This is a genomic window from Pseudomonas arcuscaelestis (assembly GCF_016881005.1).
Taxonomy (GTDB): domain Bacteria; phylum Pseudomonadota; class Gammaproteobacteria; order Pseudomonadales; family Pseudomonadaceae; genus Aquipseudomonas; species Aquipseudomonas arcuscaelestis.
In genome coordinates, this window is sequence record NZ_JACOPV010000013.1 from 111781 (window position 1) to 167275 (window position 55495).

55 protein-coding genes (2 of these 55 running past the window's edge) are annotated in these 55495 nt (G+C 59.0%); 26 read left to right on the forward strand and 29 right to left on the reverse strand.

Annotated elements, in window-relative coordinates; all coding sequences use genetic code 11:
* The 12 genes from H8F21_RS20320 to H8F21_RS20375 all read right to left on the reverse strand — a co-directional run.
* Nucleotides 1–589: the 5' portion of an aspartate dehydrogenase gene (locus H8F21_RS20320; RefSeq protein WP_203585211.1), read on the reverse strand. It extends 215 nt beyond the left edge of the window; the window shows 589 of its 804 coding nt (coding positions 1–589); its start codon is at nucleotides 587–589; its stop codon lies beyond the left edge, outside the window.
* Between the two features lie 10 nt (nucleotides 590–599).
* Nucleotides 600–2282: a thiamine pyrophosphate-binding protein gene (locus H8F21_RS20325; RefSeq protein WP_203475857.1), complete on the reverse strand. Its 1683-nt coding sequence runs from the start codon at nucleotides 2280–2282 to the stop codon at nucleotides 600–602.
* Nucleotides 2275–3075: an SDR family oxidoreductase gene (locus tag H8F21_RS20330; protein ID WP_203585212.1), complete on the reverse strand. Its 801-nt coding sequence runs from the start codon at nucleotides 3073–3075 to the stop codon at nucleotides 2275–2277. Before H8F21_RS20330 ends, H8F21_RS20325 begins: the two co-directional genes overlap by 8 nt.
* A 1-nt stretch (nucleotide 3076) precedes the next feature.
* The gene (locus H8F21_RS20335) at nucleotides 3077–3901 is read right to left on the reverse strand and encodes an IclR family transcriptional regulator (protein ID WP_136477671.1); all 825 of its coding nucleotides are present in this window, start codon (nucleotides 3899–3901) and stop codon (nucleotides 3077–3079) included.
* Nucleotides 3898–4767 carry an alpha/beta fold hydrolase gene (locus tag H8F21_RS20340; RefSeq protein WP_203585213.1) on the reverse strand — a complete coding sequence of 290 codons (870 nt, stop codon included), beginning with the start codon at nucleotides 4765–4767 and terminating at the stop codon, nucleotides 3898–3900. The genes H8F21_RS20335 and H8F21_RS20340 overlap by 4 nt, the downstream gene beginning before the upstream one ends.
* 4 nt (nucleotides 4768–4771) lie before the next feature.
* Nucleotides 4772–5311: a cupin domain-containing protein gene (locus tag H8F21_RS20345; protein ID WP_203475854.1), complete on the reverse strand. Its 540-nt coding sequence runs from the start codon at nucleotides 5309–5311 to the stop codon at nucleotides 4772–4774.
* 14 nt (nucleotides 5312–5325) lie between these two features.
* Nucleotides 5326–6090, reverse strand: coding sequence for an SDR family oxidoreductase (locus H8F21_RS20350; RefSeq protein WP_203476428.1), 765 nt, complete (start codon nucleotides 6088–6090; stop codon nucleotides 5326–5328).
* Nucleotides 6090–6866, reverse strand: coding sequence for an ABC transporter permease (locus H8F21_RS20355; RefSeq protein WP_203475853.1), 777 nt, complete (start codon nucleotides 6864–6866; stop codon nucleotides 6090–6092). The genes H8F21_RS20350 and H8F21_RS20355 overlap by 1 nt, the downstream gene beginning before the upstream one ends.
* A 29-nt stretch (nucleotides 6867–6895) precedes the next feature.
* On the reverse strand, nucleotides 6896–7894 hold the full coding sequence (locus H8F21_RS20360) for an ABC transporter substrate-binding protein (RefSeq protein WP_203585214.1): 999 nt from the start codon (nucleotides 7892–7894) through the stop codon (nucleotides 6896–6898).
* A 39-nt stretch (nucleotides 7895–7933) separates the two neighbouring features.
* The gene (locus tag H8F21_RS20365; RefSeq protein WP_236043145.1) at nucleotides 7934–8770 is read right to left on the reverse strand and encodes an ABC transporter ATP-binding protein; all 837 of its coding nucleotides are present in this window, start codon (nucleotides 8768–8770) and stop codon (nucleotides 7934–7936) included.
* A 325-nt stretch (nucleotides 8771–9095) separates the two neighbouring features.
* A complete protein-coding gene (locus H8F21_RS20370) occupies nucleotides 9096–9983 on the reverse strand; it encodes a DMT family transporter (RefSeq protein ID WP_203585215.1) in 888 nt (295 codons plus the stop codon).
* 162 nt (nucleotides 9984–10145) lie between these two features.
* Nucleotides 10146–10388, reverse strand: a complete 243-nt coding sequence (locus H8F21_RS20375) for a pyocin S6 family toxin immunity protein (protein WP_136479005.1) — start codon at nucleotides 10386–10388, stop codon at nucleotides 10146–10148.
* 240 nt (nucleotides 10389–10628) lie between these two features.
* Between H8F21_RS20375 and aceK the strand changes: the two genes are divergently transcribed.
* On the forward strand, nucleotides 10629–12350 hold the full coding sequence (gene aceK / locus H8F21_RS20380; protein WP_203475849.1) for a bifunctional isocitrate dehydrogenase kinase/phosphatase: 1722 nt from the start codon (nucleotides 10629–10631) through the stop codon (nucleotides 12348–12350).
* A gap of 41 nt (nucleotides 12351–12391) precedes the next feature.
* Here the strand turns inward: aceK and H8F21_RS20385 are convergent, their stop codons facing one another.
* Nucleotides 12392–13261, reverse strand: a complete 870-nt coding sequence (locus tag H8F21_RS20385; RefSeq protein ID WP_203541949.1) for a DUF6279 family lipoprotein — start codon at nucleotides 13259–13261, stop codon at nucleotides 12392–12394.
* Between the two features lie 110 nt (nucleotides 13262–13371).
* Here H8F21_RS20385 and H8F21_RS20390 point away from each other — a divergent pair, with 110 nt between their 5' ends.
* Entirely contained in the window at nucleotides 13372–14208 is an 837-nt protein-coding gene (locus tag H8F21_RS20390) for a CvfB family protein (RefSeq protein WP_203475847.1), read from the forward strand.
* Here H8F21_RS20390 and H8F21_RS20395 read toward each other — a convergent pair whose 3' ends face one another.
* On the reverse strand, nucleotides 14209–14592 hold the full coding sequence (locus H8F21_RS20395) for a hypothetical protein (RefSeq protein ID WP_203585216.1): 384 nt from the start codon (nucleotides 14590–14592) through the stop codon (nucleotides 14209–14211). It abuts the gene before it with no gap.
* 177 nt (nucleotides 14593–14769) lie between these two features.
* Between H8F21_RS20395 and H8F21_RS20400 the strand changes: the two genes are divergently transcribed.
* The 3 genes from H8F21_RS20400 to def all read left to right on the forward strand — a co-directional run bounded on the left by H8F21_RS20400 (nucleotide 14770) and on the right by def (nucleotide 16621).
* On the forward strand, nucleotides 14770–14949 hold the full coding sequence (locus H8F21_RS20400; protein WP_136477660.1) for a CsbD family protein: 180 nt from the start codon (nucleotides 14770–14772) through the stop codon (nucleotides 14947–14949).
* A gap of 156 nt (nucleotides 14950–15105) precedes the next feature.
* On the forward strand, nucleotides 15106–16092 hold the full coding sequence (locus H8F21_RS20405) for a YihY/virulence factor BrkB family protein (protein WP_203475845.1): 987 nt from the start codon (nucleotides 15106–15108) through the stop codon (nucleotides 16090–16092).
* Nucleotides 16082–16621: a peptide deformylase gene (gene def / locus H8F21_RS20410; RefSeq protein ID WP_203541946.1), complete on the forward strand. Its 540-nt coding sequence runs from the start codon at nucleotides 16082–16084 to the stop codon at nucleotides 16619–16621. Before H8F21_RS20405 ends, def begins: the two co-directional genes overlap by 11 nt.
* Here the strand turns inward: def and H8F21_RS20415 are convergent.
* Nucleotides 16573–17043, reverse strand: a complete 471-nt coding sequence (locus tag H8F21_RS20415; protein ID WP_236043135.1) for a GNAT family N-acetyltransferase — start codon at nucleotides 17041–17043, stop codon at nucleotides 16573–16575. The genes def and H8F21_RS20415 overlap by 49 nt on opposite strands.
* A gap of 267 nt (nucleotides 17044–17310) precedes the next feature.
* On the opposite strand from H8F21_RS20415, the gene H8F21_RS20420 reads away from it, so the two are divergent.
* On the forward strand, nucleotides 17311–17568 hold the full coding sequence (locus tag H8F21_RS20420) for a DUF2790 domain-containing protein (protein WP_203585217.1): 258 nt from the start codon (nucleotides 17311–17313) through the stop codon (nucleotides 17566–17568).
* A gap of 24 nt (nucleotides 17569–17592) precedes the next feature.
* Here the strand turns inward: H8F21_RS20420 and ada are convergent, their stop codons facing one another.
* The 3 genes from ada to H8F21_RS20435 form a co-directional block, all read right to left on the reverse strand.
* A complete protein-coding gene (gene ada, locus H8F21_RS20425) occupies nucleotides 17593–18654 on the reverse strand; it encodes a bifunctional DNA-binding transcriptional regulator/O6-methylguanine-DNA methyltransferase Ada (protein WP_203585218.1) in 1062 nt (353 codons plus the stop codon).
* A gap of 76 nt (nucleotides 18655–18730) precedes the next feature.
* Nucleotides 18731–19354 carry a DNA-3-methyladenine glycosylase family protein gene (locus H8F21_RS20430; RefSeq protein ID WP_203585219.1) on the reverse strand — a complete coding sequence of 208 codons (624 nt, stop codon included), beginning with the start codon at nucleotides 19352–19354 and terminating at the stop codon, nucleotides 18731–18733.
* The gene (locus H8F21_RS20435) at nucleotides 19351–20697 is read right to left on the reverse strand and encodes an aminotransferase-like domain-containing protein (protein ID WP_203475840.1); all 1347 of its coding nucleotides are present in this window, start codon (nucleotides 20695–20697) and stop codon (nucleotides 19351–19353) included. Before H8F21_RS20435 ends, H8F21_RS20430 begins: the two co-directional genes overlap by 4 nt.
* A gap of 87 nt (nucleotides 20698–20784) precedes the next feature.
* Between H8F21_RS20435 and H8F21_RS20440 the strand changes: the two genes are divergently transcribed.
* The 6 genes from H8F21_RS20440 (at nucleotide 20785) to H8F21_RS20465 (ending at nucleotide 25512) form a co-directional block, all read left to right on the forward strand.
* Entirely contained in the window at nucleotides 20785–21741 is a 957-nt protein-coding gene (locus H8F21_RS20440) for a threonine dehydratase (protein ID WP_203541941.1), read from the forward strand.
* A gap of 171 nt (nucleotides 21742–21912) precedes the next feature.
* Nucleotides 21913–22569, forward strand: a complete 657-nt coding sequence (locus tag H8F21_RS20445) for a LysE family translocator (RefSeq protein ID WP_203475838.1) — start codon at nucleotides 21913–21915, stop codon at nucleotides 22567–22569.
* Between the two features lie 334 nt (nucleotides 22570–22903).
* Nucleotides 22904–23338, forward strand: coding sequence for a YybH family protein (locus H8F21_RS20450; RefSeq protein WP_203475837.1), 435 nt, complete (start codon nucleotides 22904–22906; stop codon nucleotides 23336–23338).
* A gap of 86 nt (nucleotides 23339–23424) precedes the next feature.
* The gene (locus H8F21_RS20455) at nucleotides 23425–23769 is read left to right on the forward strand and encodes a YciI family protein (protein WP_203585220.1); all 345 of its coding nucleotides are present in this window, start codon (nucleotides 23425–23427) and stop codon (nucleotides 23767–23769) included.
* A 19-nt stretch (nucleotides 23770–23788) separates the two neighbouring features.
* Entirely contained in the window at nucleotides 23789–24274 is a 486-nt protein-coding gene (locus H8F21_RS20460; RefSeq protein WP_203585221.1) for an SRPBCC family protein, read from the forward strand.
* On the forward strand, nucleotides 24274–25512 hold the full coding sequence (locus H8F21_RS20465; RefSeq protein WP_203475834.1) for an RNA polymerase sigma factor: 1239 nt from the start codon (nucleotides 24274–24276) through the stop codon (nucleotides 25510–25512). The genes H8F21_RS20460 and H8F21_RS20465 overlap by 1 nt, the downstream gene beginning before the upstream one ends.
* Before the next feature lie 3 nt (nucleotides 25513–25515).
* Here the strand turns inward: H8F21_RS20465 and H8F21_RS20470 are convergent, their stop codons facing one another.
* Nucleotides 25516–25986, reverse strand: coding sequence for a MaoC family dehydratase (locus tag H8F21_RS20470; protein ID WP_203585222.1), 471 nt, complete (start codon nucleotides 25984–25986; stop codon nucleotides 25516–25518).
* Nucleotides 25987–26021: 35 nt separating this feature from the next.
* Entirely contained in the window at nucleotides 26022–26966 is a 945-nt protein-coding gene (locus tag H8F21_RS20475) for an alpha/beta hydrolase (RefSeq protein WP_203475833.1), read from the reverse strand.
* Between the two features lie 207 nt (nucleotides 26967–27173).
* Here H8F21_RS20475 and fadD2 point away from each other — a divergent pair, with 207 nt between their 5' ends.
* Together fadD2 and fadD1 are read left to right on the forward strand one after the other, a co-directional pair.
* Entirely contained in the window at nucleotides 27174–28862 is a 1689-nt protein-coding gene (fadD2, locus tag H8F21_RS20480; RefSeq protein ID WP_203475832.1) for a long-chain-fatty-acid--CoA ligase FadD2, read from the forward strand.
* Nucleotides 28863–29163: 301 nt separating this feature from the next.
* Nucleotides 29164–30861: a long-chain-fatty-acid--CoA ligase FadD1 gene (gene fadD1, locus H8F21_RS20485; protein ID WP_203475831.1), complete on the forward strand. Its 1698-nt coding sequence runs from the start codon at nucleotides 29164–29166 to the stop codon at nucleotides 30859–30861.
* A gap of 76 nt (nucleotides 30862–30937) precedes the next feature.
* Here fadD1 and H8F21_RS20490 read toward each other — a convergent pair whose 3' ends face one another.
* Both H8F21_RS20490 and H8F21_RS20495 read right to left on the reverse strand, forming a co-directional pair.
* Nucleotides 30938–32245, reverse strand: a complete 1308-nt coding sequence (locus tag H8F21_RS20490; protein WP_203475830.1) for an NAD(P)/FAD-dependent oxidoreductase — start codon at nucleotides 32243–32245, stop codon at nucleotides 30938–30940.
* A gap of 30 nt (nucleotides 32246–32275) precedes the next feature.
* Nucleotides 32276–33640: a glutamine synthetase family protein gene (locus tag H8F21_RS20495; protein ID WP_203475829.1), complete on the reverse strand. Its 1365-nt coding sequence runs from the start codon at nucleotides 33638–33640 to the stop codon at nucleotides 32276–32278.
* 440 nt (nucleotides 33641–34080) lie between these two features.
* Between H8F21_RS20495 and hrpA the strand changes: the two genes are divergently transcribed.
* The 6 genes from hrpA (at nucleotide 34081) to H8F21_RS20525 (ending at nucleotide 42940) form a co-directional block, all read left to right on the forward strand.
* A complete protein-coding gene (gene hrpA, locus H8F21_RS20500) occupies nucleotides 34081–37986 on the forward strand; it encodes an ATP-dependent RNA helicase HrpA (protein ID WP_203585223.1) in 3906 nt (1301 codons plus the stop codon).
* 203 nt (nucleotides 37987–38189) lie between these two features.
* Nucleotides 38190–39311, forward strand: coding sequence for a beta-ketoacyl-ACP synthase III (locus H8F21_RS20505; RefSeq protein WP_136477637.1), 1122 nt, complete (start codon nucleotides 38190–38192; stop codon nucleotides 39309–39311).
* Nucleotides 39312–39371: 60 nt separating this feature from the next.
* Entirely contained in the window at nucleotides 39372–39983 is a 612-nt protein-coding gene (locus H8F21_RS20510) for an RNA polymerase sigma factor (protein WP_203475827.1), read from the forward strand.
* Entirely contained in the window at nucleotides 39977–40216 is a 240-nt protein-coding gene (locus H8F21_RS20515) for an anti-sigma factor family protein (protein ID WP_203475826.1), read from the forward strand. The genes H8F21_RS20510 and H8F21_RS20515 overlap by 7 nt, the downstream gene beginning before the upstream one ends.
* Nucleotides 40217–40414: 198 nt before the next feature.
* Nucleotides 40415–41728: an OprO/OprP family phosphate-selective porin gene (locus tag H8F21_RS20520; protein WP_203585224.1), complete on the forward strand. Its 1314-nt coding sequence runs from the start codon at nucleotides 40415–40417 to the stop codon at nucleotides 41726–41728.
* Between the two features lie 84 nt (nucleotides 41729–41812).
* On the forward strand, nucleotides 41813–42940 hold the full coding sequence (locus H8F21_RS20525; protein WP_203475824.1) for a GNAT family N-acetyltransferase: 1128 nt from the start codon (nucleotides 41813–41815) through the stop codon (nucleotides 42938–42940).
* 26 nt (nucleotides 42941–42966) lie between these two features.
* Here H8F21_RS20525 and H8F21_RS20530 read toward each other — a convergent pair whose 3' ends face one another.
* From H8F21_RS20530 to H8F21_RS20545, 4 genes are all read right to left on the reverse strand, one after another.
* The gene (locus H8F21_RS20530; protein ID WP_203475823.1) at nucleotides 42967–44799 is read right to left on the reverse strand and encodes an ABC transporter ATP-binding protein; all 1833 of its coding nucleotides are present in this window, start codon (nucleotides 44797–44799) and stop codon (nucleotides 42967–42969) included.
* Between the two features lie 63 nt (nucleotides 44800–44862).
* Nucleotides 44863–45420, reverse strand: coding sequence for a peptidylprolyl isomerase (locus H8F21_RS20535; protein WP_136477631.1), 558 nt, complete (start codon nucleotides 45418–45420; stop codon nucleotides 44863–44865).
* Nucleotides 45414–46226: an alpha/beta fold hydrolase gene (locus H8F21_RS20540; RefSeq protein ID WP_203475822.1), complete on the reverse strand. Its 813-nt coding sequence runs from the start codon at nucleotides 46224–46226 to the stop codon at nucleotides 45414–45416. The genes H8F21_RS20535 and H8F21_RS20540 overlap by 7 nt, the downstream gene beginning before the upstream one ends.
* A 14-nt stretch (nucleotides 46227–46240) precedes the next feature.
* Nucleotides 46241–47164: a LysR family transcriptional regulator gene (locus H8F21_RS20545; RefSeq protein ID WP_203475821.1), complete on the reverse strand. Its 924-nt coding sequence runs from the start codon at nucleotides 47162–47164 to the stop codon at nucleotides 46241–46243.
* A gap of 49 nt (nucleotides 47165–47213) precedes the next feature.
* Here H8F21_RS20545 and H8F21_RS20550 point away from each other — a divergent pair, with 49 nt between their 5' ends.
* The 3 genes from H8F21_RS20550 to H8F21_RS20560 all read left to right on the forward strand — a co-directional run bounded on the left by H8F21_RS20550 (nucleotide 47214) and on the right by H8F21_RS20560 (nucleotide 49782).
* The gene (locus H8F21_RS20550) at nucleotides 47214–47528 is read left to right on the forward strand and encodes a 3-phosphoglycerate kinase (RefSeq protein ID WP_203475820.1); all 315 of its coding nucleotides are present in this window, start codon (nucleotides 47214–47216) and stop codon (nucleotides 47526–47528) included.
* 145 nt (nucleotides 47529–47673) lie between these two features.
* Nucleotides 47674–48273 carry an FMN-dependent NADH-azoreductase gene (locus H8F21_RS20555; RefSeq protein WP_203475819.1) on the forward strand — a complete coding sequence of 200 codons (600 nt, stop codon included), beginning with the start codon at nucleotides 47674–47676 and terminating at the stop codon, nucleotides 48271–48273.
* 630 nt (nucleotides 48274–48903) lie between these two features.
* Nucleotides 48904–49782, forward strand: a complete 879-nt coding sequence (locus H8F21_RS20560; protein WP_203475818.1) for a carboxylate/amino acid/amine transporter — start codon at nucleotides 48904–48906, stop codon at nucleotides 49780–49782.
* Here H8F21_RS20560 and H8F21_RS20565 read toward each other — a convergent pair.
* Complete coding sequence (locus H8F21_RS20565; RefSeq protein ID WP_203475817.1) at nucleotides 49723–51024, reverse strand: mechanosensitive ion channel family protein; 1302 nt, start codon at nucleotides 51022–51024, stop codon at nucleotides 49723–49725. The genes H8F21_RS20560 and H8F21_RS20565 overlap by 60 nt on opposite strands.
* 141 nt (nucleotides 51025–51165) lie before the next feature.
* Here H8F21_RS20565 and H8F21_RS20570 point away from each other — a divergent pair, with 141 nt between their 5' ends.
* Nucleotides 51166–52491 carry a DEAD/DEAH box helicase gene (locus H8F21_RS20570; protein ID WP_203475816.1) on the forward strand — a complete coding sequence of 442 codons (1326 nt, stop codon included), beginning with the start codon at nucleotides 51166–51168 and terminating at the stop codon, nucleotides 52489–52491.
* A gap of 110 nt (nucleotides 52492–52601) precedes the next feature.
* Here H8F21_RS20570 and H8F21_RS20575 read toward each other — a convergent pair whose 3' ends face one another.
* Entirely contained in the window at nucleotides 52602–52871 is a 270-nt protein-coding gene (locus H8F21_RS20575) for a hypothetical protein (protein ID WP_203475815.1), read from the reverse strand.
* Nucleotides 52872–52990: 119 nt separating this feature from the next.
* On the opposite strand from H8F21_RS20575, the gene H8F21_RS20580 reads away from it, so the two are divergent.
* Together H8F21_RS20580 and H8F21_RS20585 are read left to right on the forward strand one after the other, a co-directional pair.
* The gene (locus tag H8F21_RS20580; RefSeq protein ID WP_203475814.1) at nucleotides 52991–53383 is read left to right on the forward strand and encodes a transcriptional regulator; all 393 of its coding nucleotides are present in this window, start codon (nucleotides 52991–52993) and stop codon (nucleotides 53381–53383) included.
* Between the two features lie 105 nt (nucleotides 53384–53488).
* Entirely contained in the window at nucleotides 53489–54415 is a 927-nt protein-coding gene (locus tag H8F21_RS20585; protein WP_203475813.1) for a DMT family transporter, read from the forward strand.
* Here H8F21_RS20585 and H8F21_RS20590 read toward each other — a convergent pair.
* On the reverse strand, nucleotides 54366–55495 hold the 3' portion of the coding sequence (locus tag H8F21_RS20590; protein WP_203585225.1) for a YbfB/YjiJ family MFS transporter. The gene runs 52 nt beyond the window's last position; the window shows 1130 of its 1182 coding nt (coding positions 53–1182); the start codon falls outside the window, past its right edge — the gene reads right to left on this strand; it ends in the stop codon at nucleotides 54366–54368. The genes H8F21_RS20585 and H8F21_RS20590 overlap by 50 nt on opposite strands.

Genomic DNA, 55495 nt, shown 5'->3' on the forward strand with positions numbered 1-55495 from the left:
GCGACAGGGTGGCGGCGACGTTGGCGTTCTTGGGATACAAGCGCGCCGCTTCACGGGCGCTGCCCTGGAAGATCACCGTGGCCTGATCAATTTTTTCCAGGTCGCAAACCTGTTCGGCAGGGGTGTTCTTCCATGCCTTGGCCGGTTTGCGACCGGTGTAGTCGACCGAATCCAGGCCGCCGACCTTGGCCGCCGACAGTGCATCGATGCCACCAATGGCGCCGGGCAGCAGCTCTATCCGGGTGTTGCCACGGGCCGCGGCCGCCTCCAGGCGTTCGACCAGACCCACCTGCGAAAGCGCACCCACCGACACAATCAGGCAGGCGATCCCTCGTTCGAGAGCCGGCAACACGTGCTCTTCGATGGCCATATGCCCGGCGCACTCGACCAACAGGTCTGGGCGGGCGTCGGCGGGCAGCGCGGTGAGCACCTGTGGAGGGTATTTGAATGCCGCCAGGCGCTGTTGCACCAGCGCTTCAGAGCCCGCCGAGGCGATCACATGCTCGACGCGCATCTGTGTGTCGTTCTCCAGTAACTCCAGTACGGCAACGCCAATGGCGCCGCAGCCGATCATGGTGATATTGAGCATGTGCTGGTCCTCAGGCCGTGGCTTTCTGGGCTTTGGTTTCGCTGTTGGGCGGGCCGGCAAACTGGGTGGCGAAACCGCCGACGCTGAGCATGTCGACCTCCAGCAGGAAAGGCCCCCCCTGGCTCAGGGCGTTGTCGAGTACCGGGCCAAAGTCTTGCAGGTCGCTGACCAGGCCATGGCGCAGGCCAATAGACTCGGCAAGCTTGGTGTAGTCCGGGGTGTGCAGCTCGACATAGGCGTGGCGGGCGCCGTAGATGGCGTCCTGAATGTTGCGAATCACGCCGTAGCGTTGATCGTTCATCAGCAGGATTACCACATTGGCTTTTTCCTGCACCAAGGTGGCCAGTTCACCCAGATTGAGGATGAAGCCACCGTCGCCGGCCAGGGCAAACACTTTGCGTTGCGGGTCGGTTTCTGCCGCGGCAACGGCGGCGCCGATGCCCATGGCCAGCCCCTGGCCGATACCACCGCCCAAGGCATGTACGCCTGCCAGCGGGTGGTACAGATTGAGCAAGCGGTTGCCCCAGATGCTGTTGGACAGGGTCACGTCGCGTACCCAGGAGAAGTTGCGACCGGTCAGCGCCTGCAACTGCTCGACCATGGCCGAGTAAGGGCCCAGGTCTGCTACCAGTTGCGTGCGGGATTGGGCGCGCACTGCCTTGAGTTCATCAATGAACGTTGGGTCGATATTCAAGCGTCCTTGCAGACGATCAGCCAGGCCCTCAAGTGCCAGGGCGGAGTCACCGCAAATGAACAGCTCGCTTGAGTAGCTGCGACCTTCGATGGCTGGGTTGGCGTCAATGCGCAGGGTGGTACGGGGCAGCTTCAAGGCGTATTTGAAGGTTTCGTTGCTGCGCAGGCGCGAGCCGGCCACGACCAGGGCATCGCACGTCTGCAGGAAGCCTTCCACCAGTTTGTTCTGCGAGAAGGCACCCAGGCAGCGCTCGTCGTCCTCGTTGACTACGCCGCGGCCTTGGGTCGAGGTGATTACACCGACACCCATGTCGAGCAAGCGCTTAACCTGCGCCCCGGCATGACGGGCGCCGCCGCCGAGCCACAGCAGGGGGCGGGTCGCACTGGCCAGGCGTTCGGCGACCAGATCCAGCGCTTCGGGCGCAGGCACCGCGAGCGGAATCGGCAGCGGCGAGAGATCGGTGGGCATCGGGATAAAGGTCGACTGGATGTCGATTGGAATTTCCACGCTGACCGGACCGGTGGGCGCCGTTAGGGCGGTTTGGACGGCCAGCTTCAGGGTACTTAGCGCGGTTTCCACACTCCGCACGCGAAAGGCTGCCTTGGACACGGCCTTGAGCATGGTCAGTTGGTCGCGGGCTTCGTGGATATAGGCGAAGTCCTGGTCCAGGTACGGGGTTTCGATCTGGCCGGTGATATGCAGCAGCGGCGTGCCTGCGGTGAGTGCTTCGACCAGGGCGCCGGCGGCATTGCCGGCGGCGGTACCGGTTGAGGTCAGGCATACGCCGAGGCTCCCGGTGGTACGGGCGTAGGCGTCGGCCATGTTGGTGGCCCCGGCTTCACCACGGGCCATGACAAAACGAATGTTGCCACGCACGGCGAAGGCGTCGAGGATCGGCATGTTGTGAATCGAGATCACCCCGAAGGCGGCTTTGACCTCGCATTGCTCAAGAAATGCGGTGATGGCAGCGCCAACGGTCACAGTGTTTTCATTACGCATGGCGGGACAGGCCTCCAGAAACATCGATATGGCTGCCAGTGGTGTAAGCCGACAGGGGCGAAGCCAGGAACAGGACGGCCTGGGCTGCTTCTTTGGGCAGACCCAGACGACCCAGGGGAATGTGTTTGCGTTGTGCCAGTTGTGCGGTCCATTGCGACCAGTCGAGCTCGCGTTCTTCGCGGGCTTCGAAGCGCCGCCGCCACTGGCCGGACTCAACCAGGCCAATGAGAATGCCGTTGACCCGGATGCCCTTTTCGGCAAATTCAGTGGCCATCGAGCGCACCAGATTCTTCAGCCCGGCACGTGCTGCCGAGGTAGCGACCATGTGCGGCTCCGGCTGGCTGGCCAGCAGGGAATTGACGCAGACGATCGAGGCGTCGCGCTGCGCTTGCAACTGTGGCAGGAAGGCGCGAACCGGATAGATCACCGAGAAGAATTTAAGCTGCAGCTCTTCGCTCCAGGCCTCATCGGTGGTGTCGGCGAAGGTAGACACCCGACCTTGTCCGGCGTTGTTGATCAATACCTGCGCCGGGCCGAGCGCGGCCAGGCTGGCGGCGGCGAAGGCCTTGACCGATTCGGCGTCAAGCACATCGCAAACCTGGGCCAGCAGACGTGCTTGGGGAAAGCGTTCGCGCAGGCGTGCCAGTGCGCTGTCCAGTCGTTCCTGGTCGCGGCCACAGAAAGCCACCGCGGCGCCGGCTTCGAGCAGTTGCTCGACACAGGCCAGACCAATCCCGGAAGAGCCGCCGGTAACAATTGCGGTACGCCCTTGCAGTTGATAAAGGTTGCTCATTTCAATCCCTCATCAGCGCAGTGACACGGCCACCGGCATGGGGCGTGTAGTTGAGCAGGCGTGAGAGCTCATCGGCGCTGCCGCGCACGTGACCAAGCAGGCCATCGAAGTTGATGTGCCCAACTTGCGCGGTAGGGATGGTTACCCCCATGGCGGCAACGACTTTGCCGCTGTGATCACGAACCGGCGCAGCGATGGTCGAGATCGACGACTCGAAGAAACCTTCACCGCTGACAAAGCCGCGCTGACGGTCGCTCTGCACCAGATCGAACAGTTCCAGCACGGTTTTCGGCGTGCACGGCGAGTGCTGTTCGAGGTGTTCTTCCGGGTACAGATCGCGTAGTTCGGCCAGGCTCAAGTCTTCCAGCAGGATGCGCCCGAGCACCGTTGCGTGGGCGGGCAGGCGAGTGCCGACGTTGACCGCGCTGGAGAACACCGACGGCGGCGAGACCTTGGCCACATAAACAATCGAGCGACCGTCACGCACCACCAGGTTGCTCGGATAGTTAAGGTGGTCGCACAGGCGTGCCAGCAGCGGTTGACCCAACTCGGTCAGTTCCAGCGACGCGAGGTATTCGAAGCCCAGGCGCAGCACCGACATGCCCAAGCGATATTCGTTGCCACTACGGGTTACGAAACCCATGGTTTCCAAGGTGGTCAGCAGGCGGAAGATGGTCGAGCGCGGCAGTTCCAGGCGGCGTGCCAGCTCCGGTGCCGTCAGAGTACGGTTCTGCCGGCTGAACTCGCACAGCAGCAACAGGCCGCGCTCAAGGCCGGGGACGATGTATTTATCCTGGTTGTCTTTCAACAGATCCGAATCATTCATAGCGCAGTACCTGTCAGTGAGACGTCGAGTGCCTGGGCAAGCAGGGTTGCCACGGCCTCGGGTTGTTCGATCGGGCTGGCGTGGCCGGCCGCGGCGATCAGATGAAACGCAGCGCCCAGGGTGTCGGCCAAGGCGTTGCAATCGGCGGCGGTGGTGATGCTGTCGGCGGCCCCGCAGTGCACTTCACAAGGCACAGCATGGTTCGCGTAGCGCAGCAGTTGGTCGCCACACAACAGTTCGATGGCCTGGCGGTAGCCTTGGGGCAGCAGGCGGGCCATATTCCATTGCACCCAGGCGCGCGCATCGCTGCTGGCCGCTGCCGAAAGCATGTGTGCGCTGCGTTGTTCGGCGAGCGTGGCGATGCCCAGTTGCTCCAGCGCCTGCAAGCGCTTGCTGCGGACCTCATCGGCCTGCGCCGCGCGTGCCGGGTCACCGTAGCCCTGCGCCGGGCTGAGCAGCACCAGGCGGCTGACCCGTTCGGGGGCGTTGCTGGCAAGCGCTGCAGCGGTGATGGCGCCCAGAGAGTGACCGACCAGCACACAGCGTTCGATGTCCAGTGCATCGAGCAACTGGCGCAGGCGCCGGGCGTAGTCCGGTGCCTTGGGTGCCGGGTCATGCAACGGGCTGGATTGCCCATAACCGGGTGCGTCCCAGGCGATTACCCGTGCTTTGCCACTCAATTGCACGGCCACCTGCAGCCAGGACGCGGCCCCTGAACCGATGCCATGCAAAAGAACGATGGCCGGACCCTGTCCTGCTTCACGTATCGCTTGCGTGCGCTCGTTCAGTTGCACCAGGCGCAGCGGGAAGTGTTGCTCCAACTGGGCGTGCAGCGCGAGGGTCGGAGTGTCGGTGGCGTGCAACATAGCCTTACCCGCGCTTGATCGAGGCCAGCGGGTGCGCTGGCGGATAGGTTGGCGTGACCGGCTTTTTCGCCCCGAGCATCACGCACATCAGCGCATCTTCGTCACCGATGTTGATCTCTTCGCGGTAGACCCCTGGCGGTACCGAAATCAGGTCGCGGTCGGTGAGGATGGTTTCGTAGCGCTCGCCATCTTTCTCGATGATCACTTTCAGCTTGCCGCGCAACACGAAGAACACTTCCTCGACGTCGGTATGAATGTGCGGTGGGCCTTCATGGCCGGCCGGGATGACCATGGTCGAAAAGGTAAAGTTCTCCGAGGCGATAGTGTTCATGTCGGTGTTGACCCCGGTGCCACCGGTGCCCACGTAGCGCATTTGGGCACGACGGAACTTGGGATCGAAGTCGGCCTGGAACTTCAGCGCATCCCAGTCGTACTTGCGGGTTTCATAGCGGGCGATGCGGGTTTGCATCCAGCCTGCCAGGTCGGTGCCTGCAGGTTGTTCCCAGGTCTTTGGCGCGTCGTTTTGAACGCAAAGGTCGGTCATGAATTTCTCCTTGGTCAGGGCATGACGAACCCGCCGTTGACCGGCAGGGTTTGTCCAGTGATGAAGCGAGACAGATCGGACAGGGCGAACAGCACGGCGCCACTGACGTCTTCTGGCAGTTGTGGGCGTTGAATGGCCCGTTGTTCGGTGTACAGCCGATGGCGCGCCTCGGGTACGTAAGCGGTGGCCTCCACCAGCACCAGGCCAGGGGCAATGGCGTTGACGGTGATGTTGTCGCTGCCAAGTTCACGGGCAAGGCTGCGGGTCATGGCGATGATTGCGCCCTTGCTGGCGACGTAAGCCAGCAGGTTTGGTGCTCCCCACAACGGCGTGTCGGAGGCCAGGTTGATCACCGCACCTTTGCCGCTGGCACGCAGGGCAGGCAGGCAGGCGCGGGTCATCAACCAGGTACCGCGTACATTCACCTGCATCACCTGGTCCCAGGTTTCGATATCCAGCTGCTCGCAGGTCTTGCCCCCGGAGTTGGTAATCGATGCGTTATTGACCAGGCCGTCCAAGCCGCCGAGTTCGGCAGTGGCTTGGGTGACGCAAGCGGTGATCGAATCGGGGTTGCCTAAATCGAGGGTGACGCCGCTGACCTGCAAGCCTTGCTCGCGCAGCTCGCAGGCAGCCTGCTGCACGCGCTCGGCAAGGATGTCGGCGATCACCACCCGTGCACCCGCCTGGCCGATGGCCTGGGCGAAGGCGTAACCGAGGCCGCGAGCACCACCGGTAACGAGCACGCGACGGCCTTCAAGCATGGTGTTGAATGGGCTCATCATTGGGTACTCAGCATGGCTTTGGGCAAGTAGTGAAGGACACGCTTCTCGGCCCAGACCACGGCGCCATAGGCCAGCACGCCGATCAGGGTAAGCATGACAATGGCGACGAAAACCCCGGCGGTGTTGCCCTGGCCCTCAGCGTCTACCAGCAGGAAGCCCAGGCCCTGATTGCCGCCGACCAGCTCACCGACGGTGACGCCGATCACTGCCAGGGTCGAAGCAATGCGCAGGCCGGAGAACAGCGCGGCCATGGCCGAAGGAAACTCCACTAGGCGGAAAATCTGCCAGCGGCTGGCGCTCATGGTGCGTACCAGGTTGATCATGTCCGGGTCTACGGTGCGGATGGCCGACAGCACGTTGATCATCACCGGGAAGAACACGATCAGAATGGCGATGAGAATCTTCGGATAGATGGTGTAGCCCAGCCACATCACGAACAGCGGGGCGAAGGCCACTTTCGGCGCGATCTGCAACGCCAGGATGTAAGGCGAGAGCATGGCTTCGGCCGATGGCGACAGGCCAAGCGAAACACCGATGGCAACCCCGAGCAGGGCGCCGAGGCCAAAGCCGACGATGATTTCGAAGGCAGTGATCAGGGTGTGCTCGAGCAGCGCGCTGGACTGCCACATGACCACGCTTTCTTGCGCGACCCGAGTCAGTTGCGGCATGACGAACTCGGGCATGCCGAGCAGGCCAGGACCCCATTGCCAGGTCAGCAGGAACAGGATCAGCAAGGCAATGCTGCCGAGCACGGAGGTGTTGAGATTTCTCATCGGGCTAATACCTTTTTATACATCCAGGCTTATTGCGCGGCCGTGGTGGTTTCGATGAACTGGTTGCTGTAGAGCTCGTCGAGCTTGGGTTCTCTGGCGACGATGCCTTCGCTGACATAGAACTTGCGTACCGTGTCCAGTCGTGCGGGATCGATTCGGCCGAGCACGGGCTGATTGGCGTAGACATGCTCGACGTAGAGGCGGAAGGTTTTCTCCAGCGCCGCTTCCTTGCCGGCGTAGGCCGGGACGGCTTTGGCGAACGTCGCAGCCGCAGCTTTCGGGTCCTGAATGATGTCGTGCATGCCCTGCAGGGTGGCCTGGACAACGCCTGCGACAATCTTTGGCTGATGCTTGATGGCGTCATCGGAAGCCAGGATGGCCTGGGCCATGCTTTCGAAAATCTGTTCCTGAGGAATCAGGTTGATCTTTAGCCCGGCCTCTTCGGCATTGACCACCCAGTCCGGTACACCGGCCATGGCCTGCGCCTTGTTTGCCGAGAACAGCTGCCAGACGCCCGAGGGGCCGGCGGCCTGGATGTCGACGTCGGTTTTACTCAAGCCAGCTTTGCGCAAGGATGCGAGGAGGGCGTAGTAGGTCGTGTCGGAGTACGACATCACGGTCAGGGTCTTGCCCTTGAGGTCCTTGACCGACTGAATGTTCTCACCGGCATTAGTGGCGATCATGGTCACACCGCCGGCACCGAGCACGGCCACGGCGCGTACCGGAATACCGTTGGCACGAACCACAATCGGAGTGTCACCGATGGCGCCACCGAGCATGGCATTGCCGGCGCCGATCTGTTTGGCGACATCCACACCGCCCTTGGCGGCGATAAAGGTCAGGTCCAGGTCCCTGGCACTGTAATAGCCCTTTTCCTTGGCAATGATCCACGGCGCAAAGGCCGGGGAGTTGGGGGGCGCGGGCAGCAGGTAAGTAACCTTGGTCGGCTCTGCCTGGGCAGACACTGCCAGAGCAAGCCCCAGGGTAACGAGCGAAGTCTGCGCAAGGCGTTGCAGGGACTTGAACATGCGTACTCCTTAATCGGTTGATGGGCCGTGAGGCGTTGATCAATGCAATTCGGTGTCTTCGCCGACTTTCAGCAGTTCCATCAGGCGCCCAGCCAGGGGGCCGATCTCCGGTAACTTGCGGCGTTCAAGCGGGTTGTCGCGAAACGGCAGGTCGATATCGATCTCTTCGATGATGGTGCCGGGGCGGGCACTCATGACCAGCAGACGGTCGGACATGGCAATCGCCTCGACCAGGTCATGCGTGATAAACAGCGCAGTTTTTTTCTCTGCGTAGAGCATCTTTGCCAGATCCTGCTGGAGGATCATCTTGGTTTGCGCATCGAGGGCCGAGAACGGCTCATCGAGGAACAACACCTGCGGATCGACCGCCAGGGTTCGGGCCAGCGCTGCACGCTGGCGCATGCCGCCCGACAGCTGGAACGGGTAGTGGTCGGCAAAGCCTTGCAGATGGCAGCGGTTGAGCAGATCTTCAGCAATGGTCTGGCGTTGGGCTGCGGGCATGCCCTGGATTTCCAGGCCCAGCTCGATGTTGCGGCGAATGCTGCGCCACGGCATCAGCAAATCCTTTTGCAACATGAAGGCGACCTTGCGCACCGGTCCGACCACGGCTTCACCCCCGACGAAGACTTCGCCTTCGCTGGGGCGGTAGAGGCCCGAGCCCATGTTGAGGATGGTGCTTTTGCCACAGCCGGACGGGCCGATGATCGAGACCACCTCACCGCGACGAATCTTGAAATTCACCTCGCGAATGGCGAAGGGCGCCTCGGACTTGCCTTTGGCTGGGAAACATTTGCCGACATTGCGAAATTCGATTTCGGTCGGCTCCAGGTCTTCCCTGGAGCGTGGCGAATTCCATTGAGGGGTGATTGCGTACATCTCTTTCACAGCCATTGGGGAAGCTCTCTGGTCTGTTTTATAGGTGATACGCGGTTTAGTGCATGAACAATGCCAAGTGACTTGTCATCGTGTTTTATTTAAAAAATACTTATTTATTAATGACTTATACAAAGTAAGCAAAAAGTAAATTGTTTTATATATGAAACAAGGTTTTCTATATGGCACGAAATTGCACAGCAATTGCGCTGGGCGATTGCTGATGCAATAAGAAAGGGCTTTTTCGGTAACGGATTTTAGCTAATGGTTTCGTAGGTGAAACCACGGCGAAGGGGCCGAAGAGACGGCCACTACGCGAGTGATATGTTCAGTGAGCCTTGGCGGGCTTGAGCACCAGCCACAACGCCAACGCGATCAACACACCGCCATACAAGTGCGCCATCGACAAGGGCTCATCCAGCAGCCAGGCGCCCCAGAGCACCCCGAACGCCGGGATCATGAAGGTGACGGTAGTGGCCTTGACCGGCCCGATTTCGCTGAGCAGGCGAAAGTAAAGAATGTAGGCAAACGCGGTACACAGCAGACCCAGGCCCAGCAACGACAGCCACACCTGCCAACCGCCCCAGCTCGCCGGAGGCTCGGTCATCACGTTGTAGGCGAACAGCGGTAACAGCAATAAGGTCGCGCCCATCATGCTGCCCAGCGCCGACAGACGACTGTCCAGGCCGCCCTGCTGGTCGAGCCAGCGCCGGGCGAGAAACCCGGCAAAGCCGTAGCACGTGGTGGCTGCCAGGCACGAAAGAGCGCCTTGCATCAGCTTGTAGTCGAACTCCACCGGCCCAGCGCCGCTGAGAATACCGACCCCGAACAGGCCCAGGAAAATACCGCTGAGCTTGGCCAGGGTCATTGGCTCGCGGAAGAACAATGCGCCAATCAACACGCCCATCAACGGTGTTGTCGCGTTGAAAATTGCCGAATAACCGGCTGGCAGCACCTGGGCGGCAACCGAGTACAGGGTCGCCGGTATCCCCGAGTTGACCATGCCCAGTACCAGGCAGGCGCCTAGCTTGCCGTTGAAATTCCAGCGCACGCGCAGTAGGGCGAGTATCACCACCAGACCCAGGCAAGCGATGGAGACCCGGAAAAACGCCGTAGGCAGCGTGCCGAGCACTGGGGCAATGATGCGCATGAACAGAAAGCTTGCACCCCAGACAGCGGCGAGTATCAGCAGGCGGGTGATGGCGATGGGGCTCATGGGCTCTCCAGGTCCTTTGAGGCGGGGCGCGAGTTTACGCCAGAACCCGAGTTTGGCTCTCTCCCTTTCTTGCGCTGGAATTCTTGAGGCGGTGAGATTGGCCGACACGTCTGTGTCGCCGGGCTTCATTATGCCCTTTTCAGGGATAAAGCCCGTCGATAACTACGCCATCACACTTATGCAGACATCAAGGTCTCGCGGTATGGTTTTATCAAGTATCGCCTCGATCTGCGTAATTTGTGTTGGAGTTAGATCTACGACACCATCTTTTACACCCGCTTGAAGGGACGCCCAGCCAACCACTTCAAGCACGGCTTGGGTGAATTCTGGTTCTACGTCGAGTTCAAACTGCACGAATTCATTTTCGTGGCCATCAGGAAAAAAGCCTTCGATACATAAAATCATAATCACGCCTAACGCTTATTTTGGCCTTGTTCTTCCCGGTACTATAACGTGGAGCGTTAGCGGCTGGCTGTGGGGCGATTCCCAAATTCAAAAAGTTCAATGAAGGACGCTCAGCTAGTAGTTGCTGTACTGAAACTTGTGGGTCGGCGAGTTTGGCCGATACACCCGTATCGTCAGGCTTTCCCTGCCTACGGCGACTGGCTAAGCTCAAGCTTTGACATTCCTGCAGAGGTTCGATGTATGCCCCAGCACTGGCCGGCCGCCGATATCGCGCGGATGATCCTCGATGGCTTCGACGATTACCGTGAGCATTTTCGCCAGATCACCGTCGGTGCCCGCGCTCGCTTCGAGCAGGCGCAGTGGCAGCAGATCCAGAGTGCTTCGGCGGCGCGTATCAATCTCTATGAGGAAAAGGTCAGCGAGGTCAGTGACTGGCTGCACAAGGCGTTTGATCCTGAGGTGTTGTTGGATGTCGCCCAGTGGCCGCTGGTCAAAAGTGCTTATATAGGCTTGATCGATCCGCGCCTGGACGATGAGCTCTCGGAAACCTGGTACAACTCGATTTTCTGCAGTCTGTTCAGCCATGACCTGATCAGCGACGGCTGCATGTTCATTCACACCACCCGGCCATCATTGCGCAGCCACGAACGGGCCGCGCAAACGCGCACCTATCATCCGCAAGGCAGCTTGAGCAGTGTGCTGGCGCAAGTCTTTGACGATTACTGTTTCGACGTGGCGTATGGCGACCTTCAAGGTGACCTGGCTCGGTTGGAAGGACAGTTGCGCGAGAATTTGCCGGATTGGGTGTGCAAGGACCCGGCGCTGGCGGTGGAACTGTTTTCTCCGGTGTTGTATCGCAACAAAGGCGCCTACCTGGTCGGACGCCTGTACACACAGGATGAGCAGTGGCCACTGGTGATTCCTTTGTTGCACCGCGAGGGTCATGGCATCGAAATCGATGCACTGATCACCGACGAAGCGGAAGTGTCGATCATCTTTTCCTTTACCCGTTCGTATTTCATGGTGGATGTTCCGGTGCCCGCCGACTTTGTCGGCTTTCTAAAACGCATCCTGCCGGGCAAGCATGTTGCCGAACTCTATACCTCTATCGGCTTCTACAAGCACGGCAAGTCGGAGTTCTATCGTGCGCTGATCAATCACCTGGCCAATACCGATGACCGTTTCATCATGGCGCCGGGTGTGCGCGGCATGGTGATGAGCGTATTTACGCTGCCGGGCTTCAATACCGTGTTCAAAATCATCAAGGACCGCTTTTCGCCGTCCAAGAGTGTCGACCGGGCGACGGTGATCGAGAAGTACCGGCTGGTGAAAAGTGTCGATCGGGTCGGACGTATGGCCGATACCCAGGAGTTTTCCGATTTCCGTTTCCCGTTGAGCAAGTTTGAGCCTGAGTGCCTGGCGGAGCTTTTGGAAGTGGCGCCCTCTACGGTGCAAGTTGAAGGTGACACCGTGCTAGTTCGGCACTGTTGGACGGAACGGCGTATGACGCCGCTCAATCTTTATCTGGAGAATGCCAACGACGCTCAGGTGCGCGAGGCGTTGGAAGATTATGGTCTGGCGATCAAGCAACTGGCGGCAGCGAATATTTTTCCCGGCGATATGTTGCTGAAGAATTTTGGCGTTACTCGGCATGGTCGCGTGGTGTTCTATGACTATGACGAGATTTGCTTTCTGACTGAGGTGAATTTTCGATACATCCCGCCAGCGCGGTATCCCGAGGATGAGATGTCCGGTGAGCCGTGGTATTCGATTGGGCCGCACGATGTGTTCCCCGAGGAGTTTCCCCCGTTTTTGTTCGCCGATAGTGGCCAGCGGCGGCTTTTCAGTCAGTTGCATGGCGAGTTGTATGACGCTGACTATTGGAAAAGTCTGCAGGAAGCGATTCGCGGGGGAAAAGTGATTGATGTGTTCCCGTATCGGCGCAAGGCCCGGGAGTGTTGAGCTCAAGCCCGCGGGGAACACAGTGGTAGCGGGCTTGCTGTTTAGCTTTTCAGGCATTTGAGGTCGCTTAAGTCTTTTTGCACCTGGCTCAGCCGTTGTTCCAGGTGTTGGCGTTGCTGGGGAGTGCTCTGGGCGATCAGGTCAACCAGCAACTGCCGGGCGGCTTGTTCTGTACGTTGGTAGGCCACGCGGTATTCGGGGGTCCAGAGGCTTTCGCGATTTTTCAGTAGTTGCTCGAGCTGGGGCTCGAAATTGGCGCTTTTACGCTGCTCCATGAGTCCGCTGAAGTGCGCCTGCCAGTTCGCTCGATTGGCAATCCACTGGCGGTTCTGTTCGCCCAGGCTCTGCGACCAGGTCACTATCCGCAGTTGTTGCTGCGCAGTGAGTTCACCCAGCCAGGGGGTAAGGCGCTTTTCCATGCGTTCGCTACGTGCTTCGATTTGACGGGCAAGGGGTGTTTTGACGAATTTGGCCTGGCGTTCGCGGATGTCGTCGCTGAACGCCTGGCGCATTTCGCGTACTTGATCGTCGTCCATGGCACTTAGCAGTTGCGCGGCGGAGGGGGTGATCTGGTCCGCAACTTTGGCAATGGCCTGCTTGGCTTCTTGGGTGCGCAATTGCAGTTGCGCGTCGGTGACCTGATCATCAGCGACCATTTGTCGGACTTCATCGATCCAGGTCAGGTACCCGGGCAGTTGCGTGCGACAGTGCCAGGCCAGGTGCTGTTTGAGGCGCTGGTTGAGCCAGGTCTTTTGCTGGCGGTTCATGTCCAGGTAGTCGTTGAGCGACCAAGGCACCAGTACATCAAGGTTGCGATAGGCCAGGTCGATGCGGCTACACGCCACTACCAAGAGGGCAGGAGCGAGTAGCAGCAGGCAGGGGCGCAGGTACTTATGCAGGCAGGCGTACATGAGCGAATCCTTGCAGTGGCTTGCGTGTCTTTATAGAACAGCTTGGCTCATTGCGGTTCCTTTTGCCGGTTGGGTGTAGAATGCCTGGCTCGCAAAGAGGATTTCCGGAAATGGCTTTAGTTGGGCGTTACAACAGTTTGCAAATCGTCAAATACACAGACTTCGGCCTGTACCTGGACGGCGGCGCGGATGGTGAGATCCTCTTGCCCAACCGCTACATCCCGAAAGACACGCCCACCGAGGTCGAAGATTGGTTGAACGTCTTCGTCTATCTGGACAGTGAAGACAAGCTGATCGCTACCACGGAAAAGACCAAGCTACAGGTCGGCGAGTTCGCGAGCCTGAAGGTCAAGGAAATCAACAGCATCGGCATTTTCCTCGATTGGGGCCTGCCCAAAGACCTGTTGATGCCGTATTCCGAAGAAAAACGCCAGATGAAAGCCGGCGAATACTGCGTGGTGCACGCCTACCTGGACAAGCGCACTCGCCGTATCACCGCGACCGCGCGTCTGGACCGTTATCTGGATAAAGTGCCGGCTACCTATAAGGAAGGCCAGGAAGTTGATTTGCTGGTGGTCGAAGAAACCCCGATGGGTTTCAAGGCAATCATCAACAACAAGCACTGGGGCCTGATCCACAAGAACGAAGTGTTCAAGTACATGCGTTCGGGCAAGCAAGAGAAGGGCTATATCAAGGAAATGCGCAGCGACGGCAAAATAGCCTTGAGCTTGCAGCCGATTGGCCAGGACCTGGCCAACAGCTTGAACGACAAGATCCTGGCCAAACTCAAGGACGCCAATGGCGTGCTGCCGGTCAGCGACAAGAGCGATCCGCAGGTGATCAGCGATATGTTCGGGGTCAGCAAGGGCAACTTCAAGAAGGCCATCGGTGCCTTGTACAAGGATGGCCACATCGTCATTCACGCCGACCGCATCGAACTGGTCTGATCAGGCCTGGCGAAAGCCTGCAAAGTTCAGGTTTTCGCCGCCTTGACGAATGTCCTGGAGCAGCGAGTCGCGATCGGCGCTCAGTGCCAGACTGATGGTGGAGCGCCGCTTGCCGGGGTGGCGCACTTCCATTTTTTCCAGATGGGCCTTCAGAAAGTTCACCGGCACCTTCAAGTGCTGCAGCTCGTCGGTTTCGGGTGTATGCAGCAGCAGGTTGACCCAGTCGGCCGCCCCTTTGCGCAGCACCAGCTTCACCGGCACATCGAACCACCACAGGCTGCGCTTGCTGTCGAGCACGGCGAATAGGCTGTTGTCGCTGGAGAGCACCGGTTTTCCCAGCTCCAGGTTGCGACGGGCGATGGCGGCGGGTTTGTCGAGTTTCATGCAGGTTCCTACGGGTGACGCTTGAAAGGTCGACTATTGTGCTGGCAACGCGGCGAAACATAAAGCGGCGTAACGATTGAACCAGCGCCCAACAAATAATTGAAACTCCTGAACACAGCCGTTGGTCCACTGACTGTCGACTCTGACAACCCGTTTTTCCCCTTCAGGAGAACTCTCATGAGTGGCACCAAAGACAAAGTCAAAGGCATGGCCAACGAAGCAGTTGGCAACATCAAGCAAGGCGTTGGCAAGGCAACCGACAATGATCGTATGCGCGCAGAAGGTGAGATGCAGGAGCGCAAAGGCGAGGTTCAACAAAAGGTCGGAGAGGTCAAGGACGCAGTGAAAAAGCCTTGATTGCTGTAGGCAAGGTTACGCGACGGCCATCCTGAGATGGCCGTTGTGCTATCTACGCCAATCAATCACAACGTTGGGCCAATCGTCGTTTAGACTTCAGTGCAAAGCTTATTGAGGCGCCGTGCCCATGATTTTCGAGCGGCGAAAGGAGACGCTATGATTTTTCCCGCCTTGCGCGGCTTGCCGTTGCATCGAGTGCTGGTACGCACCGTTAAGGAATTTCTCGACGACGAGATGTCGACCTATGCCTCGGCCCTTGCTTATCAGATGTTGTTCTCGCTGTTTCCCTTCCTGTTGTTCCTGATCGCTTTGATCGGCTTTCTGCACTTGCCTGACTTTTTTTCCTGGCTGCGTCTGCAGTCAGAGATGGTATTGCCACCACAGGCATTGGAGCAGGTCAATCCAGTCATTGACCAACTGCAGCAGTCCAAAGGTGGCTTGCTTTCGGTGGGTATCGTGATTGCTTTATGGACGGCATCTGCAGGTGTGCGCTTGATGATGAGTGCGATGAATGCCGCTTACGATGTGGTCGAAGGCCGCCCGGTGTGGAAGCGCATTCCACTGTCGGTGGTCTACACCGTGGGAATCGCGGGTATGTTGCTGGCCGCCGCAGCATTGATGGTGCTCGGGCCGCAAGTGATGGAGTGGATCGCCTCGCAGGTCGGCATGCAGGAGTTCATCGTGACCTTGTGGACGATCCTGCGTTGGCCGGCAATCATCATTTTGATGATGGTGGCGGTGGCGTTGATCTATTACGTAATGCCCGATGTAAAACAGGAGTTTCGTTTTATTACCCCAGGCTCGGTACTGGCGGTGGTGGTATGGATCATCGCTTCGTTGGGGTTCGGCTATTACGTCAAAACTTTCGCTGACTACAACGCCATGTACGGCAGTATCGGTGCGATTATTGTTCTTCTGTTGTACTTCTATATTTCCGCCGCGGTGTTGTTGTTGGGGGCGGAAATGAATGCGGTCATTGAACATATGTCCGTCGAGGGCAAGGATACCGGTGAGAAAGAGGCCGGAGAGAACGTCCAAGAACATGATAAAAAGCATGTTTCCGGGTTGGGTCGCGATCATTCGCTCGATCACTCGGCTACTTCGCAAGATGAACCCGTGAGACGTACTTCCCATGATTCGTGACATTCTGAAAATGGGCGACGAGCGCTTGCTGCGTATCGCTCCACCGGTGCCTGAGCAACTGCTTGCCAGTGCTGAGCTCGAACAGTTGATTGCTGACATGTTCGAGACCATGCGCCATGTGGGTGGCGTTGGCCTCGCCGCCCCGCAAATTGGTATCGACCTGCAATTGGTCATTTTTGGTTTTGAGCGTAGCGAACGCTATCCCGACGCCGAGCCCGTTCCCCAGACCATCCTCCTCAATCCGTTGATCACGCCTTTGGACACCGAGGTGGAAGACGGTTGGGAAGGGTGTCTTTCGGTTCCGGGCCTACGGGGTGTGGTGCCGCGCTTTCGACGCATTCGCTACCAGGGGATTGATCCTCAGGGCCAGGTAATCGATAGGGTCGCGGAAGGTTTCCATGCCCGAGTGGTGCAGCATGAGTGCGATCACTTGATCGGGCGGTTATATCCGTCACGTATTCATGACTTCAATAAGTTCGGTTACACCGACGTGCTGTTTCCCGGCCTGGATCCTGCCAGCGACGATTGAACCCGGGCCATGGCTAACAGCTGTTTGCTGCGCTGGTAACGAGCCAGGCGCTCAGCCAGTGCGGCGGGCAGGTCAATGCACAGGTCGAAGCCTTGTCGCTGATAGAAGGCTACAAGTTCGGGGTGGCAGAACAACCAAGTCATTCCTTGCGCGTCTTGCGTGGCCGTTCCAATCAACTGTTGAGCGATCCCTTGTGCTCTATGTTCAAGCGCGACCCAAAGTCCGGTCAGCCACAAACCGCCTGAAACCGGCGTCAGGCACATCGCTGCGACGATGTCTTCGCCACGGGCCACCCATAATTGCCCTTGAGCAGCGGCGCGCATGGACGAACCCTGGTTTTTATAGAATTTATTCAGTAATGGCCGCTCAAGGGCGGACAGCTGACAGTAGCGTAAAGTGGTCACGGCAATCGTCCAGCGCAAGGCTCTGGCTTGGGCTTTTACAGGGACAACGTTCACCTGTCGAGGGTGAACATTTAAGTGGATTGTTACGGTTTTGGTAACAGTGATTGTCCGGCTTAGGGATTTAACCCTATTGGCCAACTTGTAAACTATGTTTGTCCCGACAAAAAAGTAGCAGCGGGACCGGTACTTCGTGTTATGTCAATGTGTAGATGTAACAACTTCTCCGCGCCCCTGTTGGCCAATGAAGTCAATCGATTAGTTTGATTGCTTTGCAGGCTTATTATTATGAAAAGTTTACTTGTTCTTGCCCTTGTCGGTATGTCTTCTTTCGCCTTGGCTGATGAAGTTAAAGTCGCCAATGTACAGCCGGTAGTTGAGCAGTATGATTATTCGACCAACTTGGATATTGCCAAGGTTATCAGCTTGTCGACCATTCCCAACGTTTGTGAAGTGGTGCCGGCAACCATGGTTTATGAAGATCACCAGGGTCAGCGCCACACCCTCGAATACCGCGCCATGGGTAATGGTTGCAGCAACGGCTGAGCCCAGCTCAAGCGTATTACCATTTTACGGTTTTTCGCGCTCCAATAGCTGACGCTTTCGTTCGACGCCCCAGCGGTAACCGGAAAGGTTACCGTCACTGCGCACCACCCGGTGACAGGGGATGGCCACGGCGAGGGCATTGGCAGCGCATGCTTGGGCCACCGCACGTACCGCTTTGGGTGCGCCGATACGCTGGGCTATTTCAGCGTAGCTTGCCGTTGCCCCGGCCGGGATCGTGCGCAGTGCTTGCCAGACGCGCTCTTGAAAGGCTGTACCGCGCAAGTCCAGGGGCAAATCCAGGCCGATTCCGGGCGCCTCGATCAATCCCACCACCCTGGCCACCAGAGATTCAAACTCGCTATCACCGCCGAGCAGATTTGCCTTGGGGAATTTGTCCTGCAGATCCTGCAGCAAGGCCTGTGGGTCGTCGCCCAGGAGAATCGCACAGATACCGCGTGCGCTTTGCGCCACCAGAATCGCCCCCAATGTGCACTGGCCGAGGGCAAAACGAATATCGGTATTGGCCCCGCCATTGCGGTAAGACCCCGGGGTCATGCCCAGGCGTGCGTTGCTCGACTCGTAGAAGCGGCTGTTGGAATTGAAGCCGGCTTGGTACAAGGCGTCGGTTATGGTGCTGGAGTGCTGCAACTGATTGCGCACTTTGTCTGCGCGGTGAGCCGAGGCGTAGGCCTTGGGCGTGACCCCTGTGATGGTTTTGAACACACGATGCAGGTGAAAAGGGCTCATGCTCAGTTGTTCGGCCAACTGATTGAGGCTGGGTATCGATTCGGCGTCCTCGATCAATTGGCAGGCTTGAGTAACCTTCGCCCGATGTTGCTCGGCCATCAGCGTCTGGTCGCCAACCTTTCGTTTGCTAGGTCGGTAACCCGCCGCTTCAGCTTGCGCCGGGGTGTCGAAGAACTCGACGTTGTCGATACGCGGCAGGCGCGAGCTGCTGCTGGGGCGGCAGTACACACCGGTGGTGCGCACGGCATAGACAAACTCACCGTCGGCCGCCGGGTCGCGGGCGAGCATAGCTTGCCAGCGTGGATCGGATTCGCTGATGGAGGATTTACCTTGGCTCATACCGGGAATCTCTTGATCAGTAGGGATGTGCTCAGGTTAGGACGGTCGTTGGAGGAAGAAACTCCGGCTCTTGCGTTCAAACTCGCGGATTGGGCACGCGCCACAGGTACCAGGCAGCGACCGTGCGGTAGGGGCGCCATTGCTCACCCAGTTCGAGCATTTGCCGGCGGCTCGGCTGCGCGTCCAGACCTTGCAGGCGACGGTAACCTTCACGCACGCCGAAGTCATCGACGGGCAGGATGTCCATACGTTCCAGGGTATAGATCAACAGCATTTCCACGGTCCAGCGGCCGACACCGCGCAAACTGACCAGGCGCTCGATCAGCGCTTCATCGGTCATTGTCAGTGCCTGCTCATGGTCTGGAACCACACCTTGCTGGCGCGCCTGGGCAATGCCCTGGATGGTAACCAACTTGCTCCCCGAGAAGCCGCACGCCCGCAGTTGCTCGGCTGGCGTGGCCAGTACTTGCTCGGGGCTGGGGAAATCACTGCCTGGATACAGCGCAAGAAAGCGCCCGAGGATGGCATCGCCCGCCTTCACGTGCAGTTGCTGGTAGGCAATGGCGCGTACCAGTGCCTGGTACGGGTCTCGCTCCGGGCGTGGCTGATGCAGGCATGGACCAATGTCCTGGACATGCGCGTCCCATTTCGAATCCAGCGTGCGCAGAAACTGCTCGGCCTCAGTGAATATCGTGTTCATGTCGCCTCCATGGCTTGGGCCACCCGCTCCAGAGCCTGTTTCAGTTCAGCGCGGCTGCTGGCGGCCGAAAGGCTGATGCGCACCGCCGGCAGTTCGCTCTGCTTTACGGCAAATACTTCTGCAGGCACCACTTCCACCGCGTTGGCCCGACAGCGTTGCACCAGCGTTTGTGCAGGCACCGAGCAGTTTACCCAGACATGCGGCGAGGGCGCCTGGCCATAGAGCCTGTCAGCACCCAGAATTCTGCGCGCCAGGCGCCAGCGCTGTTGTGTCTCGGCACGTTGCCAGGCCAGGCGCCGATGTGCAGTGCCGTCACTGATCCAGCGACAGGCTATCTGCAAATTCAGCGGCGATACCTGCCAGTGTGTTGCCTGGGCGTGCGGGTCGATCCTGGCCAGCAACAGCGAGTCAGCGACGATCCAACCCAGGCGTAGCCCCGCCCCGACTGTCTTTGACAGGCTGGTTATCAATATTCCCTGCGAACCCAGCAACGGCCATAGGGGCGGCTGATCGGTCAGTGCACCATACACATCATCCTCGACCAACAGCAGGTCATGGCGCTGGATGACCTGCACAATCGCCTGCTGACGTTCGCGGCTCATGGCGGCGCCCGTGGGGTTTTGCAGGCTGGGGGTGAGTACTACGAGCCGTGCACCGGTGGCGCGGGCGACGCGGTCCAGGTCGTCAGGCAGAATGCCTTCGTGGTCCTGGGCGATGCCATGCAACGGCAAACGCAATTGCCGGCACGCGGCCTTGATACCCGGAGCTGTCAGCGCTTCCACCAGCACGGGTTCTCCCGCCTGGCAGAGCGATAACAGAACACTGAACAGGCCTTGTTGAGCGCCGCCGCATAACAGCAATTGGCTGGCGTTCAGGTGCAGTCCCCGATTGGCTAGCCAGGTTGCTCCATGGGCGCGAGCCATCAGCAGCGCTTCGGCGTTCAGATAATGTTCCAGGCCGCGAACCGTGCCCTCGTGCAACAGTGCCTGCAAGGTGCGCTCAATATCCTGGTTGTCTGGATCGATCACCGGGACGTTGGTGGACAGATCGATCAGGCTTGGCTGCAGGTCTTTTTGCTTGAGATGAAACAGCGTTGCTTCTTTGCTGCCCGCCAGCACATAGGTGCCGCGACCCACTTCACCACTGACCAGATGGCGAACGGCTGCTTCACGGTACGCCTGTTGGGTGGTACTCGGGTTCAGCCCCAGGGCCCAGGCCAGACGCCGCTGTGGCGGCAGGCGTTCGCCGACTTTCAGCTCGCCACGCTCGATGGCGTCGGCTATGGCCTCGACCAAAGCCAGATAACGGGGTTGTTCAGTGGTGGGGAGGGTAGGCGTCCACATTTATTGTTGGCCATGCAATATAAGGTTTTACCCATACAATGGCCCGGCGCTAGGATCAGGTCAAACCTACTGTTGCCGAGGTGTTCCATGTTCGACCTGAATGACTTGCGTGAAGCTGCCCGCCTGGTACATGCCAGCGTGCCTGCCACTGCCCAATACGCCTGGCCCCGGTTGGCGCAGCGGCTGGGTTGTGAAGTCTGGGTCAAACACGAAAACCACGCCCCGACCGGTGCTTTCAAAGTGCGCGGTGGACTGCTCTATGTGCAATGGCTGCAGGCCCAGAAGCCACAGGTTCGCGGCTTGGTCACTGCCACTCGCGGCAATCATGGGCAGAGCATGGCCCTGGCGGCGCGCAAGGCCGGGTTACCGATTATCATCGTGGTGCCCCAGGGCAACTCTCGAGAAAAAAACGCGGCGATGCGTGCGTTGGGGGCTGAGTTGATCGAATACGGTGTCGATTTTGATCAGTCCCGGGAAGAAGCAGCCCGTCAGGCACAGTTGCATGACTATGAAATGGTGCCGTCATTCCATCCGCAACTCGTTCGCGGGGTGGCCACCTATGCCCTGGAATTGTTCGAAGCCGTGCACAACCTGGATTGTGTCTATGTGCCGATCGGCATGGGTTCGGGAATCTGTGGGCTTATTCAGGCGCGTAATCTGCTGGGGTTGAGTACCGAAATCGTGGGCGTGGTCTCCAGCGCGGCCGATGCTTTTGCCTCGAGTTTCGAGCAGGGGCGCATCGTTACCACCGCGACCGCCGATACCTTTGCCGACGGTATGGCGTGCCGAATTCCAGTGCCCGAAGCCTTCAATCTGGTTTACCAGCATGCCGCGCGCATCGTACGGGTGAGCGATGACGAAGTCGCTCAGGCAATGCGCATCTATCACGAAGATACCCATAACACCGCCGAAGGCGCTGGTGCTGCCGGCCTCGCTGCTCTGATCCAGGAGCGCGATCGCCAGCAAGGACGCAAAGTGGCGGTAATCTTGAGTGGCGCCAATATCGACCGGCAACGTTATGCACAGGTCTTGGCAGGCGACTGAAAAAATTGCAGACGTTGAAGCATTGGCGCTGTATGTGGGCGTGCAGGTTCTCACCGGGTACTGGCGCGTGCCCCAGGTCTGCCGGGGTAAAGGCAAGGTAGTTTTTCCAGTACAGCGCGCGTGTTTCCGCTTTAATAGCGCCTGCCTTCAACGCTGCCTATGGAATGCCCCATGCCTTTCTCCAATGGATTTCTTCTCAGTCTTTCCTTATGCCTCGATATTGGCATTGCCAATATCGCCATGATTACCCTGGCCATGCAGCGCGGGTTCTTCCAGGGCTTCTGGTTGGGGTTGGGCACGTGCGTTGGTGATCTTATCTACGCAGTGGCTGCGCTGGTTGGGATGACCGTATTACTGCAATTTGAGACGGTGCGCTGGGTGCTGTGGTTGGGCGGATCACTGTTGCTGGTATGGTTTGCCGTGAAGATGCTGTTGGCCGCTTGGCGCGGTGACGGCCAGGTACAAGCGGGGCAAGTGGTCGTGGAGTCGTCCTGGCGTGAGTTTCTGCGCGGGATTTTCCTGGCCATGTCATCACCGACGGCGATCCTCTGGTTTGCGGCTGTAGGCGGGGTGCTGATCTCTCGTTCCGGTGGTGGCAGTCTGCTTGAGGCTGGCCTGTTTCTGTCCGGTTTCTTTGCGGCAGGGCTCCTCTGGTGCCTGTCGCTGTGCTTGATCGCCAGTCACGGTGGACGGTTATTGGGTAATCGACTGCTGACGTGGTCGTATCTGCTTTCAGCGGCGATTTTCTGTTACTTCGCCGTCTATGTAATTGTTTCCGGCTATCGGGAATTCATCCTCGCCGTGCCTGCCGCCACAGCGGGTCTATAATCATTCGGGGTGCCCATTTGCAGGCGCCGACAGGCCGGAGGATCGTCGAGATGAAAGGTCTGGATGCAAAGAAAATGGCCAAGAAAAAGCCCCTCAAAAGCATTGATGAAAAACGTGCCGCCAAACGCGCCAAGCGCTCGGCCAACAGTGGATTCCTTCCATGACATCCATCAGGAGCCCCGCAAGGGGCTCCTTGTGGTTTCCAGGCACCGCGTTTTCCCGGCGCAAAAGTTTTCCTGCATCGTTGTCGATTTTTCCAGCAGCCATTCGACCATCTGTGAACGCACCGATTTGCTCGGCGCCTGACACTTATCGAATCTGTGAGGATAGGACCATGAGCAGCACTGCTGAAAACGAAGTACGCCAACTCATCGAGCGCTGGATACCTGCCGTTCGTGCGCGCGACATTCCCGCCATTACCGCCCCATATGCCGAAGATATCGTTGCTTTTGATGCCGTGAAAGAATTGCAATTCAAAGGCAAGGCAGCTTACCGCGCCCACTGGCAAGCCTGCATGGAACACTGTCCCGGCGACATGATCTTCGAGATGGAGCAACTGCAGGTTCATGCCAGCGCCGACCTGGCCTTTGCCCACTGGCTGAACCGCTGTGGCCCAGCCAGCGACGAGAGTGGTGAGGACAAGAGCTGCTACATGCGTGTCAGCGCCGGATACAAGCGCATTGATGGTCAGTGGATGGTCGTTCATGAGCATTGGTCGGCACCTTTCGATATGGAGACCGGCGCCGCGTTGTTCTCGCTCAAGCCTTAAGTTGAACGCTGACGAAATCGTGTCCAAGGGTGCCTGTTGCAGCGGCGCGACTTGCAGCCATGTTGGCATTTGCGCAGGAGAAGACGATGAAATACCTATGCCTGGTCTATTGTGAAGAAGGTCTGCTGCACAGCTTGCCCGACAGCCCCGCCGATGCCGAGTGTATGGCGTATGCCGAAGCGATCCAGGGCAGTGGGCGGATGCTCGCCGCCGAGGCGCTCAAGCCCGTGCAGACTGCCACCACCGTGCGTGTCCGGGGGGGGCATATGAGTCTGACCGACGGGCCGTTTGCCGAAACCAAAGAACAACTTGCGGGCTTCTATCTGGTCGATGCCCGTGACCTGAATGAAGCCCTGAACATTGCCAGGGGCATTCCTGCCGCCAGAGTTGGCAGTGTCGAAGTGAGGCCGATCCGCGAGTTGCAACCTTGAGTCGAAGGAGAACAACAAGATGAGCCTTCACCCTCCAGGGGCTGCGCAGTATGAGCTGTCCCTCAGCCGATTGATTGATGCTCCGCGTAGAAAAGTGTTCCGGGCCTGGACTGACCCGCAGTTGTTGGCCCAATGGTGGGGGCCGAACGGCATGATTACCCCGGTGTGTGAAATGCAGTTGTGGGTAGGCGGGTTGTTTCGCACGGTGATGCAGGCGCCAGACGGTGCCGAGTATCCCAATCAGGGGGTGTTCCTGGAAATTCTTGCACCTGAGCGAATTGTTTTCACTGATGCTTTCGGACCCGGCTGGGTGCCGTCGAGCAAGGCATTCATGACGGCGGTAGTGACCTTCGAGGATGTTCAAGGCAAAACCCAGTACACCGCACGCGCCTGGCACTGGAACGCCGCCGATTGCTTGGCCCATGAAGAAATGGGTTTTCATCGTGGGTGGGGTGAAAGCTTGGACCGACTGGTGGCATTGGTGACCACGCAGATGCCGGACTGATGGCAACGCAGGCCCAAGTGCAGGCTGAGGTCGAGTCGGTTTACCAGCGCGAGTCGCGGCGTATTCTGGCCACGTTAATTCGCTTGCTGGGAGATTTCGATCTGGCTGAGGAGGCCATGCACGAAGCTTTTTTTGTTGCTGTCGAACGTTGGCAGCGCGATGGAATACCCGCCAGTCCAAGGGCCTGGCTGGTGTCCACCGGACGCTTCAAGGCTATCGACGGGTTGCGTCGGCGCGCCCGCTTCGACCGCACCCAGGCGCAGTTGATGATCGCGTTGGAGGCGCAGCAGGAGGATGAGGTGAAAGACGACGAGGAGCTGGAAGACGATCGCCTGCGCCTGATCTTTACCTGTTGTCATCCGGCGTTGGCCGCCGATGCCCAGGTGCCACTGACCTTGCGTGAGGTCTGCGACCTGACCACCGAGGAAATCGCCCGGGCCTTTCTACAGAGCCCGGCCACTATTGCCCAGCGCATCGTGCGTGCCAAGGCGAAGATCCGTGATGCGCAGATTCCCTATCAAGTGCCGGCGCTGAACGAATTGCCGGAGCGCCTGGACAGTGTGCTGAGGGTCATTTATCTGGTGTTCAACGAAGGCTACTCGGCGTCCTCGGGCGACAACCTGATGCGCAACGACCTCAGTGATGAAGCGATTCGCCTGGGGCGGCTGTTGCAGCAATTGCTGCCAGACCCGGAAGTGCTGGGGTTGCTGGCGTTGATGTTGCTGCAGGCTTCGCGGCAGGACGCGCGCAGTGACGACAAGGGCGAATTGATTTTGCTCGATGAACAGGATCGCAGTCTTTGGAATCGCGCATTGATCGCCGAAGGCAGCGAGTTGGTGCAGCAGGCATTGCGAACGCGCCACTTCGGGGTGTATAGCCTGCAAGCTGCAATTGCTGCGGTGCATGCTGAAGCGGCTAGCGCAGAACAAACCGACTGGGAAGAAATTGTCGGCCTTTACGATGTATTGCTGCGGGGCTGGCCATCGCCTGTGGTGGAACTCAATCGTGCCGCTGCCTTGGCGTCACGCGATGGCCCCCAGGCGGGGTTACTGGCGGTGGACGCGATTCTGACGCGCGGCCAGTTGCAGGACTATCACCTGGCCCATTGCGCCCGTGCTGAACTCTGTCGGCAACTGGGGCGCGTGGATCAAGCGCGCGCGGCCTATCAAACCGCGCTGAACCTAACCCAACAAGGTGCCGAGCGGCGTTTTATCGAACGCCGCTTGAGCCAGTTGTGAGGTTTAGCCGATGGTGATTGGCGGCGGGCTGACCAATTCCACTGTCTGTTGTTTACGCGGCGCGAGGATCTCAGCCTCGCCATCGACGACCAATTCGTCATTCTGATTGAACACCCGCGTGGCGATGCGCACTTTGAACTTGGGCAGCTTTTCCAGGATTTCCAGGCGTACGGTCAGGGTGTCGCCAAACTTGACCGGCTTCTGGAAGCTCATGGTCTGTCCCAAATAAATGGTGCCCGGGCCAGGCAGTTCGCAGGCAACTGCGGCGCTGATCAGTGCACCGCTGAACATGCCGTGGGCGATACGCTCCTTGAACATGCTCTTGGCCGCGAACTCGGCATCCAGGTGGACGGGGTTGTGGTCACCGGACATCGCTGCGAACAGCTGGATGTCACGTTCTTCGACGGTCTTGCTGTAACTGGCGGTCTGGCCGACTTCAAGGGCTTCGTAAGGAGTGTTGGTGACCTGGGACATCGATTCGGTTCCTGCTGAGGGTGTGGAAACGGCCATTATTCACTGCGGGCAGGGCGGCACAGGGCCAACGCGTGCTCACACCAGTCAATGATCGCGGCCGTGACCTCGTCACGGTTGGTTTCGTTGAGCAGTTCATGTCGCGCTTTTGGATAGAGCTGCAACTGAACATGCTGGTTGCCGGCCAAGCGCAAGGCACCGGCCAGATCCTTGAGACGCTTGCCGGCACTGACCGGATCACATTCCCCGCCCATGACCAGGATCGGCAGGTTCGGATCGATCTGTTTGAGGTTGGCCGGTTGGCTGATTTGTTCAAGCCCCATCAGCAGGTCGATCCATAGCCGGTTGGTGCAGCGAAAGCCGCACAACGGGTCGGCAATGTAGCGGTCGACTTCGGCTGTGTCGCGACTGAGCCAGTCGAAGGCTGTGCGAGTGGGTTTGAACGCTTTGTTGAACGAGCCAAAGGACAACCATTCGATCAATGCGCTGTGACCCAGTGGTCCCTGGCGCCAGGCCTCCAGCCGCGCGATCATGCAGGCCGCGCGGTACAGCGCCGGTGGCTGGAAATTCGAGCCACTGAGAATCGCACCTTGCAGGCTGGCGCCGTGGTGGATCAGATACGCTTGGGCAATGTAGCTGCCCATACTGTGGCCCAAAAGAAACACAGGGGTGCCAGGGAATTGCTGGCCGATGTGCTGGTTGAGCAGCCCGAGATCGTTGACCACGGCGCTCCAGCCATTGTGGTGAGCGAACAGCCCCTGGGTTCCGAGTTCGGCGGTACGGCCATGACCGCGTTGGTCATGGGCAATCAGGGCATAACCTGCAGCACTCAGGGCCTGGCCTAGGCGCTGATAGCGACCGGCATGCTCGGCCATGCCGTGGGCCAGCAACACGACGGCCTTGATGGGCGTGCTCGGCAGCCATTGGTAAACATAAAGGCTGCAGTGATCGCTGGCCGGTAGCCAGAACGCATCGTGGTGCATGGCGAGTCCTTGTGCGCACAGGTGAATGAATCAGCTCAGTGTATAACTCAAGCGCACAATCGAGAGGTCGCAATAAACAAGATTCATAATGTTAATGACAGTGCTTGGCATATTTGCCACCTGCGGCATACCTGCTACCGTCGGCACAACATCCTCTCGTCAAGCAGACAGAGGACCGGAGCGGCCAAGGTATGAGGACAAGAATAAATGCAAGCTGATTTCTGGAATGACAAACGTCCTGCAGGTGTTCCGTCGAGTATCGACATGAATACTTACAAGTCTGTGGTCGAAGTATTTGAGCGCTCTTGCAAGAAATTCGCTGACCGTCCTGCGTTCAGCAACCTGGGGGTAACCCTGACGTATGCCGAGCTGGAACGGCACTCCGCAGCCTTCGCCGCTTACCTGCAGCAACACACCGATCTGGAACCGGGCGACCGCATCGCCGTGCAGATGCCCAACGTGCTGCAGTACCCCATTGCCGTGTTCGGTGCCTTGCGCGCCGGACTGATCGTGGTTAACACCAACCCGCTGTATACCGCGCGTGAAATGCGCCACCAGTTCAAGGATTCCGGCGCCCGGGCACTGGTGTACCTGAATATGTTCGGCAAACTGGTGCAGGAAGTGCTGCCCGATACCGGCATCGAATTCCTCATCGAGGCGAAGATGGGCGACATGCTGCCGACGGCCAAGGGATGGCTGGTCAACACCATCGTGGCCAAGGTCAAGAAGATGGTGCCTGATTACCATCTGCCTCAGGCTGTATCGTTCAAGACCGCGCTCGGCCAAGGCCGGGGGGTTATACCCAAACGCGTGTCGCTGAGCCTTGAGGATATCGCCGTACTGCAGTACACCGGCGGCACCACCGGCCTTGCCAAGGGCGCGATGCTGACCCATGGCAACCTGGTCGCCAACATGCTTCAGGTGCTGGCGTGTTTCTCGCAGCATGGAGAGGACGGTCAACGGCTGATCAAGGAGGGGCAAGAGGTGATGATTGCACCGTTGCCGCTCTATCATATCTATGCCTTCACCGCGAATTGCATGTGCATGATGGCCACCGGTAATCACAACGTGCTGATCACCAACCCTCGAGATATTCCAGGGTTCATCAAAGAACTGAAAAAGTGGAAGTTTTCCGGGCTGCTTGGCCTGAACACCCTGTTCGTGGCGCTGATGAATCACCCGGAGTTTAAGAACCTCGACTTCTCTGCCCTGAAAGTCACCAATTCAGGTGGCACGGCCCTGGTCACCGCCACCGCTGAACGTTGGGAAAGTCTTACGGGCTGTCGCATTGTCGAAGGGTACGGCTTGACCGAAACTTCGCCTGTGGCCAGCGCCAACCCCTATGGCAAGCTGGCACGCCTCGGCACTGTCGGCATTCCAATGCCGGACACGGCATTCAAGGTCATCGACGATGAGGGAGTCGAACAACCGCTGGGGGAGCGCGGCGAGCTGTGTATCAAGGGCCCGCAAGTAATGAAAGGCTACTGGGAACAGCCACAGGCCACTGCCGAAGCACTGGACAGCGATGGCTGGTTCAAGACCGGGGATATTGCCGTGATCGATCCGGATGGCTTTACCCGGATTGTCGATCGCAAGAAGGACATGATCATTGTTTCGGGCTTCAACGTGTACCCGAACGAGATCGAAGAAGTGGTCATGAGCCACCCACAGGTGGTCAACTGCGCGGTGATCGGCGTACCTGACGAGCGTTCGGGGGAAGCGGTGAAACTCTTCGTAGTACCGCGTGACGGTGGTGTCACCGTTGAAGAGCTCAAGGCCTTCTGCAAAGCCAATTTCACCGGCTACAAAGTACCCAAGCAAATCGTGCTGCGTGACTCGCTGCCGATGACGGCAGTGGGCAAGATCCTGCGACGCGAACTGCGCGACATAGCCTGACGGCAACTACAGTCTGCCGGCTACGAGCGGCAAGTGATGCACGCCGAGCCGACCCGTTCGGCTTGCAGCTTGCTGCTTGATTTTTCGAGCTTTAGTCTTTTTACTCTAAAAATGACCATTGAGTTATCAAGAGTCATTTTTGTGACTGTTTGGGCTTCTTTAGCTCTAGTCGACCGTTTGCAAAGCTGCTAATCTCGGCCCGCTTGTGATTTTCTGGTTTGCAATAAACCGTAATCTTATATCAATAATAATCGCATCGACTGCGGTGAAGAATTCGCTGGTGCTGGAGGAGTGGGCTTCCATGATCGAAAACTTTTGGAAGGATAAGTACCCAGCCGGGATTGCTACGCAAATCAATCCGGATGAGTACCCGAATATCCAGGCAGTATTGAAACAGTCCTGCCAACGCTTTGCTGACAAGCCAGCCTTTAGCAACCTGGGCAAAACCATCACCTACGGCGAACTGTACGAGCAGTCGGGGGCGTTTGCCGCTTACCTTCAGCTAAACACGGACTTGCAACCCGGTGATCGCATCGCCGTTCAACTGCCCAATGTGCTTCAGTATCCGGTTGCTGTGTTCGGCGCTTTGCGTGCGGGCCTGATCGTGGTCAACACCAACCCGTTGTATACCGCACGGGAATTGGAGCACCAGTTCAACGACTCCGGCGCCAAGGCGCTGGTGTGTTTGGCCAACATGGCGCACCTGGCTGAAAAGGTAGTGCCCAAGACCCAGATCAAACACGTTATTGTCACCGAAGTGGCCGATATGCTGCCACCGGTAAAACGTCTGTTGATCAACAGCGTGATCAAGTACGTCAAGAAAATGGTCCCGGCCTATCATTTGCCGAAGGCGGTCAAGTTCGTTGACGTGTTGCGTCAGGGCGCCGGCAAACCGGTGCAGGAAGCGAATCCTGACCGCAATGATGTTGCCGTGTTGCAGTACACCGGTGGTACCACCGGCGTTGCCAAAGGGGCGATGCTTACACACCGTAACCTGATGGCAAATATGCTGCAGTGCCGGGCGTTGATGGGCTCCAACCTCAATGAAGGTTGCGAGATTCTGATTACCCCGTTGCCGCTTTATCACATTTACGCCTTTACCTTTCATTGCATGGCAATGATGCTGATTGGCAACCACAACATCCTGATCAGCAACCCGCGCGATTTGCCGGCGATGGTCAAGGAGCTGTCGAAGTGGAAGTTCAGTGGTTTTGTCGGTCTGAACACGCTGTTCGTTGCCCTTAGCAACAACGAAAATTTCCGCAAGCTGGACTTCTCGGCACTGAAAATCACCCTGTCCGGTGGTATGGCCCTGCAGATGAGTGTTGCCGAGCGCTGGAAAGCGGTAACCGGTTGCGCCATTTGCGAAGGCTATGGCATGACCGAAACCAGCCCTGTGGCGACAGTCAATCCTGCCGAGCACAACAAGGTCGGCACCATTGGCATTCCGGTACCTTCAACCCTGTGCAAGATCGTCGATGACGCCGGTGTCGAGCTGCCGTTAGGTGAAGTGGGTGAGCTGTGTGTCAAAGGCCCGCAGGTGATGAAGGGCTACTGGCAGCGACTGGAAGCCACCAACGAGATTCTCGACAGTGAAGGCTGGTTGAAAACCGGTGACATTGCCCTGATCCAACCCGATGGTTACCTGCGTATCGTCGACCGCAAGAAAGACATGATTCTGGTGTCCGGATTCAACGTCTATCCCAACGAGCTCGAAGATGTGCTGGTGGCACTGCCGGGTGTGCTTCAGTGTGCCGCTATCGGTGTGCCTGACGAGAAGTCCGGTGAGGTGATCAAGCTGTTCATTGTCGTACGGCCAGGTGTCACGTTGACCAAAGAGCAGGTGATGGCGCACATGCGTGCCAATGTCACTGGCTACAAGGTGCCGCGCTTCATCGAGTTCCGGGATGCGTTGCCGACCACTAACGTCGGTAAGATCCTGCGCCGTGAACTGCGTGATGAGGAGCTGAAAAAGCTCGGTCTGAAGAAGATCGCCTGATAACGATCCTGTCACAGCAACCGGCGTTGCCGGAAAAAAGGGCCGCTTTGCGGCCCTTTCTCGTTTTGCCTTGGTTTCAGCGCAATTTCTCGAGCATTTGGTAGTACCACATGCCTGCCGCCAGCAACGGATTGCCCAGCACATCGCCCATCGGCACTTTGATGTGTTTGCAGCCGGCAAAGGTATCGAACTTCTCCAGCGTGCCGGTCAGTGCCTCAGCCATGATTTCACCCATGATGTGGCTGGTGGCAATGCCGTGTCCGGAATAGCCCTGGCAATACCAGACGTTGTCCGAGAGCTTGCCCAGCTGCGGAATACGGTTGACCACGATGCCCATGGCGCAACTCCACTGGAACTCCAGTGGCACCCCTTTCAATGCCGGGAAGGTGCGCTCGATGCAGGGACGCAGCTCGCCGGCAATGTCACGCGAGTCACGACCTGAATAGTTGGCGCCACCCCCGAACAGCAGGCGACCGTCAGCCGTCATACGGTAATAGTCGAGAACAAAGCGGCAGTCATAAACCGCCAGGTCCTGAGGGTTGATTTGTGCTGCCAACTCCCCGAGTGGGGCGGTGGTCACGATGCCGCCCATGGCCGGGAATATCTTGCCCTTGAGCTGACGCTTTTCCAGTTTGTGGTAGACATCACCGGCTAACAGGATCTGCTTGGCTTCGACGCGTCCCTGCGCCGTTACCACTGCCGGGTGATCGCCGTGGACGATCTCCAGTACTTCGGAGTTTTCGAAGATCAATGCACCAAGGCTGTGGGCTGCACGGGCTTCGCCCAGGCACAGGTTGAGCGGATGCAGGTGCAGGTTGCGCAGGTTCTTCAAGGCGCCAATGTACAGCGGGCTTTGCAGGTGTTTGCTGACCGCATGCCGATCGAGCAATTGCACCTGATCACCCATGCCGCGGCGCTGGGCTTCGGCCTCAAAGGCCTGCAGTTCTTTCATGTGCGAAGCTTTCATTGCCGCATGCAAATGACCGTGCTTGAGGTCGCATTCAATCCCGTAGCGCGCGACCCGCTGCTCGATGATCTGGTGGCCGCGCCAGCGCAGTTGCCAGATGAAGTCATCGACGTCGTCGCCAAGCTTTTCGCGCATCTGCTTGCGCATTGCCTCGTCACCGGAAAGGCTGCCAGTGACCTGGCCGCCGTTGCGCCCGCTGGCGCCCCAACCAATGCGGTTGGTCTCGACAATGGCAACCTTGAGGCCGCGCTCGGCCAGTTCGACGGCGCTGGCAACGCCAGTGAAGCCGCCACCAATGATTACGACATCGACCTTCACGGTACCTTTGAGCGTCGGGTACTGGGTGGTGTCGTTGAGACTGGCGGTGTAATAGGAGGCACTGCGCTGGGCGGTGCTGGTGTTCACGGCTGCATTCATAAAAAATCCTTGGCGCAAAAATAAAAGGGCTCAGGCCTGGGTCAGATACCAACGCCAGTCCTGTTCGCCGACTTCGGCCATGAACTGTCGGTACTCGGCACGCTTGACCGCCAGGTACACACCCAGAAACGCTTCGCCGAATGCTTCACGCGCCCACTCCGACGCTTCCAGCGCCTTGAGCGAGGCGAGCCATTCGGTAGGTAGCAGTTCCTTGGCCTGGGCGTAGCCATTGCCTTCGACCGGGGCGCCCGGGTCGAGCTGCTGACGAATGCCGCTGTGCAGGCTGGCGAGAATGGCGGCTGCGGCCAGGTAAGGGTTGGCGTCGGCGCCACAGATGCGGTGCTCAATATGACGGCTGTTGGCTGGGCCGCCTGGCACGCGCATGCTTACGGTGCGGTTGTCGACGCCCCAGGTCGGCGCCAGCGGTGCGTAGCTATTGGCCTGGAAGCGGCGATAGGAGTTGGCATTGGGGCAGAACAGCAGCAGCGAATCGAGCAGGTGCTTGAGCATACCGGCCACCGACTGGCGCAGCAGTGGTGTACCGGCCTTGTCGTCGCTGGCGTAAAGGTTGTTGCCTTCAGCGTCGGCCAGACTCACATGCATGTGCATGCCGGTCCCGGCGAGGTGATCGAACGGTTTGGCCATGAAGCAGGCCTGCATGCCGTGCTTGTGAGCCACACCTTTTACCAGGCGCTTGTAGCGAACAGCCTGATCCATGGCCAGCAAGGCATCGCCATGCTCCAGGGTGATTTCGACCTGGCCTGGGGCGTATTCGGAAATCGCTGTGCGCGCCGGAATACCTTGGGCCTTGCAAGCACTATAGAGGTCGGCAAGGAACGGCTCGATCTGTTCCAGTTCGCGCAGGCCGTACACTTGCGTGCCGCGTGGGCGTGCGCCATCGCTGTCCAGGGCGGGTTGCGGACGTCCCTGATGGTCACGCTTCTGATCGAGCAGGTAGAACTCCAGCTCACAGGCCATCACCGGGTGGTAACCCTCGGCCTTGAGCGCATCGATCACCTTGACCAGTAGATGGCGCGGATCGGCGATGGTAGCCGGCATGCCTTCGCTAGGGTGCATGCTGACCTGCACCGCTGCGGTGGGAATCTGCCGCCAGGGTAAACGCACCAGGCTGTCTTTCAGAGGGTAGGCGCGACAGTCGATATCACCCACATCCCAGACCAACCCGGAGTTTTCCACATCGTCGCCATTGAGGGTCAAGCCGAGGATGGTGCTGGGCAGTGGTCGGCCGCTTTCATACACCGCTAACAGCTCTTCACGGTGTAGCAGCTTGCCGCGTGGCACGCCGTTGGCATCAAGAATGAACAGTTCGATCATCTCGATATCCGGGTTTTGTGCCAGGAATGTTCGGGCTTGCTCGATGGAGGCAAATTGCATGCAGTTCTCGCTAGCGCCATCAGGCGCACAGGACTGTTTCCGCTATGGGGCGACAGTCAAAGACAGGTAGGCCAAGGCTGGCCGATGAAATCAGTCTAAGGCGAGAGCGTTATCTGGTGGGCGGGCATGGCGGCAGTGCCACAAGGCCCAGAAGGCGAGAATAATGTGAACCAGCGGGTTTTCCCCAGAGCGAGCCCGTACCTTCGGAAACGAAGGGCGCAACAGCGAACGGGGCTTACACAGGGGCGAAGTCATGCCGCGATACTCCCATGCCAGCGAAGGTTCATTAAATCAGCCTTTGTATACCTTCAGTTTGCCTAGCGCTAAACAATCATCGCGCCACCCTGACCGTGCCGAGCGGGGGCAAATCTGCGACAATCGCAGCCCTTCCTATGCCGATCATGAAAAAGCAGGCTCACCTGCACGACTAAAAAGCGCCCATGACTGACCACGCTATCGATCAACTGTTGAAAAACCTCGACCATGCAATGATTGCCGAGCGTCATCGCCTGCGCCGGCAACTGCACGAAATACGCAAACGCCCGGACGAGGCCAGGCTGGCTCAGTGGGTGGAGAAGGTCCAGGCGTCCTGCGCACAGGTCGCGGCGCGTAAAGCCAGCGTGCCGAGCATCCGTTACGACGACAGCCTGCCGATTGCGGCCAAGCGTGACGAAATCATGAAGGTCCTGGCCAAGCATCAGGTGCTGATCATTGCCGGCGAAACCGGCTCGGGTAAAACCACTCAGTTACCGAAGATTTGCCTGGAGCTCGGACGTGGCCAGCATGGTCTGATTGCCCACACACAGCCCCGGCGTATTGCGGCGCGCAGCGTCGCCGCGCGTGTGGCCGAGGAATTGGGTACGCCGCTGGGCGCGCTGGTGGGTTACCAGGTGCGCTTTGAAGACCAGAGCGACGCCAATACCCTGGTCAAACTGATGACCGACGGTATTCTTCTTGCCGAAACCCAGCACGACCGTTTTCTTGAGCGCTACGACACCATCATTGTTGACGAAGCCCATGAACGCAGCCTGAACATCGACTTCCTGCTCGGTTACTTGAAGACCTTGCTGCCACGGCGTCCGGACCTGAAGGTCATCATCACTTCGGCGACCATCGACCTTGAACGCTTCTCCAAGCATTTTAACGATGCGCCGATCATCGAGGTCTCGGGGCGTACTTATCCGGTGGACACCTGGTACCGACCGCTGACCAGCGAGCAGGACGAGGAAGGTAATCAAGTAGAAGATGACCTGACCGTTGACCAGGCGATTCTCGCCACACTCGACGAGATCGCCAGCTTTGAGCGTGGCCAAGGCAAGGGGCCGGGCGATGTGTTGGTATTCCTGCCCGGTGAGCGCGAGATCCGCGATGCCGCCGAAATGCTGCGCAAGGCGCAATTGCGCCACACCGAAATCTTGCCGTTGTATGCGCGCTTGTCGCCGGCCGAGCAGCAGAAGATTTTCCAGTCCCATCCGGGGCGACGCGTGGTGCTCGCCACCAACGTTGCGGAAACGTCGTTGACGGTGCCGGGTATCCGTTACGTGATCGACAGCGGTACAGCGCGGATCAGCCGCTACAGCTACCGCGCCAAGGTTCAGCGCCTGCCGATCGAGGCGGTGTCGCAGGCCAGCGCCAATCAGCGCAAGGGCCGTTGTGGCCGGGTCGAGCCGGGTATTTGCGTACGCCTGTACAGCGAAGAAGATTTCAACGCGCGGCCGGAATTTACCGACCCTGAAATTCTGCGCACCAACCTGGCTGCAGTGATCCTGCAGATGCTGCACCTGCGCCTGGGTGAGATCGACGCCTTCCCGTTTATCGAGCCACCTGACGGCAAGGCCATCAGCGATGGCTTCAACCTGTTGCAGGAACTCTCCGCAGTAAACCGTGAGAACCAGTTGACCCCCCTGGGGCGCCAGTTGGCACGCCTGCCGGTCGATCCACGCCTGGGGCGGATGCTGCTCGAAGGTGCCAAGCAGGGCAGCCTCAACGAGTTGTTGATTGTCGCCAGCGCCTTGTCGGTGCAAGACCCACGCGAGCGTCCACCGGAGCGTCAGCAGGCCGCCGACCAGGCGCATGCGCAATGGAAGGACGCCGACTCCGACTTCGCCGCATTGCTCAGCCTTTGGCGTGGCTTTGAAGAGCAACGCCAGGCCCTGACTGCCAGTCCGCTGCGTAACTGGTGTCGGAAGAACTTCCTCAACTATCTGCGCTTGCGTGAATGGCGTGATGCTCACCGGCAACTGAGCCTGATTTGCCGTGAACTGCAATTGAGCGTCAATAAAGAACCGGCCGATTACCAGAAGTTGCACAAGGCGATTCTGTCCGGCTTGCTCAGCCAGGTCGGCCATAAAACCGAAGACGGCGATTATCTGGGGGCTCGCCAACGACGCTTCTGGGTACATCCCTCTTCGGGCCTGGGCAAGAAGCGCCCACAGTGGATCATGACCGCTGAGCTGGTAGAAACCACCAAGTTGTATGCGCGTATGGTGGCCAAGATCGAGCCGGACTGGATCGAACCGCTGGCAACCCACTTGATCAAGAAGAACCATTTCGAACCGCACTGGGAAAAGAAACGCGGCCAGGTGGTAGCTTTTGAACAGGTGACGCTCTATGGCCTGATCGTGGTCGGTCGTCGTCCGGTGCACTTCGGTCCGATCGACCCGGTGATGTCACGAGAGTTGTTCATTCGTGAAGCACTGGTAGGTGGCGAAATTCAATCGAAAGCCAAATGCCTGAGTGCCAATCGCAAGTTGCTCGAGCAACTTGACGAGCTTGAAGCCAAGGCCCGGCGCCGCGACATTCTGGCCGATGAAGAAACCCTCTACGGCTTTTATGAAGAGCGTCTGCCTGCCGAGATTCACCAGACCGCAACTTTCGACAGTTGGTATCGGGTCAACAGCCAGAAAGATCCGCAACTGCTGATCATGCGCGAAGAAGACGTGCTGGCACGTGAAGCCAGTGAAGTTACTGCCGCGCAGTATCCAGATACCTTGCGCCTGGGCGACTTGAGCCTGGCGCTGAGTTATCACTTCGAGCCCAATCATCCTCGAGATGGTGTCACCGTGCGGGTGCCGGCGCCATTGTTGCCAAGCCTGCCGGGCGAACGCCTGGAGTGGTTGGTGCCGGGTTTGCTCGAAGCCAAATGCATTGCCCTGGTGCGTAACCTGCCCAAAGCATTGCGCAAGAACTTCGTGCCGGTGCCAGACTTCGTCAAGGCCGCCCTGCAACGCATGACCTTTGCCGAAGGCTCGTTGCCTCAGACCCTGGGACGTGAATTGTTGCGCATGACCGGGGCTCGGGTCAGCGATGAAGCCTGGGCTGAAGCCGCCGGGCAGGTGGACAATCACCTGAAGATGAACCTGGAAGTGGTCGATGCCCACGGCAAGTTTCTTGGTGAAGGTCGCGACCTGACCGAACTGACCGCACGCTTTGCGGCTGCCAGTCAGGCTGCACTGGCTGTGCCGCAGACCGAAAAAAGCCAGCAACCGGTCCAGGCCAAGGCCTTTGCTCAGGTTGCCGAAACCGTCCAGCAAAAGATTGCCGGTCTTTCCATGACGGTTTATCCGGCGTTGGTGGAAGAAAACGGGACGGTCAAGGAAGGACGCTTCTCAACCCTCGCCGAAGCCGAGTTCCAGCACCGTCGCGCCTTGCAGCGCCTGCTTTTGCAACAACTGGCAGAGCCGGCCAAGTTTTTGCGTGGCAAGCTTCCCGGTCTGACCGAACTGGGCTTGTTGTATCGCGAGTTGGGGCGCGTCGACGCGTTGGTGGAGGATATCCTTCTGGCCAGCCTCGACAGCTGCATTCTGGAAGGAGAAAGCAACTTGCCTCGCGATGGCGCGGGCTTGGCCTCGCTGGCCGAACGCAAGCGCGGTAGCTGGACCGAGCACGCGGAGCGGTTGGCCCGCCTGACCCTGGAGATCCTCAAGCTCTGGCATGGCCTGCAAAAGCGCTTCAAGGGCAAGATCGATCTGGCCCAGGCTGTGGCGCTCAACGACATCAAACAGCAGTTGAGCAACCTGGTTTATCCGGGCTTTGTCCGCGAAACCCCAGGGGTGTGGCTCAAGGAGCTGCCGCGCTACCTCAAGGCGGTTGAATTGCGCCTGGAAAAACTTGGCTCGCAGGTGCAGAAGGACCGGGTCTGGAGTGGCGAACTGAGCAACTTGTGGGCGCAGTACAAGGCCCGCGCTGACAAGCACGCTCAGGAAGGCAAGCGTGATGAACAGCTGACGGTGTACCGCTGGTGGCTGGAAGAGTACCGGGTTTCACTTTTTGCCCAGCAGTTGGGCACCAAGGTGCCGGTTTCTGACAAAAGACTCAGCAAGCAGTGGAGTCAGGTAGAAGCCTAAACCCCAGGAGTTGTGGCACACTTGGCCGATATTCGCCGCTGCCGTGTCATTGTTGCCGGCAGCAGCGCTTACCGAATGTGGTGCCCTGCAGCGGTCCCGCGTGCCGGGATAATTATGTGCAAGAGTTGGTACGTTAGTGCCAGCCAAGCGAATTGAACAGGCCGGTGCCCGTCAGGCATCGGCCCCTGAACAGAGGAACGACCGTGCATAACGTCGTCATCAGCGGCACCGGCCTGTACACCCCGGCCAACAGCATTTCCAACGAAGAGCTGGTGGAGTCTTTCAACGCTTATGTGCAGCAGTTCAACGCCGACAATGCTCAAGCCATCGAACGCGGTGAAGTGCAGGCGCTGGCTCCGTCCGACGCCGCGTTCATCGAAAAGGCCTCGGGTATCAAGAGCCGTTTTGTCATGGACAAGGCAGGGATTCTCGATCCCCAGCGCATGAAGCCACGCTTGCCGGAACGCTCCAACGAAGAGCCGTCGATCCTCTGCGAAATGGCTGTAAAAGCAGCCGAACAGGCATTGCAACGCGCCGGCCGCAGCGCTGCCGATGTCGACGCGGTGATCGTTGCCTGCTCCAACTTGCAGCGCCCGTATCCGGCCGTTGCCATCGAAGTGCAGCAAGCTCTGGGTATCAACGGCTTTGGCTTCGACATGAACGTCGCCTGCTCCTCGGCCACTTTTGGTATTCAGACTGCCTGTAACAGCGTGCAGTTGGGCCAGGCTCGTGCGGTACTGGTCATCAGTCCGGAGATTTGCACCGGTCACCTGAACTTCCGCGACCGTGACAGCCACTTCATCTTTGGTGATGCGGCGACTGCGGTGTTGGTGGAACGCGCCGACCTGGCAACCTCTGCGCACCAGTTCGATATTGTCAGCACCAAACTGCTGACGCAGTTTTCCAACAATATCCGCAACAACTTCGGCTTCCTCAATCGCGCTGCCGAAGAGGGCATCGATTCCCCGGACAAACTGTTTGTCCAGGAAGGCCGCAAGGTGTTCCGTGAGGTCTGCCCGATGGTCGCTGAACTGATCGCTCAGCATCTGGCGGAAAACGCCATCGACGTGAATGACGTCAAACGTTTCTGGCTGCACCAGGCCAATCTGAGCATGAACCACCTGATCGTCAAGCGCCTGCTCGGCCGCGAAGCGCAGGAAGAAGAAGCACCGGTGATTCTCGACACCTACGCGAACACCAGCTCGGCAGGTTCAGTAATTGCGTTGCACAAGTACCAGGATGACTTGGCTAAAGGATCCCTGGGTGTGCTCAGTTCCTTCGGTGCTGGCTACTCGATCGGCAGCGTGATTCTGCGCAAGCGCTGAGTCTGATGTAACAAGCCGCACGTTTCGACGTCAATTGCGCACGTCCAGAATGAGGTGGCGATGTCGGCCGATAATGAAGCACGCTTGCTTGAGCGCCTGTTGCTCGCCGATCAACAGGCATTCAAGGAGCTGGTAACAACGTATCAGGGCGCCATGCGCGCCGTGGCCTATGCCATTCTAGGCAGCCGTCAGGCCGATGAAGCGGTGCAGGATGCCTGGCTGGCGGTGGTGCGTGGCCTGCCAGGCTTTCAGCGCCGTTCCAGTCTGAAAACCTGGTTGCTGACCATCACCGCAAACGCGGCCAAAAACCGATACAAACAAAATCGCCGCGAGGTGCTGCTCGATGACTTGCCTTCCCCGCATGGCACTGTCGGCGATGCACGCTTCGCCAGCGATGGTCATTGGTTGACCGCGCCTTCCTCGTGGCACGAAGACTCCCCGGAGGCACTGCTCAGTCAGGATGAACTGCGTGAATGCCTTGAGCACACCTTGCTCAGTCTGTCGCAGTTGCAAAGCAGCGTTCTGATCCTGCGTGAACGTCAGGGATTGCCACTCGAAGAGATTTGTAATCTTCTCGGTATCTCGCTCTCCAATGTCCGCGTGCTGCTGCACCGGGCAAGATTGAAGGTCTTTGCCACCCTGGAACACTTCGAGGAGACGGGCCAATGCTGAGCTGCAAGGAACTGGTCGCCTGCTCAAGCGATTACCTCGACGGGCAACTCAGCCTCGGTGAAAAGCTGCTGGCTCGTCAGCACCTGCTGTTTTGCCGGAACTGCCGGCGATTCCTCAGGCAGATGCGGGTGACCCAAGCGACGATCAAGGCTATGCCGGAGGCGCCGGTAGACGATGTTGATGAAATCGTCCAGCAGATGACGAAAGCACGCCCACCTCACGACGGCCCCTGAAAAACCTGCTTGAAGGCTCTGCAACGGGGCTTTTCGGCTTATTCGCATTCGAAGTAAAAAGTTCCCCTGTCATAAAAGATTTATATAAAAGCCACTGATCTGACACACCTCCCCGCCAAGATTCCTCCCCAGCACAAGTGGCCAAAGCCGCGTGTTTTTCCAACATTATCAAGACCATAAAGTAGGGGAGCTTCTTCGATGATCCGTAAGCACTTCGCAGGTTTCGCAGCCAGCGCCTTGGCAATGGCCGTTACCGCCCAGGCTTTCGCGGGTACCGTGACTACCGACGGCGCCGATATCGTAGTCAAGACCAAAGGTGGCCTCGAGGTCGCTACCACCGACAAGGAATTCAGCTTCAAGCTGGGCGGTCGAATCCAGGCTGACTACAGCCGTTTTGACGGTTTCTACACCAACAACGGCAACACTGCCGACGCCGGTTACTTCCGTCGCGCCTACCTGGAACTGGGCGGTGTGTTGTACACCGACTGGGCCTACCAGATTGCTTACGACTTCTCGCACAACTCCGGCGGCGACAACCGTTCCGAAGACGGCTACTTCGACGAAGCCTCTTTGGCCTACAACGGCTTCAAGCCAGTTTCGATCAAGGTGGGCCGTTTCGACCCCGAGTTCGGTCTGGAAAAAGCCACCAGCTCCAAGTGGGTAACCGCCCAGGAGCGTACCGCTGCTTATGATCTGGTCGACTGGGCCAACGCGCACAACGGCGGTATGGGCCTGCAGGCATCCGGTAACGCCGGTGACTCGCTGTACGGTTCGGTAGGTGTGTTCGCCAAGGACGCCACCAACCAGGACCAGGATGGCGACAGCACCAAGCAGTTCAACCTGCGCGGTGTCTTCGCGCCGATGCACGAAGCCGGCAACGTCCTGCACTTCGGTATCAACTACGCCCAGCGCGATCTTTCCGATACTGCCTTTGATGGTCGTATCCGCAGCCGCCTGGGCATGCGTGGTGTGAGCACCGATGGTGGTCAGGATGCGGGCAGCAACGGCAATCGCCTGGTTCTGGGGGGTGCCAACAATACCCCAGCCGGTGCATTTGACACCGACAAGGCCTGGAACCTGGAAGCTGCATGGGCCATGGGCCCATTCTCGGTGCAAGGTGAATACATCAAGCGTGACACCCAGGCCGATGACGATGCGTTCAGCGACATCAAGTCTGAAGGTTACTACGGTCAATTGGCTTACACCCTCACCGGTGAAGCGCGTGGCTACAAGCTTGGCAAGTTCGACGCGATCAAGCCGTCGAACAAGCAGATCGGTGCCTGGGAGCTGTTCTACCGCTATGACCACCTGAGCGTCGATGATGACAACGGCGCATTTGCCGACATTGGCGATGTCGAAGCCAAGGTGCACAACGTGGGCCTGAACTGGTACGCCAACGAGTCGATCAAGCTCAGCGGCGTCTATGTCAAAGCCAAAGTCGACAACGCTCAGAACGCTGCCGGCGACGACAGTGGCGACGGCTTCGTAATGCGCGCGCAATACGTGTTCTAAGCAACACCGCTCCTTATCCGTTAGATCTTCAGCCCCGCACTCGCGGGGCTTTTTTTCGTCGGTGCGACGAGGCAGACTGCAGCAATGCCTATCCATATCCTGTCACAGCTTGCCGAGCTCACACCTGCCACCTGGGATGCCCTGGTGCCGGGCGAGCAGCCTTTTTTGCGTCACGCTTTCCTGAGCAGCTTGGAGGACAGCGGCAGTGTCAGCAGGCACACGGGCTGGATACCGGTCCATCGGGTGTTTGCCGATGCTTCTGGCCACCTGCAGGCCGCTATGCCGTGCTATGTGAAGTCGCATTCTTTCGGGGAGTACGTGTTCGATCACGGTTGGGCAGATGCCTGTGAGCGGGCGGGCATCGCCTATTACCCGAAACTGCTGTGCGCCGTGCCGTTCTCGCCTGTGTGTGGCCCACGCCTGCTTGGCGATCCTCGCGTCGCGGCTGAACTTGTTGAGCAGCTTGCCGAAGATTTGCCCGGGTTGGGGTTGTCCGGCGCGCATATCAACTTTACCGACGATGTGGGGAACGCGGTGATGCACGGCCGCGAAGGCTGGATGGAGCGCCTGGGGTGCCAGTTTCACTGGCGCAACCAGGGCTACCGCGACTTTCAGGATTTTCTCGACAACCTCAGTTCACGCAAGCGCAAACAGATGCGCAAGGAGCGTGAGCAGGTTGCGGGGCAGGGTATCGAGTTTCGCTGGTACCGGGGCGATGAGCTGAGTGAAGCGCAGTGGGATTTTGTTTTTGCCTGTTATGCCAACACCTATGCGGTGCGGCGTCGTGCGCCGTACCTGACCCGGTCATTCTTCAGTTTGTTGGCCGAGCGTATGCCCGCGGTAATTCGTGTGGTCATGGCCCGCCAGGCAGGGCGTGACGTAGCCATGGCCTTCAGCCTGGTTGGGGGTGACAGTCTCTATGGTCGTTACTGGGGGTGCCTTGATGAGTTTGACCGGCTGCATTTCGAAACCTGCTTCTACCAGGGCATGGACTTTGCCATTGCTGAAGGCTTGCAGCGATTTGATGCGGGGGCGCAGGGCGAGCACAAGCTGATTCGTGGGTTCGAGCCTGTGATTACACGCTCATGGCATTACCTGTTGCACCCGGGGTTGCGCCGCGCCGTGGAGGCGTTTCTCCACCAGGAGCGGGCAGGGGTGCTGGCCTATGCCGAAGAGGCACGCACGGCACTGCCTTATCGGCAGGCCGGATAACGGGAAAGCACTGGTCGGCAGGCGATTCAATCGATGCCGACAAATCCACCGGTCTGGTGATGCCACAAGCGTGCGTACAAGCCTTGGTGCGCCAGCAGTTCGGTATGGCTGCCCATCTCGGCGATGCGGCCTTTTTCCAGCACGACCAGGCGATCCATGCGGGCGATGGTCGAAAGCCGGTGGGCAATGGCGATCACTGTCTTGCCCTGCATCAGCGTCTCGAGGCTTTCCTGGATGGCGGCTTCGACTTCCGAGTCCAGCGCTGACGTGGCTTCGTCCATGATCAGAATCGGCGCGTTTTTGAGCAATACCCTGGCGATCGCAATGCGCTGACGCTGGCCGCCGGAGAGTTTGACCCCTCGCTCACCCACGTGTGCATCGAATCCCGTACGCCCCTGGGCATCGGATAATTGCGGGATGAACTCATCAGCACGGGCGCGGCGCACGGCTTCCCAGAGTTCTTCTTCGCTGGCATCCGGGCGCCCGTACAACAGGTTCTCGCGGATCGAGCGGTGCAGCAGTGAGGTGTCCTGGGTGATCATGCCGATCTGGGCGCGCAGGCTGGCCTGGGACACTTGGGCAATGTCCTGGCCGTCGATCAGGATACATCCGTTATCAAGGTCGTACAGGCGTAGCAGCAGATTGACCAAGGTCGACTTACCGGCACCGGACGGGCCGATCAGGCCGATTTTTTCGCCAGGGCGGATGTCCAGGTTCAGGTCGTCGATAATCCGATTGCCTTTGCCATAGTGGAAACCGACGTTCTCGAACTTGACTGCGCCGCGTTCGACTTTGAGCGCCGGAGCGCCGGGTTTGTCGGTCACGCTTACCGGCTGGGCGATGGTCTGCAAGCCATCTTGGACCATGCCGATATTTTCGAAGATGCCGTTGACCACCCACATGATCCAACCCGACATGTTGACGATACGAATGACCAGGCCAGTGGCCAGGGCAATGGCGCCGACCGTGATCAGTGACTGCGTCCACAGCCACAGGGCAAGCCCCGTGGTGGTAACGATCAACAGGCCATTGAGGCTGGTGATGACCACATCCATGCTGGTTACCACACGGGCAGCCAGTTGGGTTTTTTCGGTTTGTTCGCGGATCGCTTCGCGTGCGTATTGTTGCTCGAAGTCGGTGTGGGCAAAGAGTTTGAGCGTGGCGATGTTGGTATAGCCGTCGACGATGCGGCCCATCAGTTTGGAGCGCGCATCCGAAGAAATAACGGCGCGGGCTTTGACCCTGGGTACGAAATAGTAGAGCGCGCCGATATAGCAGGCGATCCAGCTGATCAGCGGCAGCATCAGGCGCCAGTCCGCCTCCGCAAACAGCACCAGCGAGCTGATGGCATAGATCAATACATGCCACAGGGCATCAACCGCTTGTACGGCGGAGTCGCGAAGGGAGTTGCCGGTCTGCATGATGCGCTGGGCAATACGACCGGCAAAATCGCTCTGGAAGAAATTCAGGCTCTGCTTGAGCACATACGTGTGGTTTTGCCAGCGGATCATGCTGGTCATGCCGGGGCTGATGGTCTGGTGCACCAACAGATCGTGCAGACCGACGAACACTGGCCGCAGAAGAAGAGCTACCACCAGCATCCAGATCAGCTCGTTGGCATGCTCGCTGAAGAAGTTGACGTTGGGGGTGCCCTGGGTCAGATCGATAATTCGACTCAGGTAACTGAACAGCGCCACTTCGATCAGCGCACCGATCAGGCCAACCACCAGCAGCGCGGCAAAACTGGGCCATACCTGGCGCAGGTAGTACAGGTAGAAGGGCAGCACTGTACTGGGCGGCGCAGCGCTGGGTGCTTCACGAAATATATCGATCAGCCTTTCGAAGCGGCGGAACAGCATGAAAACCTTAACTCCTGTTCATAGACCCTCAGGCCTTGGCTCACGTCCCTGTGAGGCTCGGGGTCAGTCGATGCGCTTGGCCGACTTGATGAAGACCGGATCGACCGGTACATCACGCATACCGCGCTTGACGGTGGTGGGCGAATTGACGATCTGATCGACCACATCCATACCTTTGACCACTTTGGCGAAAACTGCGTAACCGGCATCACGGCCCGGATCGAGGAAGGCGTTGTCGGCGACGTTGATGAAAAACTGGCTGGTAGCCGAGTTCGGGTTCGATGTGCGGGCCATCGACAGGGTGCCGCGCGTGTTGTGCAGGCCGTTGCTGGCTTCGTTCCTGATCGGCGACTTGGTTTCCTTTTGCGACATCTGCTCGGTGAAGCCACCCCCCTGAACCATGAAGCCCGGAATCACCCGGTGGAAGATGGTGTTGTTGTAGAAGCCGCTGTCCACGTACTCCAGAAAGTTCTTGCTGCTGATGGGCGCCTTGACCGGATCCAGTTCTACTTCAATCTGGCCAAAGCTGGTGTCGAGCAGTACATGGGGCGCTTTATCGGCCGCCATCAGGCTGGTGGCGAAGACGACCGAGCAGGTGGCGAGCAGGAGTTTTTTCAGCATGGGCTCAATGTTCCTTGAGGGGTGGTCGACGCTGCCAGAAATTGCAGCAGCATCTGATTGAATACATGGGGTTGATCCAGCGGCGTAGCGTGCCGGGAATCTTCGATGACCGCCAGTCGCGCCTGAGGTATCAGGCGCACATAACGCTCCTTGAGGTGTACCGGGGTGTAATCCTGGTCGGCGCTTATGACCAGCGTAGGACAGCGGATCTGCCCCAGGCGTTCGCTGACACCCCAACCGACAATGGCATCGAAGCTGGCCAGATAGGCACGCTTGTCGTTTGTCGCCCAGCGCTGAGCCATCTTGCGGCGCAGGTCCGCCTGCTCCGGTTTGGGGAACAATCGCGCCGCCAGCCCTTTGCCAATCGCTTTAAGGCTGAGCACCCGGGCCAGCGCCCAGCGCTTGGCCCACCAGAGCCAGTCCTGGCGGCTGCGCCGCTTTACCTCTGGTGCGCTGTTGACGATGCACAGGCTGCGCAGCCACTCAGGGTGATCAACCGCGAACTGAAAACCGACCATGCCGCCCATGGACAGCCCTACCAGGTGTACCGGGCCGGTCTGCAGTTGTTCGAGCAGGGCCAGCAGGTCGGCGCTGAAGCTGGCGATGCTGTAGCGTTCGTGCGGCTTGTCGGAACGGCCATGACCACGGATGTCCATCAGGATCACCCGGTAATGGCGAGCAAGCGCGGGCACCTGCATTTCCCAATCCTGGCAGCTGGAACCCAAGCCGTGCAGCAATACCAGTGGCTCGCCCTGGCCGTATTCCTCGTAGTGCAGCGAGCAACCTTCGTGTTCGAAATAGGCCATGGGCGTGATTCCTGTCAGGCTTGGGCGGGGGCGGCGAAGGGCACGTCCAGTGGCGCGGTATCGAAATTGCGCAGCAAGTCGATGAGAATTTGCGTGGCCGGCCCCAAGGGTTTGTCCTTGTTGGAATAAAGGTAGAACAGTGGATGGCGACTGCCACCCTGATCCAGTGGCAGCGGTTTGAGCACGCCGTCTCGCAACTCGCGTTCGATCAAGTGACGGGGTAGCCAGGCAAAGCCCAAGCCACTGCTGACGAATGTCGAGGCGGTCGCCAGGCTGCCAACTGTCCAGCGCTGTTCAGCGCCGAGCCAGCCGACATCGCGCGGTTGCGCCCGGCCCGAATCACGGATGACCACTTGCAGTTGGCTTTCCAAGTCCTGGAAACTCAGCTCGCGACCCAGTCGGTGCAGGCTGTGCTCGGGGTGGGCGACCGCGACGAACTCCACAGAACTGAGCTCGGTGCCCAAGTACCCGGAAATATTGAAGCCGCTGATGGCAAGGTCAGCGATGCCCTCATGCAGCACTTCTTCAACGCCCGACAGTACTTCTTCACGCAAACGTACGCGACAGCCACGGCTTTGCGGCATGAAGGCGCTCAAGGCACGGACCAGGCGGGCATTGGGGTAGGCCGCATCCACAACCAGGCGGACTTCGGCTTCCCAGCCTTGCTCCATGTGATGGGCAAGGTCTTCGAGCTGGCTGGCCTGCTTGACCAGTTGCCGAGACCGGCGCAGCAGGACGTTACCCGCCTCGGTGAGCACGGCTTTGCGACCATCGATGCGCAGCAGCGGCACGCCTAGCTGATCCTGCATGCGTGCGACGGTGTAGCTCACGGACGATTGCGAGCGATGCAGCGCTTCGGCCGCCTGGGCAAAGCCACCGTGGTCGACCACCGCTTGCAGGGTTCGCCACTGATCCAGGGTAACGCGTGGCGCTTTCATCTTCGGCTCCTGTTGTCCTAAGCTGGCGCTCTTTCATGGAGAGCGTCGTATGAAGAAATGTTGTGCTTTATTGCTGGCCCTGCTTCCACTCACTGCGATGGCATACCCAATCGAGGTAGAAAAGAATCTCGAGGGCGTCAAACTCGACTACAACACCTATGACACCGACTACGACATGGGCTCGATGACCTTGAACAACTATGGCGACGTTGCCGCCCAATGCACGGTGCGTTTTCGCAACGGCCCGGAGGCTCCGCGGGTGCGTCGGGTGATGGTGGAAGCCAAGCAGAGCAAGGACGTCACCGCCAAATTCAACCGCAAGATCATCAAGCTGCGCATCGACCTCAGTTGCAAACCGCAATAGCCATTGCTGTGGTTGAGGGTAGTGCACTGGCACAATAAAACAAATTAACTGATAGATTGCACCCAGATTTTACGCTTTTTAATCGATCGGTTACTGCTTAATCTTACCTCCATTGACTTACCGCATTCGCCGATGGAGGCAACCCATGTCCCGTGTACTCGTTATTGAAAGCAGCGCCCGTCAGCAGGGTTCGATCTCGCGGCAACTGACCGCTGATTTTGTCAGCCAGTGGCAAGCCGCCCATCCAGCCGATCAGATCACCCTGCGTGATCTGGCCGTGAACCCGGTACCGCATCTGGATGCCAACCTGTTGGGCGGCTGGATGAAGCCGGAGGACCAACGTAACGCAGATGAATTGCAAGCGCTGGCTCGCTCCAACGAGTTGACCGATGAGGTGTTGGCCGCCGACGTGCTGGTGCTGGCTGCACCGATGTACAACTTCACCATTCCGAGCACCTTGAAGGCCTGGCTGGACCACGTGCTGCGCGCTGGCGTTACCTTCAAGTACACCGAAACCGGTCCTCAGGGCCTGCTCACCGGTAAAAAGGCCTACGTTCTCACTGCCCGCGGCGGTATTCATGCCGGGGCCACGAGCGATCATCAGGAACCATACCTGCGTCAGGTGATGGCGTTTATCGGTATTCACGATGTGACCTTCATTCACGCCGAGGGCCTGAACCTGGGGGGGGACTTCCACGAGAAAGGCCTGAATCAGGCCAAGGCCCAGCTGGCTGCAGTGGCCTGATCGAACTGAATTTTCCCGCCTGACACCTGTTGCTCCTTTGGGTGTACCTGCCCGGTCAATGACCGGGCTTTTTTGTGGTTCTTTACGCAATCCCAAGGAGTATGATCTTGGGGCTGGGCTGGGCTGGGCTGGGCTGGGCTGGGCTGGGCTGGGATTTGATTTGATTTGGGGCTTATCCATTCAATGCGGCGCCGCTGTTGGCCCCTTCCGCCCTTACGGCGGGTCCCTTTTGTCTTGGCAAAAGGAACCAAAACCGCTCGCTCCTGCATACGGCCCTACGCTGCGCTTCGGGTCCCCTCGCTACGGCACCTTCCAGGGCCACGCGGCCTACGACTTGCTACGCCAAGTCTACGTCTCGCGTCTTCGGCTCACGCCGAAGGTGCTGCGCACCGCCCCTACAGGTGCCTCCACTCGGCCTGCTGAAGTCGCACTCTGCGGCGCCTGAGCTGACGTGCATGAAGATCAAGATCAAGAGCGTTGAATGGATGAGCTAGCAGCCTCAAACCCCAACCCAACCAGGGGGTTATAGTCCGCGGGATTGCGTGAAGATCTTTTTTATGTGTGCTGTCCGGCAGTTGCCGCAGATATCGCGAACGGCTAAGGTCGCCGCCTCTACTGCAAGGGGCACCCATGGGCTATTTATTGATCGTTGCACTGATCCAGGCGTTTTCTTTTAGTCTGATCGGTGAGTACCTGGCTGGCCACGTTGATAGCTATTTCGCCGTGTTGGCGCGGGTGGTGCTGGCTGGAGTGGTATTTTTGCCATTGACTCGCTGGCGTCAGGTCGAGCCGCGCTTCATGCGCTCGATGCTGTTGATTGGCGCGCTGCAATACGGCATCACCTACGTTTGTCTGTACTTGAGCTTCCGGGTGCTTACGGTGCCGGAAGTCTTGCTGTTCACCATTCTCACGCCGCTGCATGTGACCCTGATTGAAGATGCCTTGAACCGTCGCTTCAATCCCTGGGCGCTGGTGGCGGCTCTGGTGGCCGTGGCGGGCGCGGCGGTGATTCGTTTTGATCGGATCAGCCCGGACTTTTTCATGGGCTTTTTGCTGCTGCAGTTGGCCAACTTCACCTATGCCGCCGGTCAGGTACTGTACCGTCACCTGATCGCTCGCAATCCCAGCGACCTGCCGCATTACCGACGTTTCGGTTACTTCTACCTGGGGGCCTTGTTGGTGGTGTTGCCGGCGTTTCTGGCGTTCGGCAACAGCCAGCACCTGCCAAGCACCGATGTGCAATGGCTGGTGCTGGTGTTTTTGGGGCTGTGCCCGACCGCGTTGGGCTTGTACTGGTGGAACAAGGGCGCGTGCCTGGTTTCCGGCGCGACCCTGGCGGTGATGAACAACCTGCATGTGCCGGTGGGGCTGTTGCTCAACTTGCTGATCTGGAATCAGCACGAGCCCCTGGGCAGGTTGTTCATCGGCGGGGCGGTGATTCTGGCGTCCCTATGGCTCGGCCGTCTCGGCACTCAGCGTCCGTTGCAGGCTGGGTTGGGAAGACGGTAGCAGGCCGGCACGCAGGTCGTTGCCGCTAGGCTGCTGGTACAGGCTCAGGCCGAACTCCGGCATCACCGCCAACAGGTAGTCGAAGATGTCGCCCTGGATGCGCTCGTAGTCAGCCCATGCGGTGGTGCGGGTGAAGCAGTAGATTTCCAGCGGCACGCCCTGGGCGGTGGTGGCCATTTGGCGGACCATGCAGGTCATGTTCGGCTGGATTTCCGGGTGGCTCTGCAGGTAGGCCAGGGCGTAGGCGCGGAAGGTGCCGATATTGGTCATGCGCCGACGGTTGGCCGACAGTTCGGCGACATTGCCCTGTGCTTCGTTCCAGGCCTTGAGTTCGGCACGCTTGCGGGTGATGTAGTCGGACAACAGCCGAACCTGGCTCAGGCGTTCCTCTTCGGCGTTGTTCAGGAAACGCACGCCGCCGGCGTCGATGAACAGGCTGCGCTTGATACGTCGGCCGCCGGACTGCTGCATGCCGCGCCAGTTCTTGAACGACTCGGACATCAAGCGCCAGGTGGGGATGGAGACGATGGTCTTGTCGAAGTTCTGCACCTTGACGGTATGCAGGGTCATATCCACCACGTCGCCGTCGGCTCCGACTTGCGGCATTTCGATCCAGTCGCCGACGCGCAGCATGTCGTTGCTGGTCAGTTGTACGCTGGCGACGAACGACAGCAAGGTGTCCTTGTATACCAACAGGATCACCGCCGACATCGCCCCCAGGCCCGACAACAGCAGCAGCGGCGAACGGTCGATCAAGGTGGCGACAATGACGATGGTGCCAAATATGAACAAGACCATCTTCGCCAACTGCACGTAGCCCTTGATTGAGCGTGTACGGGCGTATTCAGTGCGGGCGTAGATGTCCAGCAGGGCATCGAGCAGGGCACTGATCGCCAGCACCAGAAACAGGATGGTGAAGGCCAGCGCTACGTTGCCGAGGAAATGCTGGCTGGTGGCGCTTAGCTCCGGCACCAGTTTGAGTCCGAACTGCACAACCAGCGACGGTGTCATCTGCGCCAGGCGATGGAAAACCTTGTTGTGCAGCAGGTCGTGCATCCAATGCAGGGCCGGTTGTCGGCCTAGCAGCTTGACGGCGTGAAGAATCAGAAAGCGTGCCACTCGTCCGAGAACCAGGGCGATGACCAGCAAAATGGTCAGTCCTAGGCCTGCATGCAGCACGGGATGTTGATCGAGAGTGCCCCAGAGATCGAGGGCGTTTTGCCAGAACTGTTCAATAGCCATGCGGTAGTTGACGTGTCCGAATTGAAAATGAGGGGTTATTAGAGCCCGGAAAGGTGCATCAATGCCAAAAGAAATTCGGCGTAGGCGCTGGAAAACGTTACCCTATACGGCTGAATTTCTGCTCAAGCCCGAGGTACACCCGTGTTTTCCCAATTCGCCCTGCACGAACGCCTGCTCAAAGCCGTTGCTGCACTGAACTTCGTAGAGCCGACTCCCGTGCAGGCGGCCGCTATTCCCCTGGCTTTGCAGGGGCGTGACCTGCGCGTAACGGCGAAAACCGGTAGTGGCAAGACTGCTGCATTTGTACTGCCTGTACTCAACCGCCTGGTTGACCTGAAGCAAAAGCGCGTCGAGATCCGCGCCCTGGTGCTGCTGCCAACTCGCGAGCTGGCCCAGCAGACCCTCAAGGAAATTGAGCGTTTTGCCCAGTTCACCTTCATCAAGGCCGGCATGATCACCGGTGGTGAAGATTTCAAGGAACAGGCTGCAATGCTGCGCAAGGTGCCGGACATCCTGGTCGGTACTCCAGGCCGTATGCTCGAGCAACTGAATGCCGGCAACCTCAAGCTTGAGCATGTGCAGGTAGTGATTCTCGACGAAGCCGACCGCATGCTCGACATGGGCTTCTCCGAAGACGTCGAGCGCCTGTGCGGCGAGTGCCCGAACCGTGAGCAAACCCTGCTGTTCTCCGCCACCACCGGTGGTGCGGGCCTGCGCGACATGATCGGCAAAGTGCTCAAGGACCCCGAGCACCTGATGCTCAACACCGTCAGCCAGCTCAACGACGGCACCCGTCAGCAGATCATCACGGCCGACCACAACCAGCACAAAGAGCAGATTGTCCAATGGCTGCTGGCTAACGAGACCTATCAAAAGGCAATCATCTTTACCAACACCAGGGTCATGGCCGACCGTATCTACGGCCACCTGGTAGCCAAGGACATCAAGGCTTTCGTCCTGCACGGCGACAAAGACCAGAAAGATCGCAAGCTTGCCATCGAACGCCTGAAGCAGGGCGGTGCCAAGGTACTGGTTGCCACTGATGTGGCGGCCCGTGGCCTGGACGTGGACGGTCTGGATCTGGTGATCAACTTCGACATGCCACGCAGCGGCGACGAGTACGTGCACCGCATCGGTCGTACCGGTCGTGCCGGTAACGAAGGTCTGGCGGTGTCGTTGATCTGTCATGGCGACTGGAACCTGATGTCGAGCATCGAGCGCTACCTGAAGCAGAGCTTCGAGCGCCGGGTCATCAAGGAAGTCAAAGGCACCTATACCGGGCCGAAAAAGGTCAAGGCGTCTGGCAAGGCCGCAGGCGTGAAAAAGAAAAAGACCGACAAAAAAGGCGACAAGAAGGTTGTAGCCAAGCGCAAACCAACCGCCAAGCCAAAGCCTAACGCACCACTGGCAAGCGCTGACGGCCTGGCGCCGCTGAAGCGCCGCAAGCCGGCACCGGCTGCCGAGTAAAGGCTAGCTTCAGGTAGGCGTCAGCCTTGCTGGCGATGCCCGGTAGAGCCGGGCATCGCGTACATCGGGCGCGCTCGCCGGCACCGCCGACGCCTGCACACACTCCGGCTTCAAACCTTCTTCTCTGCTGACCTCAGCTCTAGCAGCCGCTTATCGATCAGCTGGCATTTGTCGGGCAGGTCCTTGCTGGCGCTGTCCAGCTTCATGCCTTGCAGCTCGTCATTGATCTCCTTGGCCTTCTGCGGATTTTGCTCCGTCAGTCGCGTGACCTCCTTGGCCAATTCCTCACGCTTTTGCGTGGCTTCTTCAAGTGTGCATGCCCAGCTGGGCAAGGCCAGCAACAGGCTAGCGGCGGCGGCAATGTTCAACAGGGTTTTCATCGGCACAGCTCCCTTGGCGTGGTTGTGTGGTTGAGCGCCAGCGTACGCGCAAAGTTCAGTCGAACCGCTGCCATTGGTGTCGGTCACAACCATACACATCCTTGAGTGAGGCCATGCCGATGAGTAACTACGACTGGGACTTGATCGAACGTTTGTTGCACGAAGTGCAGAATGGCGCCGGTCATAGCTTTACGCCGCGTCCCTACGCGGAACAACATGCTGCGGACCTGGCCGCCAAGGGTCAGATGTCGGGCGACCTGGATCATCTGAAGACGCGCGCCTGCGAGTATGAAAAGTTGCTGTTTGAGCGCGGCTACATCGAAAGTCGTCCCGAGGAAGAGGGTGGCAATGGCGAGAATTTTGTCCTCACCGCTCGCGGGTCGCGCCTGCTGAGCCTGATCGACAGCAGTATTCCGGGCAACGATCACCCGCGCGAGGTGCTCGATCAGCAGGAGGATGCACTGGATGAAGCGACCTTCGACGCTTTGGCGTCAAAAGCGCAAATCGCCTGAGTGCATACAAGGCTGGTAATGAAGACCTTGGGCCGCTGATAATTGGCGTTGGATCCACAGCTGCCGAGAGTCTGCCATGCCCTTCGCCAATAGCGGGTGCCCGCAATGAGCGCCACCCGCCGTAATACCGATGCCTTTGCTCTGCAAGTAATGCTGGTGTTGTGCCTGATCTGGGGCATCCAGCAGGTGATGATCAAAATGGCCGCGCCGGATATCGCGCCGGTCATGCAGCAAGCCCTGCGTTCCGGCATGGCAGCGGTACTGGTGGGCCTGTTGATCTGTTTTCGTGGCGGCTGGGATCAGGTTGCGCACACCTGGCGAGGCGGGCTGCTGGCCGGCGCACTGTTCGGGGTGGAGTTCTTGTTCATCGCCGAAGGGCTGAAACTGACCTCGGCGGCGCACATGTCAGTGTTTCTTTATACCGCGCCAGTCTTTACCGCCCTGGGCTTGCACCTGTTGTTGCCCAGTGAGCGGTTGCGACCCTTGCAATGGTTGGGCATTGTCCTGTCCTTTGCCGGGATCGCCTATGCCTTTGCCGGTGGTGTATCGCTGTCGGATATGGACAGTCGCATGCTCTTGGGTGACGCGTTTGGTGTGCTGGCCGGCCTGGCCTGGGGGGCGACCACTGTGGTTGTGCGCGCTTCGCGGTTGTCCGAGGCGCCCGCAACCCTGACCTTGTTCTATCAATTGGCGGTAGGCTTCATTGGTTTGCTGTTTATCGCTGTCGTGAGTGGACAGGTCACCGATGTTCATTTCACCCCGCTGTCGATCGGTAGCTTGTTGTTCCAGGGGTTGATCGTGTCGTTCTTCAGCTACCTGACCTGGTTCTGGTTGTTGCGGCGTTATCTGGCGTCGAACCTGGCGGTATTTTCCTTTATCACCCCGTTATTCGGGGTGACCTTTGGTGTGGTGCTTCTGGGTGAGCCTCTGAGCCTGAATTTCGTGCTTGGCGCCGTGATGGTTTTGCTGGGTGTCACTATGGTCAGTGCTGAGCAGTGGGTGCGCCGGCGTTTGCGCAGCCTACTGGGGTAGGTGGCGCTCGCCAGAGCAGCGCGCCAGCCAACAGCAGGCCGCTGCCGGCGATAACCAGCGCAGGCTGCAGGCTGGCGGCGAACTGATTGCTTAGCGCAGCCAGCAACGGGCCACTGAGTTGGCCTAACGCGAAACAGGCGGTCAGAAGACCAGTGTTGCGCTGATAGCCCTGGGGCGACAATTCACGCAGGCGCTGCATTACCAGCAGCATGCATGCCAGAAACGGCATGCCACAGAGCAATACGCCCATGGCCAGCCCCAGGCCATTGCCCAGCAGGCAGGCAAACACACCCGCGGCCTGCAGCCAGAGCGTGGCCATCAACCAGCGTGATGTACTGCCCCAACCTGGGCGGCGCAAGCTTGTAAGCACCACACCCAACGCCGCCGCCAGACCGAACCCTGGCCAGAACAGGTCTGCCAGCCAATGCCCGTGCAGGCGGGCGCTGGCCATCTGCGACATGAACGTGGCTGGAATGATGTAGCCGATTCCGTTAAGCGCATAGATAAGACCCAGGCGTGTGATCCCTTGGCTTGGCTGACACGCTGCTTGAGGGGCCGTGGGCGCCGGTGCGGCTTGTGGTCGAGGCAGAAAAGGCACCACTGCCAGCAACATTGCCAGCGCAGCACTAGCGTAGACCAGCCACAGCGAAGCGGCGCCCAGCCCGTAAAGGTTGGCAAGCAGCGCCAGCAGGCCGGTGAGGGCGATGCCCAGACCTGGCCCGGCAAACACCAGGGCGCCGAGCCTGGGTTGATTACTGGCGGCGGCCACTTGCTGGCTGAGTGTGGTGAGCATCACCAGTACCCAGGCACTGGCCACGCCTGTGCCGAAACGCAGCACCAAGTGGCTCCAGAAACCGATGGCCCAGAACGAGGCCAGGGTCAACAGCACACACAGCCACAAGCCACCCTGCAGGCGGGCGCTCACTTGACGAGGGCGGCGGGCAAACATTGCATCCAGTGCGCCTAGCAAGTAGCCCAGGTAATTGGCGGCGGCGATCAGGCCGGCGGCGGTCAGGGTAATCTGGCCCTCGCCAATCAGGTGCGGTAATTGCGGGGTGAGAGCGAAGCGGCCGATGCCCA

Coding starts and splice junctions, on each gene's coding strand:
- H8F21_RS20325 (WP_203475857.1), bottom strand. CDS start 2,282: ATGCGTAATGAAAACACTGTGACCGTTGGCGCTGCCATCACCGCATTT.
- H8F21_RS20330 (WP_203585212.1), bottom strand. CDS start 3,075: ATGAGCAACCTTTATCAACTGCAAGGGCGTACCGCAATTGTTACCGGC.
- H8F21_RS20335 (WP_136477671.1), bottom strand. CDS start 3,901: ATGAATGATTCGGATCTGTTGAAAGACAACCAGGATAAATACATCGTC.
- H8F21_RS20340 (WP_203585213.1), bottom strand. CDS start 4,767: ATGTTGCACGCCACCGACACTCCGACCCTCGCGCTGCACGCCCAGTTG.
- H8F21_RS20345 (WP_203475854.1), bottom strand. CDS start 5,311: ATGACCGACCTTTGCGTTCAAAACGACGCGCCAAAGACCTGGGAACAA.
- H8F21_RS20350 (WP_203476428.1), bottom strand. CDS start 6,090: ATGAGCCCATTCAACACCATGCTTGAAGGCCGTCGCGTGCTCGTTACC.
- H8F21_RS20355 (WP_203475853.1), bottom strand. CDS start 6,866: ATGAGAAATCTCAACACCTCCGTGCTCGGCAGCATTGCCTTGCTGATC.
- H8F21_RS20360 (WP_203585214.1), bottom strand. CDS start 7,894: ATGTTCAAGTCCCTGCAACGCCTTGCGCAGACTTCGCTCGTTACCCTG.
- H8F21_RS20365 (WP_236043145.1), bottom strand. CDS start 8,770: ATGTACGCAATCACCCCTCAATGGAATTCGCCACGCTCCAGGGAAGAC.
- H8F21_RS20370 (WP_203585215.1), bottom strand. CDS start 9,983: ATGAGCCCCATCGCCATCACCCGCCTGCTGATACTCGCCGCTGTCTGG.
- H8F21_RS20375 (WP_136479005.1), bottom strand. CDS start 10,388: ATGATTTTATGTATCGAAGGCTTTTTTCCTGATGGCCACGAAAATGAA.
- aceK (WP_203475849.1), top strand. CDS start 10,629: ATGCCCCAGCACTGGCCGGCCGCCGATATCGCGCGGATGATCCTCGAT.
- H8F21_RS20385 (WP_203541949.1), bottom strand. CDS start 13,261: ATGTACGCCTGCCTGCATAAGTACCTGCGCCCCTGCCTGCTGCTACTC.
- H8F21_RS20390 (WP_203475847.1), top strand. CDS start 13,372: ATGGCTTTAGTTGGGCGTTACAACAGTTTGCAAATCGTCAAATACACA.
- H8F21_RS20395 (WP_203585216.1), bottom strand. CDS start 14,592: ATGAAACTCGACAAACCCGCCGCCATCGCCCGTCGCAACCTGGAGCTG.
- H8F21_RS20400 (WP_136477660.1), top strand. CDS start 14,770: ATGAGTGGCACCAAAGACAAAGTCAAAGGCATGGCCAACGAAGCAGTT.
- H8F21_RS20405 (WP_203475845.1), top strand. CDS start 15,106: ATGATTTTTCCCGCCTTGCGCGGCTTGCCGTTGCATCGAGTGCTGGTA.
- def (WP_203541946.1), top strand. CDS start 16,082: ATGATTCGTGACATTCTGAAAATGGGCGACGAGCGCTTGCTGCGTATC.
- H8F21_RS20420 (WP_203585217.1), top strand. CDS start 17,311: ATGAAAAGTTTACTTGTTCTTGCCCTTGTCGGTATGTCTTCTTTCGCC.
- ada (WP_203585218.1), bottom strand. CDS start 18,654: ATGAGCCAAGGTAAATCCTCCATCAGCGAATCCGATCCACGCTGGCAA.
- H8F21_RS20430 (WP_203585219.1), bottom strand. CDS start 19,354: ATGAACACGATATTCACTGAGGCCGAGCAGTTTCTGCGCACGCTGGAT.
- H8F21_RS20435 (WP_203475840.1), bottom strand. CDS start 20,697: ATGTGGACGCCTACCCTCCCCACCACTGAACAACCCCGTTATCTGGCT.
- H8F21_RS20440 (WP_203541941.1), top strand. CDS start 20,785: ATGTTCGACCTGAATGACTTGCGTGAAGCTGCCCGCCTGGTACATGCC.
- H8F21_RS20445 (WP_203475838.1), top strand. CDS start 21,913: ATGCCTTTCTCCAATGGATTTCTTCTCAGTCTTTCCTTATGCCTCGAT.
- H8F21_RS20450 (WP_203475837.1), top strand. CDS start 22,904: ATGAGCAGCACTGCTGAAAACGAAGTACGCCAACTCATCGAGCGCTGG.
- H8F21_RS20455 (WP_203585220.1), top strand. CDS start 23,425: ATGAAATACCTATGCCTGGTCTATTGTGAAGAAGGTCTGCTGCACAGC.
- H8F21_RS20460 (WP_203585221.1), top strand. CDS start 23,789: ATGAGCCTTCACCCTCCAGGGGCTGCGCAGTATGAGCTGTCCCTCAGC.
- H8F21_RS20465 (WP_203475834.1), top strand. CDS start 24,274: ATGGCAACGCAGGCCCAAGTGCAGGCTGAGGTCGAGTCGGTTTACCAG.
- H8F21_RS20470 (WP_203585222.1), bottom strand. CDS start 25,986: ATGTCCCAGGTCACCAACACTCCTTACGAAGCCCTTGAAGTCGGCCAG.
- H8F21_RS20475 (WP_203475833.1), bottom strand. CDS start 26,966: ATGCACCACGATGCGTTCTGGCTACCGGCCAGCGATCACTGCAGCCTT.
- fadD2 (WP_203475832.1), top strand. CDS start 27,174: ATGCAAGCTGATTTCTGGAATGACAAACGTCCTGCAGGTGTTCCGTCG.
- fadD1 (WP_203475831.1), top strand. CDS start 29,164: ATGATCGAAAACTTTTGGAAGGATAAGTACCCAGCCGGGATTGCTACG.
- H8F21_RS20490 (WP_203475830.1), bottom strand. CDS start 32,245: ATGAATGCAGCCGTGAACACCAGCACCGCCCAGCGCAGTGCCTCCTAT.
- H8F21_RS20495 (WP_203475829.1), bottom strand. CDS start 33,640: ATGCAATTTGCCTCCATCGAGCAAGCCCGAACATTCCTGGCACAAAAC.
- hrpA (WP_203585223.1), top strand. CDS start 34,081: ATGACTGACCACGCTATCGATCAACTGTTGAAAAACCTCGACCATGCA.
- H8F21_RS20510 (WP_203475827.1), top strand. CDS start 39,372: ATGTCGGCCGATAATGAAGCACGCTTGCTTGAGCGCCTGTTGCTCGCC.
- H8F21_RS20515 (WP_203475826.1), top strand. CDS start 39,977: ATGCTGAGCTGCAAGGAACTGGTCGCCTGCTCAAGCGATTACCTCGAC.
- H8F21_RS20520 (WP_203585224.1), top strand. CDS start 40,415: ATGATCCGTAAGCACTTCGCAGGTTTCGCAGCCAGCGCCTTGGCAATG.
- H8F21_RS20525 (WP_203475824.1), top strand. CDS start 41,813: ATGCCTATCCATATCCTGTCACAGCTTGCCGAGCTCACACCTGCCACC.
- H8F21_RS20530 (WP_203475823.1), bottom strand. CDS start 44,799: ATGCTGTTCCGCCGCTTCGAAAGGCTGATCGATATATTTCGTGAAGCA.
- H8F21_RS20535 (WP_136477631.1), bottom strand. CDS start 45,420: ATGCTGAAAAAACTCCTGCTCGCCACCTGCTCGGTCGTCTTCGCCACC.
- H8F21_RS20540 (WP_203475822.1), bottom strand. CDS start 46,226: ATGGCCTATTTCGAACACGAAGGTTGCTCGCTGCACTACGAGGAATAC.
- H8F21_RS20545 (WP_203475821.1), bottom strand. CDS start 47,164: ATGAAAGCGCCACGCGTTACCCTGGATCAGTGGCGAACCCTGCAAGCG.
- H8F21_RS20550 (WP_203475820.1), top strand. CDS start 47,214: ATGAAGAAATGTTGTGCTTTATTGCTGGCCCTGCTTCCACTCACTGCG.
- H8F21_RS20555 (WP_203475819.1), top strand. CDS start 47,674: ATGTCCCGTGTACTCGTTATTGAAAGCAGCGCCCGTCAGCAGGGTTCG.
- H8F21_RS20560 (WP_203475818.1), top strand. CDS start 48,904: ATGGGCTATTTATTGATCGTTGCACTGATCCAGGCGTTTTCTTTTAGT.
- H8F21_RS20565 (WP_203475817.1), bottom strand. CDS start 51,024: ATGGCTATTGAACAGTTCTGGCAAAACGCCCTCGATCTCTGGGGCACT.
- H8F21_RS20575 (WP_203475815.1), bottom strand. CDS start 52,871: ATGAAAACCCTGTTGAACATTGCCGCCGCCGCTAGCCTGTTGCTGGCC.
- H8F21_RS20580 (WP_203475814.1), top strand. CDS start 52,991: ATGAGTAACTACGACTGGGACTTGATCGAACGTTTGTTGCACGAAGTG.
- H8F21_RS20585 (WP_203475813.1), top strand. CDS start 53,489: ATGAGCGCCACCCGCCGTAATACCGATGCCTTTGCTCTGCAAGTAATG.